Here is a 57,671-nt window from a genome sequence, read left to right on the forward strand (position 1 = left end):
TGGGGCCGCCAGGGCGATCTCGGCGACGCTGTCGCAACGTCCGGGATCAGCCCCGCGGCGCTCGTCCTGAGCCGCGCTAGAGGTAGATGCCGAAGAAGTCCGCGAGGAACTTGCGGATGATGTCCTCGTTCGTCACCGGCGGCGCTGTCTCCACGGCGTGCGGGGCACGGTCCTCGTCGCTGCCTCGCATCCGTTCGAGCTGTCGCTCGATCTTGCGCAGCTCGCGGCGCAGCTGGGTCCGGCTGAGGTCATCGTCGTCCTCTTCGTCGTCCTCGTCGTCATGCTGGTGGTAGGCGAGGACGACCGCATCGGTTCGGATCTCCGAGGCGCCGGGCGGCCCGGCTCCGGGACTGGTTGTCGCGATGCCACCGAGCGCGAGGGCTGCGATCGCGAGGAGCGGCACGGTCGAGTGATGCACTGTCATTTCCATCCACCTCGTCTTTGAGCTGGTTGGGGCTGTCGAGCTTGGCCGATCGGGTGGGTTGCCATGTTCGTTGCCGCGGGCTGGACGGCGGTGTGCCTAGCCCTTTTAGTCTATTCCCGCGGCGGGCGGACGAACCCGGGGATTGCCCGATTGGCGACACGCTGTTCCGCGTCGCGCGCTCGCGACGCCCTCGCGTCCACCGATCCGCGCATCCTGGTGGTTCCGGGCACGCCATTCGGGCTCGGGGCATATCCTGCGTATTATCGACGTTCGGCGCGACTGGTCCATCCCGGCACGGTGCCTGCACTGGTGCTGCAGCTCCCCGGGACTCGTGCTTCCCCGGGGCAGCCGGAGGAGCTCTCGATGGCCTAGTGCGCGCGTGTCCGGTTTAGCAGCGAGCAAGGGAGACCAATGCCGCAGACCCCCCGAGTGTCCGCCGTCCCACCGGGCCAGGAAGCGAGGACCGGCACCGCAGTGATCGTCCTCGCGGCCGGGGCTGGGACGCGGATGAAGTCGGATCTGCCGAAGGTGCTGCACCGGATCGGTGGTCGCAGCATGGTGGGGCACGCGGTGCACGCGGCCGCGGGAGTGGAGCCGGACTCGATCATCGCTGTGGTGGGCCACCAGCGGGACAAGGTGATCGCGGAGGTCAAGGGGCTTTCCGAGCAGCTTGACCAGGAGGTCGCCACGGCTGTGCAGGAGGAGCAGAACGGCACCGGCCATGCCGTGCAGTGCGGGCTTGCGGCGGTGTCCCCGGACTTCCAGGGGACGGTCCTGGTCACGGCGGGGGACGTGCCACTGCTGACCTCGACCGCCCTGGCCGATCTGCTGGCGGCGCACGGCACGGATGCCGCGGTTACGGTGATGACGTTCGAGGCTCCGCGGCCGCGGGGCTATGGTCGCATCGTCCGCGACGAGGACGGGCTCGTCGCTCGTATCGTCGAGGAGGCCGACGCCACCGAGGAGCAGCGGCGCATCACCGAGGTCAATTCGGGCGTCTATGCCTTCGATGCGCAGGTGCTGCGATCCGCGCTGGCCCAGCTGGGCTCGGACAACGCGCAGGGCGAGCTGTACCTGACCGATGTGATCGCCATCGCTCGCGGCGAGGGGCGTATCGTGCGCGGCATGGTGCTCGACGATCCACACCTGGTGGCGGGGGCGAACGATCGCGTGCAGCTCGCGGCGCTGCGCAAGGAGCTGAACCGGCGCGTGCTCGAGGACTGGATGCGCGCGGGCGTGGATGTGGTGGACCCGGATACGACGTGGGTGGATGTGGATGTGCGGATCGGGCGCGATGTGGTCATCCAGCCCGGCGTGCAGCTGCTGGGCGGCACTGTGATCGGCGATCATGCCGAGGTGGGGCCGGACTCCACGCTTACCGATGTGCAGGTCGGCGAGGGCGCGCGGATCATCCGCACGCATGGGGAGCGCGCGATCGTCGGCGCCGCCACGGTCGTCGGCCCCTTCTCCTACCTGCGGCCGAAGTCGGTGATCGGCGATCATTGCAAGATCGGCGCGTATGTCGAGACCAAGAACGTGGATATCGGGGCGCACTCGAAGATCCCGCACCTGACCTACGCGGGCGACGCCACCATTGGCGAGCACACGAATATCGGCGCGTCGAGCGTGTTCGTCAATTATGACGGCGTGACCAAGCGCCGCACCGTCGTGGGCTCGCATGTCCGCGCGGGCTCTGACACGATGTTCGTCGCCCCGGTGCGCATTGGTGATGGCGCCTACACGGGCGCCGGTACTGTGGTGAAGGACGATGTCCCGCCCGGGGCGCTCGCGGTGTCGGGTGGCAGGCAGCGCAATATCGAAGGCTGGGTCGAGCAGAATCGACCAGGAACCGGCGCGGCGAAGGCCGCGGCCAAGGCACGGCATGAAGTGAAAAACCCAACACAACCGATCGAGGATGGCGGGATCGAGTGAGCGCATTTTCCGTTGACAACCAGAAGAACCTGATGCTGTTCTCCGGGCGAGCACACCCGGAGCTGGCCGAAGAGGTTGCGAAGGAACTCGACACCCACGTCACCCCCCAGACGGCGCGGGACTTCGCCAATGGCGAGATCTTCGTGCGGTTCGAGGAGTCGGTGCGCGGCTGCGACGCCTTTGTCATCCAATCGCATCCCTATCCGCTGAACAACTGGCTCATGGAGCAGTTGATCATGATCGATGCGCTCAAGCGCGGGTCCGCCAAGCGCATCACCGCGGTGCTGCCGTTCTTCCCGTACGCGCGGCAGGACAAGAAGCATCGTGGCCGCGAGCCCATCTCCGCCCGCCTGGTCGCGGACCTGCTCAAGACCGCCGGTGCCGACCGCATCATCACCGTTGACCTGCATACGGATCAGATCCAGGGCTTCTTCGACGGCCCCGTCGATCACATGCGCGCAGCTCCCCAGCTTGCTGGCCACGTGGCGAAGAAATACTCGCTCGACAAGATCACCGTGGTCTCCCCCGATTCGGGGCGCGTGCGCGTCGCGGAGAAGTGGGCCGACCTGCTCGGTGGCGCGCCGCTCGCGTTCATCCACAAGACCCGTGATCCGCTGGTGCCCAACCAGGTCAAGTCCAACCGTGTCGTCGGCGAGGTGGAGGGGCGCACCTGCATCCTGATCGACGACATGATCGACACCGGTGGCACCATCGCTGGCGCGGTCGGCCTGCTCAAGGATTCCGGAGCGGGCGACGTCGTCATCGCCACGACCCACGGGGTGCTGTCCGATCCGGCCTCGGAGCGGCTCGCGAACTGCGGCGCCAAGGAAGTCATCGTCACCAACACCCTGCCGATGGCCCCCGAGAAGGATTTCGAGCAGCTGACCGTGCTGTCCATCGCTCCCCTGCTCGCGCAGACCATCCGCGAGGTCTTCGAGAACGGTTCCGTCACGTCGCTGTTCGACGGCAGCGCCTAGGCATCGAGCCAGCGCCCGGGCATGCAGCAAGCTGCGCGCCCGGGCGTTTCGCGTGCGCTAGGCAGACGGCGGGCACCGTGCCCATAACAAGTGCATACCCCTCAGCCGCATTGGCAGCGCCTGTCGGCGCGCACCGCTTAGCATCCGGTGCATGATCCTCCGTCGAGCAGCATCCCGGGCCACGAGCAACACGCGCGCGCGAATGGGATGCGTTGCCCTGCTGCATGCGCCCGTCCTGCTGCTCGCTGCGGCCACCCCGGCGATCGCGCAGCCCGCTGCCGGTCCGCCCGCGCCGCAGCAGCAGGTCACCCCGCAGGTGCCCGCGCCGGATGCCTCGGTCGCCGTCGAGGGCCGTGTGCTGGTGTTCGAGTTCCGCAACGACCGCAGCGAGCCATTGTCCTGCTTCGCTGCAGCCCAGTTCTTCGGACTACCGATCTCCCACATCGGGATGCCGCCCTTTGTGGTTGCGCCGCCGTGGGGCACCGCGCGCATCGAGATCGAGGTGCCGTTCCCTGGGGTCTATCGCCATGCGACGTCGTGCATGATCGGCGACGAGCCGCCCCCGCAGGATCCAGGGATGCTCGCCGCTGACCTGCTCTCGCCGATGGTCGCGAACACCGACCCGCAGGTGATGATGCATGTCGATCACACCGAGGTCCCCCACTGAAGCGAGCCTGATTTCGTGCTGGCCGCCAGCAACCGCTACGATGGCGTGGTTGTCTCGGCGAGGGTGGCAGTCATGCCCCGTTATCGACGCGGCTGAGTAGGCACTACCTGCATCGGTTCCTCCGATGCTCTTGTGCGTTCTCGTGCGGGACTACACCACAGGTCCCCCGCGGATCCCCGCCGAGGGGACCGTGCCAGGGAGACTTCCCGGAGAAACGACCAAGGAGCATCACAATGGCTGATCGCATCAACCTCATTGCCGAGGAGCGCACCGAGTTCGGCAAGGGCCCGTCGCGCCGCGCGCGTGTGGCTTTCAAGATCCCCGCCGTCATGTACGGCCACGGCACCGATCCCATGCACCTGCTCCTGCCGGCCCTCGACTTCGCCGCTGTGCTCCGTAACCACGGCACCAACGCGATCCTGGCGCTCGACGTCAACGGCTCGAAGCACCTCGCGCTGGTCAAGTCTGTTGTCGCGCACCCGATCCGCCCTGTTATCCAGCACGTCGACCTGCTGGTCGTGCGGAAGGGCGAGAAGGTCAGCGTTGACATCCCGATCGTTGTCGTCGGCGATTCGGCACCGGATACCGTCGCTGCGCTCGACGCCTCCTCCGTGCCGGTCCTCGCGGACGTGTTCAACATTCCCGAGGAGTTCGAGGTCTCGGTCGAGGGCGCCGAGGCGGGCACCCAGATCCTGGCCAGCGACATCGAGCTGCCCGCTGACTGCGAGCTCGACATCGATCCCGACACCCTCATCGTGAACGTCACCGAGGCGCGCGACGAGGACTACGGCGACGAGGACGAGGATTCCGCTGAGGGCGCCGCGGAGTCTGCCGGTGGCGAGGATTCCTCCAGCGAGGAGTGATCCTGATTCCGGTCAGCTTGATCTACGGACTTCACTGACCGGTTAGCTACAGTTGGGGCGGCGCGCCGATGCATGGGCGCGCCGCCCCGCTTGCTTGCCGCGCCAGGTGGTCCTGGCCCGCACGGAAAGGCGCCACGAAGTGACGACCATTGTTGCCGGGCTCGGCAACCCGGGCCCGAAGTACGAGCTCACCCGCCACAATGTTGGCTTCCTTGTCGCGGATGTACTCGCCGACCGCGGCGCGGCCCGCTGGTCGGTCCATAAGGCCAGCAAGGCGGATGTCGTCGAGACCCGCCATGGTGGCGAGAAGCTGATCGTGATGAAGCCGCGCTCGTACATGAACCTGTCGGGGCAATCCGTCGGCGCCCTCGCGAAGTACCTGTCGGTCCCGCCGGAGCAGGTGATCGCGATCCACGACGACCTTGATCTCGACCTCGGGACGATCCGGCTCAAGCTCGGCGGCGGCGAGGGCGGGCACAACGGCCTGCGCTCGCTCACCCAGCACCTCGGCACCCGCGACTACCTGCGGGTGCGCATCGGTGTGGGGCGTCCGCCCGGACGGATGGACGCGGCGGCATACGTGCTCAAGCCCTTCGCCAAGGCCGAGCGGGACCTGCTCGGTGTCGTGGTGGAGGAGGCCGCCGATGCTGTCGAGGCACTCGTGGACCTAGGGCTCGAGGCCGCCCAGAACCAGGTGCACGCGCGGTAGGACGCGCGCCTGTGTCACTGCGCCTGTGTCACTGCGCCTGTGTCATTGCGGGGCGTGGATCAGGCAGGTGGTGGTCCCGTGGGCAACGAGACGGCCCTGGTCGTCGACGACACGTCCTTCTGCGGTCGCGGTCGAGCGTCCGCCGTGGATGACGGTGCCAGTGCCGATCAGCTGGCGGCCATCCGTGGGCACCATGCGGATGTAGTTGACCTTGAGCTCGAGGGTGCTATAGCCCACCCCGGGACCAAGAGTGGAATGGACGGCGCAGCCCATGACGGAGTCGAGCAGGGTCGCGCAGATGCCTCCGTGGACGGTGCCGAGGGGGTTGGCGAAGTCGGGCCGGGTGGTGATCGTGAACGACACTGTCCCCTTGTCGATCTCGGCGCTCTCCATGCCAAGAAGGGTCCAGATGCCGGTGGGCTGGTCCTCGGATGTGGTGATCGCCCTGAGCAGCTCGAGGCCGCTGGGAAGTTCCTGGCTAGTCATGGTTGACGCTCCTCACCGATAGACCACTCGGTCCATCCCTGGTTGCAGCGTACCCTGGGATAGACCAGATGGTCCATAGACGGAAGGTGTGCTCCATGGCACCAGGCCCGAGGGAACGCTTGCTCGCGAGCGCCATCGCCCTGATGCGCGAGCGCGGCGTCCATGCGACCGGCCTGTCCGACCTCCTCGAGCACAGCAAGACCGCGCGCGGATCCATCTACCAGCACTTTCCCGGTGGAAAATCCGAGCTCATGGAGCAAGCAACGCTCCGCGCCGGCCAGGTGATCCTCCAGCGGTTCGAACGCCTGCTAGCCGACCTGACTCCCGCTGATGCCGTGGGCGCTCTCATCGGGGACTGGATCACGATCCTGCGCGCGACCGATTTCGCCCACGGCTGCCCGATCCTCGCGGCCGCCCAGAGCGGTCCCTCGGAGCCCGGCATCCAGGCAGCCGCCGCAACAGTATTCGAGCAATGGTCCGGCCTCATCGCTGCGGCTCTCGTGGATCGCGGAGCGCCGCAGGAGCACGCGAGGTCCCTTGCCTCGAGCGTCGTGGCAGCCGTCGAGGGCGCGATCGCCCGCAGTACCGCTGCGCGGAGCACCACGCCCCTCGCGGAAGTCCGGGCGATACTCGTCCCGCTCGTGGAGCAGGCCACGCAGCATCGCGCGCCCACGACCGCATCCTAGGGAACTAGCCCTGGGACCGCAGTGGGCGCGCGAAGCGCGAGAAACTCAGTCCGCGACGAGGTTCGCCGAGCTCGACCGGCGGAGCTTGCCCGAAGGAGTCTTCGGGATGCTGCCGGGCGCGAGCACCGCTACCGTGCGGGGCCGCACACCAACCTCGGCGAACACCGCGTGAACCACGTCGTGATGGATGCGCGCGACCTCGTCGGGGTCATCATGCGCCTTCGTCTCGACCGCCACCGCGAAGCTCTCGCGCCGCTCCCCCGCATCGAGCCGCACCGCCACAGCAGCACCGGGGCGAACGCCTTCGACGGTGCCCGCCGCGCGCTCGATATCGGTCGGGTAGATGTTGCGGCCACCCATGATGATGACGTCCTTCGCGCGGCCGCACACCACGATCTCGTGATCCTCGGTGAAGTAGCCGATGTCACCGGTGTTGAGCCAGCCCTCGGCATCCTGGGTCGGCTTCTCGCCATCGACGGTGATGTAGCCGGGGCTGACGGCCTTGCCCCGGACCTCGATGGTGCCCACGCCGCGCGCCGGCAGCTCTGTGCCGTCGGCATCAACGACGCGCCCCTCGAGATTGGGCACGAGCGGGCCGAGCTGGACGAGGCGTCGCAGGTTGCCCTTGGTTGCGGGAACGGCATTGTGCATTCCCTCGAGCAGGTCCGCGTCCACGACGTCGACCTTCATGCCCTCGCCAACGTTGGCGAACGAGATGGCCAGCGTGGTCTCTGCCATGCCGTACGCCGGCACGAGCGCCTCCCGGGGCAGGCCAAAGCGCGCGCCGGCCTCGAGCAAGGTCTCCATCGTGTCGGGATCGATGGGCTCGGCCCCGCTCATCGCGACCTTCATCGCGGACAGGTCGTACGCGCCCTCGGGGGCCTGGCGGAGCCTGCGCGCGAGCAGGGACCATGCGAAGTTGGGCGCGGAGGTGATGGTTCCCCGGTACTTGGTGATCAGCTCCGCCCACAGCAGCGGCGACTGCAGGAAGTCCAGCGGAGTCACGTTGACGGTCTCGCAGCCCATCTGCATCGGCGTCGTGAGGAACCCGACCATGCCCATGTCGTGGAACAGCGGCAGCCAGCTGACCATCACATCATTGCCATAGTCATACTTGGCGGCGGCGAGCATCGCGTGCGCGTTGGTGTGGAAGTTCTCATGCGTGATGCGCACGGCCTTCGGCGAGCCCGTGGACCCTGACGTGAGCTGCAGCAGAGCCGTATCCTGCTCGTCGGTCTCCACCGGGTCGATCGGCGAGTTGCCCTGGAGCTGGTCGATCGTGACGACGGTGATGCCACGCTGCTCGAGCACGGGCACAACAGGCTCGAACGGAGCACTGATGACGACTGCCCGGGCCTTGATCATCTCGATCACCAGCTGGGTCTCCTCGGCCCAGTGCGCGAGATCAGTGCGGGGCGTGGGCTGGTGCAGCATGGTGACCGAGGCGCCGCGCATCCAGATCGACTGGACCGCCGGCGCTATCTCCACCGGCTGGCCGGCGAGGATGCCCACCGCGTCACCGTGACCGATCCCCGCCTTCGCGAGCCCACCGGCCATGCGGCGCGCTACCTCGTGCACCTCGCCCCAGGTCTGCCGCAAAGGGGCATCCGGCTCGCCGGTGACCAGGCCTGCCTTGCTATTGGCGGCAGTTGCATACATTTCGTCCGTGAAGCGAGACAACGTTCTCTCCTAGAACAATGCGGTGGGCCCGGCGGATATCCGAAGGAACCCTCATGTTAGATACCTCTTGTTGTATACGCCACGTTATGCGCCACAGTCCAGGGTGTGTCACAACCTTGACCAACTGTCGCGCACGATTCCGGCGCGGATCCGGCGACGAGTACCCTTGCTGAGGACGCACGACACCCCAGCCCCCGCTCACGGCGGCATGACTCATCAGCAAGGAACGCACGGTGACCGAACTCGACCAGCCCACGGCAGCATCCGGCGAAGCGCCACGAGGACCCGGAAGCGGTGTTGCGGTCGAAGCAGCGAAGCGCCGCACTTTCGCCGTGATCTCCCACCCCGACGCCGGCAAGTCCACCCTCACCGAGGCGCTCGCCCTGCACGCCCAGATGATCTCCCAAGCGGGTGCCGTGCACGGAAAAGCTGGCCGCAAGTCCACCGTGTCCGATTGGATGGAGATGGAGAAGGCCCGCGGCATCTCCGTCAGCTCCACGGCGCTGCAGTTCAACTACCGCTCCGCCGGCACCTACAGCGAGCCCGTCGACTGCGTTATCAATCTCGTGGATACCCCCGGCCACGCCGACTTCTCCGAGGACACCTACCGCGTCCTCACCGCCGTGGACTGCGCGGTCATGCTGATCGACTCGGCCAAGGGCCTCGAGCCGCAGACCCTCAAGCTGTTCCAGGTGTGCAAGCACCGCGGCATCCCCATCATCACCGTGATGAACAAGTGGGACCGTCCCGGCCGCTCCGTCCTCGAGCTGCTCGACGAGATCGGCGAGCGCATCGGCCTCGTGCCCACACCGCTCTTCCTGCCCGTCGGCATCGCCGGTGATTTCAAGGGCATCCTGCGACGCGGCGCCGACGGGGCACCCGAGGAGTACATCAAGTTCACCCGCACCGCCGGTGGCGCCACAATCGCCCCCGAGGTGCACCTCGATCCCGAGAAGGCCCTCGCCACCGAGGGCGAGGACTGGGAGACCGCCGTCGAGGAGAGCGAGCTGCTCTCCGCCACCGGGCAGGACCACGACCCTCAACGCTTCCTCGCCGGGGAGACCTCCCCCGTGCTGTTCGCCTCCGCGATGCTCAACTTCGGCGTGCGCCAGCTGCTCGACACCCTCGTCGACCTCGCGCCACCGCCCCGCGGCCGCGACGACATCAACGAGCAGCACCGCGAGGTCATCGACGACTTCTCCGCCGTGGTGTTCAAGGTCCAGGCCGGCATGGACACCGCCCACCGGGATCGCATCGCCTTCATGCGCATCGTCTCCGGCGAGTTCGAGCGTGGCATGGTCGTCACCCACGCCCAGACCGGGCGGCCCTTCACCACGAAGTACGCGCAGACCATGTTCGGCCGCGACCGCAACACCGTCGAATCCGCCTACCCCGGCGACGTCGTCGGACTCGTCAACGCCACCGCCCTCGCCCCCGGCCACACTCTCTATACCGGCAAGGCAGTGGAATACCCGCCCATCCCGCAGTTCGCCCCCGAGCACTTCGCCGTGCTGCGGGCCACGAGCGCTGGCAAGTACAAGCAGTTCCGCAAGGCCATCGATCAGCTCGACTCCGAGGGCGTCGTGCAGGTGCTGCGCAACGACGTCCGCGGAGATGCCTCGCCCGTGCTCGCGGCTGTCGGGCCCATGCAGTTCGAGGTCGTCACCGCTCGCATGACCACCGAGTTCTCCGTGGAGACCCAGTTCGACCGCCTGCCCTACACCCTCGCCCGTCGCACCGACGCCGAGTCCGCCGTCGAGCTGAATCGCCAGCGCGGCATCGAGGTGTTCACCCGCAGCGACGGCGCGCTGCTCGCCCTCATCAGCGACAAGTGGCGCCTGCAGTTCATCCAGAAGGAGTTCCCCAGGCTCACCCTCGAGCCGCTCGTCGCCACCGCCGACTAGGTCGGGGCCGGCTAGAGCTGGGTCGGCTAGAGCAGAACGGCGTCGATCTCGGCAGGATCCAGCTCCGCGAGGGTCGCGGGCGTCCAGGCGGGAGTGCGGTCCTTGTCCACGAGCACCGCGCGCACGCCCTCCGCGAAGTCGGGGTGCCGGGTGACGGTCACGGTGAGGGCAAGCTCGCGGTCGAGGCATTCGCGCAGCGTGGAGACGGCACCGCGCTCGACGAGGCGGGCCGTGATCCAGGCGCTGCGCGGTGAGACCGCTTCGAGAGCGGCGAGGGTCTCGCGATGCCACTCGGATCCACCGGCGGCGAGGCGCTCGATGATGCCCGTGACCGTGGTGGCGGAGAAGCACTTCTCCACATCGTCGAGGATCTCCGCTAGCGGGGCGGGCCCCGGATCGGTAGCGAACTCCGCGACCACCGCAGCAGGATCACCGGTGCTAGCCTCGAGCGCGTCCGCGAGATCGCCGAGGCGCTCGCTGGGCACGAAGTGGGTGGCGAGTCCGCAAGCGAGGGCGTCGGCGGCACGCACGCGGGCACCGGTCATGCCGAGGTACTTGCCGAGCGCGAGGGCACCGTGGTTGTTGATCGCGAGGCGCGGCAGGAAGTAGCTGGCCCCGATATCGGGGAAGAACCCGATGGCGGTCTCGGGCATGGCCATCAGTGCGTTCTCGGTGACCACGCGGATGCTGCCGTGGATCGACACACCGAGGCCACCGCCCATGGCGGCACCGTCGATGAGGGCGATGAACGGCTTGGGGTAGGTCGCGATGGTCTCGTTGAGGTTGTACTCCTCGCGGAAGAACGCGTGGGCTTCCTCGTGGCGTCCTTCGAGCACCGCGGTGCGGATGGCGCGGATGTCCCCGCCCGCGCAGAAGGCACGCGAGGTCGTGCTGCGGATGATGACCGAGCGGACGGACGCGTCGTCCCGCCAGTCGTCGAGCGCGCGCTGCAGGTCGCGGATCATGCCGAGGTCGAGGGCGTTGAGGGCCTTGGGCTTATCGAGCTCAAGGATCCCGGCCGCTTCGCTCGTCCGGGCGGTCACTGTGGTGGTGGGCGCATGATCCGGCACGATGTCCTCGTTTCGTTTCCGTATCTGTGGGTTCGGCACCGACGCTACCCCGCCCGGGAACGGCAGTGACGCAATAGGGTGATGTGCCATGAGCGAAAATCATCGGGTGGATGTGGCGGATCCGTCGTCGGGCACCTATCTGGGCTTGATATCGCTCAACCAGGAAGTCTCGACGATCGCCCGGCAGTCAGGGATCCCGCATGGGCTGACCGAGCTCCTGAAGATCCGGGTGTCGCAGATCAACGGCTGCGTGCACGCGTTGCAGCACCATTCGGCCGAGGCGGTGGAGGCTGGCGAGGACCGGGATCGCATCGCGGTACTGCCACTGTGGCGCCGATCAAGCTTGTTCACCGCGCTCGAGCGGGCGGCACTGTCGCTGGCCGAGGCGATCACCGAGCTGCCGGGGCAGGACGTGCCCGCGAAGGTCGTGCGGGAGGCCCGGATGGTGCTGTCGCATGATCAGTTCGTCGCGGTGTCGTGGATCGCGGTGATGATCAACTCCTGGAACCGCATCGCGATGATCAGCGGGCGCCCCGTCGCGTCCTAGCGCCTGGGGCGCTCGCGGTGCGCCAGGTGGGACGGGTCTCGTGCCTCCCAGCGCCGGGCGTCCCAGCGCCGGGCCGACCGGCAAAAGCACGGGAAACCGTCAAACGCGATAGAAACTGACCAGGGATTTCCGCCGCTTCTATCGCGTTTGCAGCCGAGTCCCAATCAGCCACATCCCCGAGGCCGACCCCGAGCACCGACGCCTACTCGGCAGTCACGAGCTTCTTCGTGCGGGCGCGCGCGGGGATGCGGCCGGGCGGGCAGTCCTCCTCGGTGACGGTGAAGTGCCCGAGGTAGTAGAACATGCGCCCGAGCACCGGGTTGCGCACCTCCACCTGGATGCCGTGGCGCTTCTTCTTCGCGTCCCACCATTCGCGCGCCTCGGTGGTGGCGGAGGCGAGCGCGGGCAGGCGCGGCTGGAGCGGCACCAGGAAGCGGGGCGGTCCGCTAGTGAGCCGCAGGCCGCCGTCGGCATCGACCCACACCTGGGTGCGGACGGCCATGTCGGGCGCTGCCCCGAGGTAGTCGATCACGCTGGCACCGATGCTGCTCGGCACCATCACCGAATCCATCTTGCTGGTGCGGCGCCCGAAGTCGAAGGTGCGGACGTAGGAGTAGGTCTCGCGCCCCGCATCGTCGAGGTAGGCATAGTTCTCGACGGTGAACGGGACGTCGTACCCGGTGTGGGCGGGAGCGACGCGGCGCGCGCCCAGCATCCAGGCCATCGGCGCGGGAATGGCCAGCGAATGGCTCATCACCTCCATCACGCCCGTGCCGACCTGGCGGCGATGATCGGCGGAGGCGAGCGCGAACCTCTTCTGCACCTTGGGGTGGAGGCGCTCGAACCGGGATCCGAGGGCGTGCTGGATGACCGATGGCATGGGGCGGGTTCCCTTCGTGCGGTGCGCGCTGTCGATTCTGCCTCAGGAAGCGCTGCCGGGTCAGGAGCCGAGGTAGAAGCGGCCGCCCTGGGGGTCACGGCAGTGCGCTGCCACACCATACTCGCGGGCCTCGGGCCCGGCCAGGATCTCGCCGCCGTTGCTGGTCACGAGCTCCGAAGCTGCGACGGCATCGTCAACGCGCCACATCGGGGTGATCGCGGTGGCTCCGGCGCGGGTCAGGCCAGCCATCGGGTGCACGCCGGGCATCTCGTAGCCACCACGATCCTCGCTGCCGTCGAAGGTCCAGCCAATGACCGCGCCGTAGAACTCCCGGGCCCGGTCAGGGTCATCGGTCTCGAGGGTGATGTAGGCCGGGTCGCCCGCTGCCTCGCCGTTGATGGCGGGCCGGCGCTGCGCGGAATCGGTTCCCACTAGCTCAAAGGGGACGCCATCGTAGGTGTGGCATACCGTGGCCTCCACCGCTCCTCCGGCGTCGAGGACGCGCTGGCGGGCCGCTTCCACGTCCGGCACGGCATACGCGCAGCGCAGCACGGTGCGGTGATGACCGCCCTCGATACGGATCGGCACGGTGGCGTTGGTGACGGCGAAGCCGCTGCCGTCCTCGGTGGTTTCCCAGCCGAGCACGGCGCCGTAGAAGCGTGCCGCGATGTTGGCATCGGGGCAGCATAGGGCGTAGGCCGCGATATCGCCCTGGTGGAGGATGCCACCGAGGGGCGCGGCGAGCAGCCAGCGATGCCCGAACGGGTCGATGAGCGACGCGTTGCGCTGCCCATGGCTCTCGTAGGTCCACCGCTCTACCCGGCCGCCGGCCTCGCGGGCGTGGGTCAGGACAAGGTCGGGATCGTCGACGGGGATCATCAGGCTCACCGACGCGGTGCCCGTGCGGGGCGCGGTGAGGCCCATCTCGGGGAACTCCTCGGCGACGTAGATCACGCCGTCACCGATGGCGAGCTCGGCATGACCGATGCGGCCATCCTCCATGGTGATGGGCGTTCCCAGGATCTTCGCGTCGAACACCTTGCAGTACCAGGTGAGGGCCTCGCTGGCACCGCTGACGGTCAAGTACGGGACGGCACCGGGCCGGGGGAAACCGGCGGGCGCGCTAGGCTGCGGGGTGCTCATCGGTAGTGGATCACTTCCCTGCTGCTTGCTTCGTGGAGTTCTTGCTCTTGCTTGACGGCTTCTTGCCGCCGGAACCGTTCGCGGTCGCTCCGTTGGGGGTCCCTGCGGCCTCGTTCATCAGGTCACCGGCAAGATCATGGACATAGCGGAACTGATCGCGCGGCGGCCGTTCATAGTTGCGAGCCACGGGCCGCGGCGGGATCGACACCGACGGCGGCTGCACATGCTCGTACGGCACCGACTCCAGCAAATGGTTGATGACGTTGATGCGGGAATTGCGCTTGTGCTCGCCCTCGACGGTGTTCCACCGCGCCTCTGGGATATCGGTATGCACGAACATCTCGTCCTTCGCCCGTGAGTAGTCCTCCCACCGCACGATCGACTGCAGGTCCATGGGCGAGAGCTTCCACTGCCGCATCGGATCATTCAGCCGCGAATGGAACCGGCGCTCCTGCTCCACGTCCGACACCGAGAACCAGTACTTGTTGAGGATGATGCCGTCCTCCACGAGCAGCCGCTCGAAGATCGGCACCTGGTGCAGGAACCTCCGGTACTCGTCCGTCGTGCAGAAGCCCATCACTCGCTCCACGCCGGCCCGGTTATACCAGGAGCGATCCATCAGCACGATCTCCCCCGCCGCGGGCAGGTGCTTGATATAGCGCTGGAAGTACCACTCGCCGCGCTCCCGCTCCGTCGGCGCGGGCAGCGCCACCACCCGGCAATGGCGCGGGTTCAGGTACTCGGTGATGCGCTTGATCGCTGAGCCCTTGCCCGCGGCGTCACGGCCCTCGAAGATGGCGACGACCCGAGAGCCCGACTCCTGCACCCAATGCTGCATCGACACTAGCTCCGCCTGCAGCCGCTCGAGCTCGCGCTCATACAAGTCGCGGGGCATCTTCCTCTCCCGCACCGGGTGCGCGCCACCGGAGTGGCCGTTGTTCTTCGCGGACTTCTTGCCAGCCATGAACCGAGGCTACTCGCCACCACCCCCGTCGCGGGGCGCGTTCAGCCCCACTCCTCGGCGAGCTCGAGCCATTTCTCCTCGAGCTCGGCCTGCTCGGTCTCGCGGGCGCGCAGCTCGGTGTGCAGCTCCATGGCCCGCTCGGGGTCGGTGGCGGCGGCGGCGAGCTTCTCGTGGAGGGTGGCTTGCTGCTTATCGAGCTTGGCGATTGCGCGCTCGAGGCGGGACATCTCCTTCTGGGCGGCGCGATCCGCGACACCGTCGCGTGGCGCTCCACCTGATTGCGCACCGGCTGGCTTCTCGCCGGGGCTGACCGCCGGAGCGGCTGCCTCGCTGATGTCGCGGGCACGGCGCTCGAGGTATTGCTCGATGCCCCGCGGCAGGTGCGTGAGGTGCCCGTCGCCGAACAGGGCATGCACGGAGTCGCAGATCCGCTCGATGAGGTACCGGTCGTGACTGATGACGACGAGGGTGCCGGGCCAGCTGTCAAGGAGATCCTCGAGCTGCTGGAGGGTGTCGATATCGAGGTCGTTGGTGGGCTCGTCGAGCAGCAGCACGTTGGGCTCGGACATGAGGATGCGGGTGAGCTGCAACCGCCGACGCTCGCCACCGGAGAGGTCGACGACGGGCGTCCATTGGCGGGCCGGGGGAAAGCCGAGGCGCTCGGCGAGCTGGGAGGCGGAGAGCTCCTTGTCACCGAGGACGACGCGCTGACCGACATCCTCGACGGCTTCGAGCACGCGCATGCCGGTGGGCAGGTCATCAAGCTCCTGGCGGAGCCAGCCGAGCCGCACGGTGGTGCCCTGGATGCGACGTCCGGAACTCAGGCTCGCCTCGCCGCCGAGGGCGCGCAGGAGGGTGGTCTTGCCAGAGCCATTGACGCCGACGAGGCCGATGCGCTCGCCGGGCGCGAGCCGCCAGGTGACGTGATCGAGGAGGACACGCTCGTCCGGGGTGGCGAGGGTGACGTCCTCGAGCTCGATGACGACGTTGCCGAGCCGCTTGCTCGCGAACGCCGACAGGCTCACTGTGTCACGCGGCGGCGGGACGTTCGCGATGAGCGCCTCGGCTGCCTCCACGCGGTAGCGGGGCTTGGAGGTGCGGGCCTGGGGTCCGCGGCGCAGCCAGGCGAGCTCCTTGCGGGCGAGGTTGCGCCGGCGCTCCTCCTGGGTGTCGGCGATGCGGGCGCGCTCGGCGCGGGCGAAGATCCAGTCGTTGTAGCCGCCCTCGTAGGTCTCGACCTGTCCGCCAACGACTTCCCACGTCTCGGTGGCGACGGCGTCGAGGAACCAGCGATCGTGTGTGACGACGACGAGCGCGCACCGGCGGCCCACGAGGTGCTCCGCGAGCCATTGCACGCCCTCGACATCGAGGTGGTTGGTGGGCTCGTCGAGGATCAGCAGGTCAAGCTCCTGCACCAGCGCTGCGGCGAGGGCCACACGACGGCGCTCCCCGCCCGAGAGGGTGTCGACAGGAGTGTCGAGGTGCCGCTGCGCCTCGCGCAGGCCGATGCCGGTGAGGATGCCGCGGATGCGCGCGTCGGAGGCCCACTCGTGCTCGGCCATGCCCAGGGGGCCGAAGATGGTCTCGCCGATGGAGATCCCCGGCGGCAGCTCGCTGCGCTGGGTGACCACCGCGATGCGGACATCGTTGCGGCGGCTGACCCGGCCGCTGTCGGCCTCAGCGACCCCGGCGAGGATCTCGAGCAGGGTGGTCTTGCCCCCTCCGTTGAGTCCGACGACACCGATGCGCTGGCCCTCGCGCACGCCGAGGGAGACCCCGTCGAGCAGTGGCTTCACCCCGAATGACTTGGTGACGTTCTCCAGGTTGACCAGGTTCGCCACTCAGGCGCCTCCTTCTACGGGATCGAGATCGTCGTCGGGCAGGGGTGGTACAGGATCGCGGCGCGGGGGGCGCGGGTGCGGGGCGGTGACGAGCCGAGCTCCGGGCACGGGACCGGTGGCGGTGCGCACGGTGCGGCACACCCCGGTCGAGGAGACCTCGACGCTGACATTGATGGCATCGTCCTCGTCCGCGCAGAGGAAAGCACAGGTGGGGCCGGAGCCGGACACGATGGCGGCGAGAGCGCCGGCGTCCTTGCCCGCGCGCAGGGTGCGGCGCAGGGCGGGCATCAGCGTCACCGCTGCGGCCTGCAGGTCATTGCCGAGCAGGGGCGCGAGCTGCCGCGCATCGCCCGCCGCGAGGGCGTGCATCAGATCGTCGGCGGCACCGATGCGGGGCGGGGCTCCGACTGTGCGCAACCGGTCGAGCTCCCGGTACACCGCGGGAGTGCTCAGGCCGCCTTTCGCGAACGCGAGGACCCAGTGGTAGGTGTTGCGCGACAGCACCGGCAGCAGTTGCTCTCCCCTGCCCACGCCCACGCTGGTGCCGCCACTGAGCGAGAAGGGCACGTCGCTGCCGAGCTGGGCGGCGAGCTCGAGCAGCTCGGACCGGGAGAGCTCGAGCTGCCACAGCTCGTTGAGCGCCACGAGGGTAGCGGCGGCATCCGCGCTGCCACCAGCAAGACCACCGGCGACAGGGATCCCCTTGGTGATGGAGATGTGCGCGCGCGGGCCACGCTTGCCGTGCCCGGCTCGTTCCGCCATGAGCTCCGCGGCCTGCCATACGAGGTTCGTCGAGCCGAGGGGCACATCGTCGGCGCCCTCGCCGCGCACCGAGATGGCGATCGAGTCGGCGGCCTGGACAGTGATCTCATCGTGCAGCGACAGCGCCTGGTAGACGGTGGTGAGCTCGTGGTAGCCGTCGTCGCGCAGGTCGCCCACGGCGAGGTGGAGGTTTACCTTCGCGGGGGCGCGGGCAACGATGGGGGCATCAATGACATGAAGCACGGTGCATCAGCCTAGTCGTCGCTCGGTGGTGCGTAGCGCCCCGGATCGTGCGGGGGCGTGGTGCTGGCGGTGGTCGCCACGGACGCGATGCGGACGAAATCGGCGATGCCGAGCTTCTCGCCCCGCTCGGACGGCTCGATGCCCGCGCTCCTCAGGATGCGCTCGGCCTCCTGCGCGCTTCCCGCCCACCCAGCGAGGGCGGAGCGCAGGGTCTTGCGGCGCTGCGCGAACGCCGCGTCGATGAGGGTGAACACGGCGCGACGCTGGCCAGGCTCCATCGACCAGGGCGGAGCAGCGTGGCGCGTGATGCGGACGAGGCCGGAGTCCACGTTGGGAGCGGGCCAGAACACTGCCCTCCCGACGGATCCCGCGCGGCGCACCTCGCCGTAGTAGGCGGCCTTCGCGCTCGGCACCCCGTAGGTGCGGCTGCCGGGGGGCGCTGCGAGCCGATCCGCGACCTCTGCCTGCACCATCACGAGCACGGTCTGCACGCTGGGCAGCTCGGCGAGCAGGTGCAGGATGACGGGCACGGCAACGTTGTACGGCAGGTTCGCGACGATCGCCGCGGGATCACGGCTGCCCTCGGGCAGGTCCTCGCGCCGCACGCGCAGCGCATCGGCCTGGACGACCGTGAGTTGATCGGTATGGCCGGGGGCGCGAGCGGCAAGCGTTCCGGGGAGCTGCCCGGCCAGCGCGGGGTCGATCTCCACGGCCACCACCGGGTGCCCCGCCGCGATGAGCGCGAGAGTCAGCGATCCGAGGCCCGGCCCGACCTCGAGGACGGTCTCGCCTGGCGCGACGGCGGCGCTGGTGACGATGCGCCGGACCGTGTTGGCGTCATGGACGAAGTTCTGGCCCCACTGCTTTGTTGGCCGTAGCCCGAGCTGCTCGGCGAGAACGCGGATATCGGACGGCCCGAGCAGGTTCACAGCACGCGAGAACCCCGAACCGGTGGGCTCGGGGTTCTCGTGCTGGCGCGTGGTGTTCAGTGCGGCCTCATCGTGCGGTCAGGCGGCTGCGGGCCGCGAGGACGTTCGGGCTGGTGATCAGCGCAGTCCAAGCTTGGAGGAGCAGGCGGGCCATGCGCCCCAGCCCTGGGTCGCGCGGACCTTCTCGGCCGTGGCGATCTGCTGCTCGCGGGTAGCGAGGTTGGCGGTGGGCGCGTACTGGGTACCGCCGTGCGCCGCCCAGGTGCCCTGCGAGAACTGCAGGCCGCCATAGTAGCCGTTGCCGGTGTTGATGGACCAGTCGCCGTTGGACTCGCACTGCGCGAGGGCGTCCCAGGTGCCACCGTTGCTCACGGCGGGGGCGGCCGGGCGGGGCTTGGTGCCCTTGCGGATCACCGTGGGCTTGGCCTCGGCACTGATGTCAGTGGCGACGCGGGTGCGGGCCGACTCGCCGTCGCTGTTGTGCACGACCATGTAGGTGTTGGTGGCGCGTCCCGGGGTGCCGGCGACCTCGACGCGGCTCTCGCCCTCGAGCATCGACGGATCCTCGATGATCTCCTCGGCCGGCGCGACATCTTCCTCGATGGTCTCGCGGCCCAGGCGGAGGCGATCGACGGTGATCTCCATGCCTTCGGTGACCACGGTGCGCTGGTGCGGGGTGACGGCGTCGAAGCCATCGAGCGGGGCGCCGACCTCGGCGAGGACATCCTCGACGGTCATGCCGGTGGTGACGTGCTCGAAGTTGTTGGCGCCATCGGTGATGGTGACTGCCTTCGGCGTGGTCACGGCGAGCTCGAGGCCGTCGATCGGGAGGCGCTCGGAGCGCGAGGCGGAGATGTTGAGCTCGCGGTTGGCGAGATCAAGCTGGGCGAGGGCTTCCTCGACCGTCTGGGCGGTGGTCCAGACCTCGCGGACCTCGCCATCAACGTTGAGGGTGAGCAGCTTCGCCTTCTGCAGGGTGATGGTGGCACCGCTGTCGATGTCGGTGCTCGGTGCGGGAACAACGATGTCGTGCTCGGTGAGGTCGAAGCCTGCTGCCGAGAGCGCGCCCTCTACATCACCGCTGAACGTGCTGACGGTGGTGGTCTCGCCGTCGACCTCGATGGTGACGTCCTTCTGCACGGCCATCGCGGTGCCGGTTCCGGCAACCATGGTGAGCAGGAGGCCACCGGCGACGATCTGGACCTTCTTGGACTTCGGGCTGAGGGCGGTGAAAGTGGTGGAGCGCGACATTGTGTTCCTGACCTTTGCGTGTACGAGTCCCGAGCAAGAGATGAGGGGGTGGTGCGAGCGCCGTTGCTCTCCCCTGTCGGGCATCTCCATCCCGGCTGTTCGATAACAGAACCGTAACGAGCCCGTGCTAGCTGGAGCAAGCGTTTTGCCCGGAATGAGACGTGACCCACAGTGCAAAACAGACAGGATTTGCTGGCCTGAATATGGGATGGCGGGAGTGAGCCTGGGCGGAGATATCGCTACTGAGCTGCTGGTTTACAGACTTGTTGATCGCTCCCAGCAGCGCTGGCAGGCACCATGAGCCCCATGCGCACCATGCTTGCTCGTGTGATCGGGGCCACCACAATGCAAGCAGCAGCAAACGTTATCAATCACGCTTCGGTAACAGGAGGTGTTACCAACGGGGCTGCGAGGGGCTCCGGCGGGCTTGGCAGAAGGCCTCGCACCAGGTCCGGCGGCTGAGCGCAGGCGGGCCTCGCACCGGCAAAAGCACGAGAAACCGTCAAACGCGATAGAAGCGGACCTGGGTTTCCTGCAGCTTCTATCGCGTTTGCGGTCGTGAGGTCAGGCGAGCCCCTACAGCCGGTAGACGCGCCGCGCGGTGGCAGTCGTACCGGCCGCGACGGCCTCGGGATCCTCGCCGCGCAGCTCAGCGAGCGCGCGCACGGTGTAGGGCAGGCAGTAGGACTGGTTGGGCGCCCCGCGGTAGGGGTGCGGCGTCAGGTAGGGCGCATCGGTCTCGACCATCATCTGCTCGTGCGGGATGAGCAGGGCCGCCTCGTGCAGGTCGCGGGCATTGCGGAAGCTGACGGTGCCGGAGAGGCTGAGGATCCAGCCGTTATCGAGGCAGGTGCGGGCCATGGCGGGCCCGGAGGAGAAGCAGTGGAAGATGACGCTCTCGGGCGGGCCCTCGGAGAGCAGGACGCGCACGAGGTCGTCGTCGGCCTCGCGATTGTGGAGCATCAGTGGCTTGCCGATGCGCTTGGCGAGGTCGATGTGCCAGCGGAAGGCATCCTCCTGCTCGGCGCGGGTGGCGCAGCCGTCGAGCTTGCCGGGCCAGTACCAATCGAGGCCGGTCTCCCCCACGGCGACGGTGCGCTCGTCGCGAGCAAGCTCCTCGATGCGCGCGCGGGCGTGATCGTCGAGCGCGTTGGCACGGGTGGGGTGCAGCGCGACGGCCGCGTGCACGCGCTTGTCCCAGCGAGCGAAGCGGACAGCGTTCTCGGCGGCGTCGAGGTCATCAGCGACGGTGACGATGGTTCCCACCCCGGCGCTGTCCGCGCGGTCCACGATGACACGGAGCGAGTCCTCGTCGTGGGCGCCGCACGCATCGAGGTGGGTGTGCGCGTCGACGATCGGGGCAAGCCGCTCGGGAAGCGGTGGTGCTTCGCGCTTGCTTGATCCCATCAGGGCCTCACTTCTTGATCGGAGCCCATTCCGGGCCGGTCTCGCCGATCTCGGGGTCGAGCTTGGCGAACAGGGGCTTCGGCTTGCTCAGGGGCGTTCCTGGCGTGATGCTGGTGCGCTCCCACCGTGCCTTCTCGTTGGCGTAGTCCCCCATGATCACGGGATAGCTGCGCCCTTCCTTGGGAAGGTTGGCGCCGACGGGCGCGGTGCGAGCGGTGTCGTCCTCTACCTCGTGGACCTCCGGCTGGGCCGCCCACACGCCGGTGCCACCAAGCGCCTCGTGCACCTGCTGCGACGAGTGCGGCAGGAAGGGGGTGAGCAGGGCGTTGGCATCCGAGACGACCTGCAGCGAGGTGTGCAGGACGGTCGCGAGCCGGTCGCGCTGGTCCGGGTCCTTGGCGAGCTTCCACGGCTCGAGCGCGGAGATGTACCGGTTGGCGGCGGTGACCACGCGCATGCCTTCGGTGGCGGCGGCACGGAAGCGACTGCGCCGCAGGTGCGCCCCGGCGGTCTCGAACGCGGCCTCCGCGGTGCGCAGCAGCTCGGCGTCGGCGTCGGTGAGGGTCGCGGGGCGGGGGATCTCGCCGAAGTTCTTCTGGGCCATCGAGACGGAGCGGTTGACGAGGTTGCCCCATTCGTTGGCGAGCTCGAAGTTCGTGCGGCGGATGAACTCGTCCCAGGTGAAGTCAGTGTCCTGGGATTCTGGACCGGCGACCGAGATGAAGTAGCGCAGCGCGTCGGGGCCGAAGTCGCGCAGGAAGTCACGGACGTAGATGACGGTGCCGCGGCTGGTGGAGAACTTGGACCCGCTCATGGTGAGGAACTCGCTGGAGACGACCTCGGTGGGCAGGTTGAGGTCGCCGAACATGCCGGGCTTCCCGCCTCGCTCACCTGCGCCACGGTATCCGAGCAGTTCCGAGGGCCAGATCTGCGAGTGGAAGGTGATGTTGTCCTTGCCCATGAAGTAGTAGGACACGGCCTCGGGGTCGGTCCACCACTGGCGCCACGCGTCAGGATTGCCGGTGCGGACGGCCCACTCGATGCTCGCGGACAGATAGCCGATCACGGCGTCGAACCACACGTACAGCTTCTTGTCGGGGCGATCCTGCCAGCCCTCCAGCGGGATGGGAACGCCCCAGTCGATATCGCGGCTCATCGCGCGCGGGCGCAGGTTCTCGATGAGGTTGAGGCTGAAGCGCAGCACGTTCGGGCGCCATTCGGTGCGGCCCTTGAGCCAGATCTCGAGCGCCCCGGCGAGGGATGGCAGGTCGAGGAAGAAGTGCTCCGTCTCGATGAACTTCGGGGTCTCGCCGTTGAGCTTGGAGCGGGGGTTGATCAGATCGATGGGGTCGAGCTGGTTGCCACAGTTGTCGCACTGGTCGCCGCGCGCGCCGTCGTAGCCGCAGATGGGGCAGGTGCCCTCGACGTAGCGGTCGGGCAGCGTGCGGCCGGTGGAGGGGCTGATGGCGCCGGTGGTGGTCTTGGGGACGAGGTAGCCGTTCTTGTGCAGGGTGCGGAACAGCTCCTGCACCACCGCGTAGTGGTTGCGGGTGGTGGTGCGGGTAAACAGGTCATAGCTCAGCCCCAGCCCGGCGAGGTCGTCGACGATAACGCGGTTGTACCGGTCGGCGAGCTCCTGGGGCGTGGTGCCCTCCTGCTCGGCCTGCACCAGGATGGGGGTGCCGTGCTCGTCGGTGCCCGAGACCATCAGCACGTCGTTGCCGGCCATTCGCTGGTAGCGGGCGAAAACGTCCGAGGGGACGCCGAAGCCGGAAACGTGGCCAATGTGGCGGGGACCGTTGGTGTAGGGCCACGCAACCGCCGTGAGCACTCGGGTAGACATGACCCAAGCCTATTAGGTCGTGCAGGGGGAATCCCAACCGCGGTGCCCGGGAGCGGTGACCGACGGGTGAACCTTTGGTCTCGCGGCTGCGTCGCTCCCACACCTCGGTGGCCGATCCAGGCATACTGCACTGCCATGGGGACGACCTCAGAGGACAACGGCAGCCCGACCCAGCGCGAACAGGCCCAGCGCGGGCAAGGCCAGGGCGACTCCGCGCTCGGCGCGCTCGGCGCGCGGCTGCGCTTCCCCTCCTGGGCAACAAAGCGCCCCGGCCCGTCCCAGGATCCCGATGCCTCCCGCTACGGCGGCAGCGCGCGGGACCGCGACGTCGAGGAGCAGTGGAGCTGGCCCGGCGGCATCGTGCGGCCCGGCACCGACGCGCACACCCTCGTCATGGAGATGGTCCTCGATGGCGCGCATGCCAGCGTTGGCAGCCGCCGATCACGCTCGCATGCCGTGAGCATCGCGGACCGGCTCGCTGCCATCGATGCGGGCCGGGAGCCATGGCTGGCCACCCGGGTGGCGTCCGAGCTGCTGCTCGCCGCGATGGACTCGCTGTACGAGCATGGCTGGCAGCCGCTCGACGTGGTGCATGTGGTGCGCCGGGCGCATGCCGCTCCCGTGCTCGAGCTCGCGGTCGCGACGGTGACGCATCAAGCAGTGCTCGCGAACGCCGAGAACCGTGCCCCGCTGCCCTGGGTGGAGCAATTGCGCGAGGTCGAGCAGTCGTTCCCCCGCCTCGCCGGGACCATGCGCCGCGCGGCGGTGCACAACCCCGCCGGCCGACCGTTCCTGCTGATGATCGACTATCCGCAGGTGCTCCACACTGATTGGCAGTCTGTTCTCGCGCTCCTCGGCCAGTGGCATGACCTGCCGGTGTGGCCGGTGGTGTGCGCCACGCCGTCGCAGTGGCCGGAGCGGCGCGTCGACACCGATGCCGCAACGCCCGCTGTGGAACCGCGCGTGCTCAACCGGGTGCGGGGCCTGCTCGCCAAGGCAGAGGCCACCACGTACCAGGGGGAGGCCGAGGCATTCACGGCCAAGGCGCAGGAACTGATGACCCGCTACGCGATCGACGCGGCCATCCTGAGCGCCAGCATCGAGCGCACGGACGTGGTGACGCGCCGCGTCCACATCGAGAACCCCTACACCAAGTCCAAGGTGCACCTGCTGCATGAGATCGCGCTCGCCAACCGGGTACGCGTGGTGTGGGATGCCGAGTACTCGGTGGCCACCGCCGTGGGCACACCGGTGGACCTGCGGCAGGTCGGGCTGCTCTACGAATCGACACTCGTGCAGGCCACGCAGTCGATGACCGCTATCGGGGAGTCCAGCAAGGATCCCGCGACCCGCTCGGCCAGCTTCCGCCGGGCCTTCCTGTTCGCCTACGCGGTGCGAGTGGGGCAACGGTTGCAGCAGGTGGGCGAGCACACCATGGCGGAGGAAGCGCGCCGAAACCGCCAGGACGGCAGGGATCTGTTGCCGATCCTCGCCGCCCAGGATGCTGCCGTCAACGCCGAGTTCGAGCGCTTGTTCCCGCAGACCGAGAAGCAGACTGCCGCGCCGATGGACGCGCGCGGCTGGATCGCGGGGAAGGTCGCCGCCGACCAGGCCGTTCTCGCACCGGCCGGGGCCGTCCTCGAGGCGTGACGATCAGCCTTGCGTAGGTTGCGCCCAGCCAAGCGTGCGACTCTGTAGGGCGTGCGATACGAACGGTTGGGCGCGGGCAATCCTGCGGCGGAGGTGCTGCGCGCCCTGGCCCGTGGGGCGCGAACGCGGGGGCTCGACCCGCCCGCGGCCCTGACAGGCGACTGGTTCGGCTCCCGCGCGATCATCGCGCCATCCTTGGTTACCACTGCGCCCGCCGAGGATACGCAGCCGTTCGGGGCAGATGCTGGGCAGCTCGATCCGCCAGCGGGCGCCCCGGCTGGGTTCTTCGGCGGCGGCTGGTTCGGCTACCTCTCCTACCCCGACGACACGGTGGACGGTCGCACGGGACCGCTGCCCCGCATGGCCTCCGGCTACACGCCGATGGTCCTCCGCCTCGACGCGGACGAATGCTGGTGGTTCGAGTCGCTCACCGATGCCTCCTGTCCCGGCTGGGCACGCGATGCCGTCCTCGGGGCCACCCCAGCGGCCGCGGAGTGGTCCTGCGAGTGGAGCCCGCCAGATCGGGCGGCACACCAGCGGGGAGTGGAGTCCTGCCTCGAGGCGATCCGCGACGGCGAGGTCTACCAGGCGTGCGTATGCGGGTTCTTCCAGGGCAGCTTCAAGGGCGATCCCGTGGATTTCTTCGCCGATGGCATCGCCACCACCCGTCCCGCGCGGGCGGCCTTCCTCTCCGGCCACTGGGGCGCGGTGGCATCGCTGTCGCCGGAGCTGTTCCTCGCCCGGCACGGTGGCATCGTCGAATCCAGCCCCATCAAGGGCACCCTGCCCATCACTGCCGACCCCCGGCTGCTGCGCGGATCCGTCAAGGATGTGGCGGAGAACGTGATGATCGTCGATCTCGTGCGCAATGATCTCGGTCGGCTTGCCAGTCCCGGCTCGGTGACGGTCACCGAGCTGCTGCGCATCCATCCCGCGCCCGGGGTGTGGCACCTGGTTTCCACTGTGCGCGCGGGCATAGACCCCGCGATACCGGTCTCGGAGCTGCTGGGGGCGACGTTCCCGCCCGCCTCGGTGACCGGCACGCCCAAGCTGCGCGCTCGTCGCTTCCTCCAGTCCTGGGAGCCCGAGCCGCGCGGGGTGTATTGCGGCACCATCGGCGCCCGCTCCCCCGTCGCTGGTCTCGAGCTGAACGTCGCGATCCGCACTGTCGAGCTCGGGCCCGCGACCGGTACCGCGCGCGCCTGCCGCCTCGGTGTGGGCGGGGGCATCACCATCGACTCCCGCGCGGACACCGAATGGCACGAGTGCCTGGCCAAGGCGGCGACCATCGTGGGGCTCCGCTCGCGCGGCTAGCCTCGCCCTGCCTCGCGAGTGTGCGCCCCTGCCCCGCGAGTGTGCGAAAAACGACAGGTTTCGCGCTCCGAGCTGACGTTCTTCGCACTATCGCGGTACCGGTGGGGCGAAAGTGGCGCACGGGACGAGAGGGGCGCGCCTCGCCAGCCGGGCACCTACTCGTCGCGGCGCTTGAGGTACTCCTGGTAGAGGTCGCGCTTGGACACCCCGGCGCGCTCGGCGATGACGGCGCACGCTTCTTTCAGCCGGCTGCCCGCCTCGACGAGCCGCTCGACGTCGCGCACGTGGTCGACGGCTTCCTCGGTTGTGGTGGCTGCTCCTTCGAGGACGACGGTGATCTCGCCTCGCACGTTTCCGGTGGCCCATTCGGCGAGCTCGGCGAGGGTGCCGCGGACGACTTCCTCGTAGGTCTTGGTCAGCTCGCGGCAGATGGCGGCACGGCGCGCGCCCCCGAGGACAGCCACCGCGTCGGCGAGTGAGTCAGCGAGCCGGTGGGGTGCTTCGAAGAAGACGCAGGCGCGGGCCTCGTGGCGGAGGGTCTCGAAATAGGCGCGGCGTGGTCCGGGCTTGCGGGGCGGGAAGCCGTCGAAGCAGAACCTGTCCACGGGCAGGCCCGAGAGGGCCAGCGCGGTGGTGACGGCGGACGGGCCGGGCAGGCACGTGACGCGCAGGTCGTGCTCGGCGCAGGCGGCGACGAGGCGGAAGCCGGGGTCGCTGACCGAGGGCATGCCGGCGTCGGTGATGAGCAGGACGATGGCGCCGTCAGTGATGTCCCGGACGAGTTGCTCGATGCGGCTGTGCTCGTTGTGGTCGTAGAAGCTGAGGATGCGCCCGGTGATGGTGACGCCGAGCGAGCTGGCAAGCTGCCGGGCCCGGCGGGTGTCCTCGGCCGCGATGATGCCTGCGGTGCCGAGGGCCTCGATGAGGCGGGGCGAGGCGTCGCGCACGTCGCCGAGGGGGGTTGCCGCGAGCACCAACTGACCTGTCATGGTGGTACAGCCTACGATCGTGGGGTGACGGTTCTCGAACTCGCGCGTCGATCCGGGGTGCGCCGGACCCAGCGCGATGGTTCCCCCGCGCATGCGGGGCCGCTGACGCAGCCAGGGCCCGTCCGGCCTGAGCAGGTTGATTCGCCGGGAGTGGTGGATCCGGTCGAGGTGCCGATGCCGACTGATCGGTTGCGCGGCTGGATGGTGACGCTGTTCCTGGCGGTGCTTGCGGCGATCACGCGGTTCGCGCGGCTGGGGGTTCCTACCGACGGTGGCATGCCGGTCTTCGACGAGAAGCACTATGTGACGCAGGCCTGGCAGATGCTGCAGGGCGGCTGGGTGGAGGAGAACCCGGCGTATGGGCTGGTGGTGCATCCTCCGCTGGGCAAGCAGCTGATCGCGCTCGGCGAGGCGATGCTGGGCTATTCGGCCGCGGGGTGGCGGTTCTCGGCGGCGATGGCCGGGGTGGTGCTGGTGGTGCTGGTGACGCGCATCGCGCGGCGGCTGGCTCGGTCCACGCTGGTGGGGGCGATCGCGGGGCTGCTGGTGCTGGCGGACGGATTGACGTTCGTGACGTCGCGGATGGGCATGCTCGACATCTTCCTGGTCGTGCTGGTGGTGGCGGCGTTCGGCTGTCTGATGGTGGATCGTGATGAGGTCCGCTCCCGGTTCTCGCGCGCGTACGAGGAGGGCCGCGCAGGAGTGTCGGCGCTGGGTCCGCGCCTGGGGGTGCGGTGGTGGCGGTTCGCGGCCGGGGTGCTGCTGGGGCTCGCGGTGGCGACGAAGTGGTCGGGGCTGTACTTCATCGCGTTCTTCGGAGTGATGAGCGTGGCGCTGGATCTCGCGGCCCGCTACAGGTACCGGGTGCGGCGACCGGTGCGGGGAACGCTGGCACGGGACATGGCACCGGCATTGTGGGCGCTGCTCATCGTGCCAATCGGTGTCTACCTCGGCAGCTACTGGGCGTGGTTCGCGAGCGAGACCGGCGTGGACCGGCATGCTGTCGGCCAGGATGTGGGAACGGGCGGGGCGTGGTCGTTCCTGCCCGATGCCGTGCGCTCGTTATGGCACAACCATGCGAACATCCTGGCGTTCCATTCGGGGCTGACGAACTCGGCGGGGCACGTGCATCCGTGGGAGTCGAAGCCGTGGACCTGGCCGATGGGCCTGCGTCCGATGCTCTACTACTTCGTCGACGGCGACGAGGTCTCGGGCTGCGGCGCGAGCTCGTGCGTGCGCGCGGTGATGCTCGTGGGCACCCCGGCACTGTGGTGGGTGGCGCTACCGGTGATCGCATGGTCGGTGTGGCGGATCGTCGCGCATCGCGATAGTCGGCACGCGCTGGTGCTCACGGGGTACCTGGCGGGCTTCCTCCCGTGGTTCGTGAACCTTGATCGGCAGATGTACTACTTCTATGCGGCTCCGATGGCGCCTTTCCTGGTGATGCTGGTGGCGCTGGCGCTGGGCGATCTGCTGAGCGCGTCGCGACGGTCGGACGAACGGCGCATGCTGGCCCGGTTGGTGGTGTGCTGCTACCTGGCCCTGGTGATCGTGAACTTCGCGTGGTTGTATCCGATCCTCGCGGCCGTGCCGATCACCGAGGAGTTCTGGCAGTGGCAGTTGTGGCTGCCGAGCTGGCGGTGATCCCTCGCGGCGGACTGTGCTGCCGCTGCCGCGGCGGTTGGGATTGCCGCTCCCGCAGGGTCGTTGCGATTCGGGCTTGTCGGCCCCTGGTGGTAGACAAGGTGTCGACAATTGCCGGGATTCTCCGAACGACAATGCAAAGGGTGGGTGGATGAAGCGCGCAGACCTCGCGTTCGCCGTGGACAAGAAGCTCCGTGGCGTGGTGAGCACCAAGGTGCGGATCGCGATCGTGCTTCTGGTGATCGTGGGCCTCGGAGTGCTGGTGGTGGTGACGGGGTCCCAGGAGGGCTCCGACGATTACACGGCATCCATCCCGGAGGGCTTCGACCGCTCTGACGTGACCTGGCACAGCCCGGGCACGCCGGCGACGGACGCGGAGATCGCGCGGTGGGAGGCGGCCCGGGCAGCGCTCGAGGAGCTACGCGTGCGCGGACGGGCCCCACAGACGGGGTATGACCGGGAAGAATTCGGCCCCTCATGGACGGATGATGTGGATGTCGCGTTCGGCGGCAATGGCTGCGATACCCGCAATGACATCCTGATCCGGGACTTCCTCGAGGTGACGTTCCGTCCTGGCGAGGAAGGCTGCGTCGTGGGCGAGGGCACGATCCTCGACCCCTTCACGCTGGAGACGATCGAGTTCGTGCGCGGCCCCGAAACCTCCGGCGAGGTGCAGGTCGACCACCTCGTCGCCCTGTCCGACGCGTGGCAGAAGGGCGCGCAGCAACTGTCGGAGCGCGAGCGGCGGAACTTCGCGAACGATCCGCGGAACCTGCTGGCCGTGGCGGGCTGGGCGAACCAGCAGAAGAGCGATAGCGATGCGTCGGGCTGGTTGCCCCCGAATCGTTCCTACCGGTGCACCTACGTGTCGCAGCAGATCGAGGTGAAGACCATCTACCAGCTCTGGGTCACCGCCGCCGAGCGGGATGCCATGCTCGACGTGTTCGACACCTGTTTGGACTAGCACCCGCCCGGTGCGCGTGATTGGCCGCCGCGTCGGCCCGCCGCGCGTGACTTGCGGCAGCGCCCGCCCGGCGAGCAAAAGCACCGGAAACCGCCAAACGCGATAGAAACTGACCCGGGATCTCGGTCGTTTCTATCGCGTTTGCGGTCGTGTTCAACTCGGCGCGAGGTCGCCGGCAACGGAGACCTCGGCCAGGAACGTCAGGCGCGGGTGCGCAGGCCTGGGATGAAGGCGTCCACGCTGATTCGTCCCGCTCCGATGGCGGCGATCATGAGCGAGCTGACGCCGAGCGCGAGGACGAGCTCGTAGCCGCCGTCAGTGACGAAGATGCCGTTCTCGACATGGACGAGGAAGAAGGCGCCGGTCATGTTGGCAAAGAGCAGGAGCCCCACCACGGGCGTGAGCGCGCCGATGATCAGTGCGATGCCACCGCCGAGCTCGAGGTAGGTGACGAGGTAGGCGGTGATCTCGGGCAACGGCGCGTTGATCGAGGTGAAGTATTGCTGCACCCCCTCGATGGTTGTCTCGTTGAGCTTCTGCCAGCCGTGGGCGGCGAAGACGATGCCGATGCCGATGCGGGCGATGAGTACGGCGATATCGCGGTGCCATCCGTGTGCCATGGTTTCCTCCTATGTGGTTCGTGCGCGGGGTGAGCGGGTGCCCAGCGGATTCGCGCCTAGCGGGCCCAGCGAGAGCACCATAGCGATATTATAGTTGATCACACAACTAAATCCGGGTGAAAGGCTGGTTTCGGCCACCATGCCGCCGCCACGCTGCCATCACGCCAACGCGGGACCCGATCTGCTAGTCGTCCGCTGCTCCGCGCTATAGCCTGGTCTACCAGCAAGGAAATCCCGGGGAGGCCGAATGGACCTAGTGTTATGGATTCCTTCCGCGATCCTTGCCGCAGCGTTTCTCCTGAGCGGCGTCACCAAGACCTCCACGCTCTACGCGGCCTACCGCGCCAGGCCACACGCGGCCTGGGCCAGCGACTTCTCGCCCAAAGCGGTCCGCGCCATTGGCATTCTCGAGATCCTCGGCGCGCTCGGGCTCGTGCTGCCCCAGGCAACCGGCATATACCCTTTGATAACCCCGCTCGCAGCGGCCGGTCTCGCGGCGCTTCTCGCGCTCGCCTGCCTCGTGCTGCATCGCCGCGGCGAGCTAGCCCCCGTGCTCCCCTATGTCGGTACCTTGCTTGTCCTTGCGATCATCGTGGCGATCGGCCGGCTGCTCATGCACGCGTGATCCCTCGGGGCCCCGCAGCGCCGCCTCCACGAGGAACCGGATCTCTACCGCCCCATACCCGAGCCCCGTGAGCTGAGCAACGAAATCGGTTGCCGCGGATTCCGCGCGCCCGCGCACCGGGTCCGCGCCGGGAGCGACGAATGTACCGAGCCTGCCGCGCGTCTCGATCAAGCCCTTGGCCTCGAGCTCCCGATAGGCGCGCGCTACTGTGTTCGGCGAGATCCGCAGCTCGCCAGCGAGTGCCCGCACGGTCGGCAGCTTGGTCCCCGCGATCAAATTGCCCTCGCGCACGGCATCGACAACGCCGCACACGATCTGCTCATACGGCGGCATGGCCGAGCCGCCATCAATCGAGACCAGCATCCACACGTACCTCGCTCTCCCGGACCACGCGCCGGGCACACACCAGTATCACGCGAGTGCCCCGCTATTGGTGGCGAGACAGCGACAATTTCCCAATGCCCGATGTCACGGTCGATTCCGCCGCGCACACGGGGATGCTGGCGCACTTCGCGCCGATCGAGCGGCACCCGCCGCGCACGGTGCGAGGCAGCAGGCTCGCGAGGCCAGCGGCGACGGTCCGCGGGATACTGTAGGCAGCAGCTTGCCCGGCGCGCAGTGGCATCGAATCGCGGTGCTAGCACCACCGCGATGGCCTGCGCTAGCCTGCGAGATGATCACTGGCGACTCGGAGCATTGAGGTTCACATGGCACACGCGGATGACACCGCAGATCCACGGCCCGATCAGACAGCTCGTAGCCAGGCCCGGGGGGTCGTCTCGGACCGGTGGGTAGTCAGCAACGACGGCGTGCGCCTGGCCACCTACTCCTATGGCGACCCGGCCAAGCCCACGGTGCTCTGCGTGCATGGCTTTCCCGATGATCATCGCATGTGGGAACCGGTGATCGAGCAGCTCGCCGAGAGCTATCACCTCGTGGCATTCGACATGCGCGGCGCGGGCAAGTCCGACCGTCCCGGCTCGATCCGCGACTACACGATCTCGCAGCTCGCGGACGATATCGCCTCGGTGGCCAGGACCCTCGCGCTCAACGGTCGCGTGCATCTGCTCGCGCACAACTGGGGCGGCGCGGGCGCCTGGGACCTTGCGCTGCATCCCGTCGATGGCATCGAGCTGCTCTCGCTCACGACGATCGGCACTGCCTCGCCGGACTACTACTCGGCGTGGGTGCGGGATCAGCTCCGCCTGGACTGGCAGCACCTGCGCGACCTGGTGCGGTTGTGGCCCACCAACACCTATATGACGATGCTGCAGGTGCCGGTGCTGGCCCCCGCGCTGTTCCGGATCGGGCTCGGCGATGCCGCGATGAGCCTGGTCAAGTGGCGCTTCGAGAAGGGCGAGCGGCCGCGTGGCTACGGAACCGGCCTCGCCGCCCGCAACCGGGACGGCCTGCGCATCTACACCGCGAACATCTACAGCCAGCTGTTCGGCCGCAAGCCGGACCGCGTGACCGGCGAGCCCCGCAAGCCTGTTCCGTCGCTGGTGATCGTGCCTGAGAACGACAAGCTGTTCCCGCCCGTGGCGCAGTCCGGCGCGGCCGAGTGGGCACTGGATTGCCGGATCCGGTTCGTCGAGGGCGGCCACTGGCTGCCGCTCTACCAGCCCGAGCTCGTGGCCAGCATGACTACGCGGTTCGTGGAGGAGATCGAGGACCGGTATCGCGGCGCGTCCGGGAACAGCGCCCCGTGAGCATCCCGAACCTGCTGGATCTCGGTGCGCACGCCGCATCGCTCGGCCTGCCCGGCCGTCCGGGCCAGGTTTTCCGGTCGGCCCAGTTGGGTGCTCATCATGGCGATGCGCTCGCCGGGCTCGGGGTGCGCGCAGTGGTGGACCTGCGCACCGCGAGCGAGCGAGGCTCCATGCCCAGCTCAGTGCCTGATGACGTCGCGATCACCGTCGCTGACGTGTTCGCGCACATGCAGCGCTCGACGGCGGCCCGGTTCGCGCAGGCCCTGCACGATCCCGAGCATGCCGCGGAGTTCCTTGCTAGCGGCAGCGCGGAGAAGGAGGTTGCGTCGGCGTACCGGCTGTTCATCACCGATGACGGTGCGCGCGCGGCCTTCCGCGACACCTTGCTAGCAGTGGCGCGGTCGAGCGGCCCCCTGCTGTTCCATTGCACCGCGGGCAAGGACCGCACCGGGTGGGCCGCGACGCTGCTGCTCGCCATCGCCGGGCTCGATCGTGATCAGTTGCTCGAGCACTACTTGTCGGTGATCCCCGCCACCGATGCGCTGTTCGCTCCCATCTACGAGGCCGCGGGCCATCATGGCATTGCCCGCGAATGGCTGTATCCGGTGCTCAGGGTGCAGCCCTCGTTCCTCGAGACCGCGTGGGCGACGCTTGACGAGTCGTATGGGGATCTGCCGACCTATTTCTCGCGTGGCCTTGGCCTCGATCCAGCGGATATTGACCTGATCCGGGGCAAGCTGCTCGACCCGCGCTAGCCAGCGCGGAAGTGTGACAGGCTAAAGGCGACCAACTGAGGAATGTGATTCCCGAGGAGGAACCGTGTCAGCTGACAGACCCCGTGCTGGTACCGGCTCGCCGGGCACCAGCTCATCGCCGTCCGGGGGCAGCGTTGGCGCCGCCTGGGCGTCGCTGCTCAAGCCAGTCTTCATTCCAGCGTCCTTGATCATCTTCGGCCTGGTGGCGTTCGCCGCGATCTTCGGCAGCACCGCCAGCGATGCCTTCGGCACCCTCAACACGTGGATCTCCGACGGCGTGGGCTGGTGGTACATCCTTGTCGCCACCGGATTCGTCGTGTTCTCCCTGTATTGCGCGTTCTCCCGCATCGGCGAGATCCGGCTGGGCCGCGACGACGAGGAGCCCGAGTTCGGCCTGCTCTCCTGGTTCGCGATGCTGTTCAGCGCGGGCATGGGCATCGGGTTGCTGTTCTACAGCGTCGCCGAGCCGCTCATGCACTACGTGGCCCCGCCCGAGGCAGGGCGCATTGCCGGTTCCACCGATGCCGCCGCAAACCAGGCCTTGCAGATCACCATGTTCCACTGGGGCCTGCACGCCTGGTCGATCTATGTCGTGGTGGGCCTCGGGCTGGCCTACATGACGTTCCGCAAGGGACGGCCGCTGTCGGTCCGGTGGCTGCTCGAGCCAATGCTGGGCCGCAAGCGGGTCGAGGGATTCATCGGTCATGCCATCGACGCTGTGGCGATCGTGGGAACGCTGTTCGGTGTCGCCACGTCGCTGGGCTTCGGCGTCCAGCAGATCATGGCGGGGCTCGAGTTCCTCGGCTGGATCGAGGCATCGAACTGGTGGGTCGTGGGCCTGATCACCTTGATCACCCTGATCGCCACGATGTCGGTGGTCACTGGCGTTCACAAGGGCCTCAAGTGGCTATCGAACATCAACATGACTCTCGCGGCGCTGCTCGCGCTGTTCGTGCTACTGGCCGGGCCGACATTGTTCCTGCTGCAATCGTGGGTCCAGAACATCGGTGGCTACGTGCAGGCGCTGCCCGAGCTGATGCTGCGCACCGCCCCGTTCGCCGACGATGGCTGGGCCGCGGGATGGACCATCTTCTACTGGGGCTGGTGGATCAGCTGGGCGCCCTTCGTGGGCATGTTCATCGCGCGCATCTCCCGCGGCCGTACTATTCGCGAGTTCATCGCAGGCGTGCTGCTCGCCCCGACGCTCGTCAGCTCGCTGTGGTTCACGATCTTTGGTGATTCCGCGATACTGCGGCAGCGCGAGGTCGGCGACCTGGCTGAAGATGGTGAGGTGGTGATTGATACCGCGCTGTTTGCCTATCTCGGCACGCTGCCGCTAGGGATCATCACCAGTATTCTCGCGATCATGGTGGTCGTGTTCTTCTTCGTCACCTCGTCGGACTCCGGCTCGCTGGTGATCGATATCCTGGCCAATGGTGGAGACGTGGAGACGAGCAGGATCAGCCGGGTCTACTGGGCGTTCCTGGAAGGCATCGCGGCAGCCGTGCTACTGATCATCGGTGGCAGTGGTTCCCTCGTGGCCCTGCAGACGGCCTCGATCGCCACGGCCGTGCCCTTCTCGATCGTGCTGGTGCTCGCGTGCTTCTCGCTGCTCAAGGCGTTCCACTACGACGTGGCCCGAACCCCGCGCTATGTGCGGGTGGTTCCCGTGGGCGAGCCGTCCGGAGAGAGCGAAGCTGGCATCGCGCTGCCACAGGCCGTACCAGCGCCCACCCCCAAGCACGAGCCGCACAAGCGGTGGCGCGGCGCGCGGGGCATCTCCTCGACGTTCGCGGGCCTTGAGTCCTGGACGCCCACCGAAAAGACCCCCGAGCATCCAGGGCTCCTGGTTTCGGTGCATTCGGTGTCGAGCAGCGATCTCGTCACGGATCCCCGGACTGGCAACCTCGAGGTCTCCTCCGAGGCGGCGACCGAGGATCCGCTCGGCGGCGAGGTGTTCGATACCCCCGAGTTCGAGGCCTCCCACGAGGGTTCGAAGCTCGCGCAGAATGGCGGCAATAGCGAGGCAAGCGAGGAAAGCGGCGCCACCGGCGACCGCTGACCCGGGCCTTCCGCAAAGGGTGACGTGGCGTTAGCCACGTCACCCTTTCTGTTCGTTGGAATGCTTTCCGGTAGTCCGTGCCGGTATCGTTACATTCCTCACCGAATCCTAAGAAAAAGACGCCGGGCTGACGCATGCCCGATTCACGGACAGCCCGATTCACGGACGGAGGCAGTGTGACAGAACACACTCCTAGCTCTTCCACCACCTACGCGCCCCCGCTCATGGCAACCCCCAAGCCGGACACCTCGGTCATGGGTGCCTTGCGCTCGCCGCAGCGGCTCAAGACGGAGATCCTCGCGGGCCTCGTCGTCGCGCTCGCCCTGATCCCCGAGGCCATCGCCTTCTCCATCATCCTCGGCGTGGATCCCCAGGTCGGCTTGTTCGCCTCGTTCACCATGGCCGTGGTGATCGCGTTCACCGGTGGCCGCCCCGCGATGATCACAGCGGCCACGGGCGCGATCGCGCTGGTGCTAGCGCCTGTCGTCCGTGACTATGGGCTCGACTACCTGTTCGCCACCGTGATCCTCGGTGGCATCATCCAGATCGCGCTCAGCCTGTTCGGCGTCGCGCGGCTCATGCGGTTCATCCCCCGCAGCGTCATGATCGGCTTCGTCAACGCGCTCGCGATCCTGATCTTCATGTCGCAGATCCCCCACCTCGTTGGTGTTCCCGCGCTGGTGTACCCCATGGTGATCGTCGGCCTTCTCATCATGTTCCTGCTGCCACGGATCACCATGGCTGTGCCCGCGCCGCTCGTCGCGATCGTCATCCTCACCGCCGTCGCCGTGTTCTTCGCCTGGAACGTGCCTGATGTGGGCGACGAGGGCGAGCTGCCCTCGACCATTCCGCTGTTCTTCATCCCCGACGTGCCGTTCACCTTCGAGACGTTGCAGATCATCGCCCCGTACGCGCTCGCCATGGCCCTCGTCGGCCTCATCGAGTCGCTGCTGACCGCGAAGATCGTCGACGACATCACCGATACGCATTCGAACAAGACCCGCGAGGGCTGGGGCCAGGGCAGCGCCAACTTCGTCACCGGCTTCTTCGGCGGCATGGGCGGCTGCGCCATGATCGGCCAGACCATCATCAACGTCAAGGTCTCCGGCGCGCGCACTCGCATCTCCACGCTCCTGGCCGGCGTGTTCCTGCTCGCGCTGATCCTGGGTCTCGGCGAGCTCGTGGGCATGATCCCCATGGCCGCGCTCGTCGCCGTGATGATCATGGTCTCCTACAGCACGATGGACTGGCACTCGGTCGCCCCGGCCACGTTGCGGCGCATGCCCCCGGCGGAGACCTCGGTCATGGTCGTGACGGTGGCGGTCACGGTCCTTACCCACAACCTGGCCTACGGCGTGATCGCCGGCATCCTCACCGCGATGGTGATGTTCACCCGCCGCGTCGCGCACTTCGTCACCGTGGAGAAGGTCACCGAGACCGATACGACGCACGACGGCCACATCGATACCCGCGTGTACCGGGTCTCGGGCGAGCTGTTCTTCGCCTCCAGCAATGACCTCGTGTACCAGTTCGACTACTCCGGCGATCCGGAGCACGTCGTCATCGATCTGAGCGACTCGCACATCTGGGATGCCTCCACCGTCGCCGCTCTCGACGCGATCACCAACAAGTATCACCAGCGTGGAAAGAAGGTGCGGATCATCGGTCTCAACGAGGCCTCGCAGCAGCGCCATGACAAGCTCAGTGGCCAGCTCGGAGCCGGGCACTAGCGCCGGCAGCATCGCGACAGAAGCACAGCCGAGGGATCGTTCCTTCGGCCGTGCTTCGTGTTCGGGGAACTGCGGTAGCGGCTGTTGCGACCCAGGTCACTCCCGGGCCGGGTAGCTGCTGAACTCACGCGATCCCGCACATTCTTGAGTGATTCCAGTAACGATCGCCGTGTGGTTCAGCTATTCGCATGTGTATATGTGACACACTGCGTGTCACTGCCACAGCAACGAGCGAGGCGACCACACATGAAAGCGATCTACTTCGACCACTACGGCGGACCCGAGGTACTCCGCTACGGGGATCTCCCCGACCCCAGGCCACGGCCCCACGAGGTGCTTGTCGATGTCCACGCCGCAGCGGTGAACCCTCGTGACTGGATGCTGCGCGAAGGACGCTACTTCGCGCGCCACCTCGTCCGCGGCCGCCCCATCATCCCCGGCAGTGACATCTCCGGCGTCGTCCACTCCACAGGTGACGACGTCACGCGCTTCAAGCCCGGCGATGCTGTCGTCGGCATGCAATCCACTCTTGGCAACATGGGCGGCTACGCCGAGCGCATAGCCATCCACGAGGACTGCCTCGCCCCCAAGCCTTCCTCGGTCAGCCACATCGGCGCCGCCGCCATCCCCACAGCCGGGCTCACTGCCTGGCAGGCGCTCCACGACATCGGCGGCCTCACAAAGGGTGACCGCGTCGCGATCATCGGCGCCACCGGAGGAGTAGGGCACTATGCCACCCAGCTCGCCCGCGAGGCCCGCGCCCACGTCACCGCGATCTGCGGCGGCGCGAACGCCGAGTTCGCCAAGGACCTTGGGGCGCATCGAGTCCTCGACTACCGCAGCACCGACTACCGCGCCGCCGTCACTGACTGCGCCATCGTCCTCGACGTGTTCGGCCACGAGAGCCTCGCCAGCTGCGCGCGCATGCTCGCGCCCGGCGGCACCTACATCACTACCGTCCCCACCGTCCGCAACTCCGCGGACTGGGCGCGCGCCTCCCTGGCGCGACGCATCAGCAGCGAGCCCGTGCAACGCAGCGCGACCGTCCTGGTCAAGCCACGCAGCGAGCAGCTCGCTGCCATCCTCGACCTCATGGAGGAAGGCACCATCCGGTCCTCCATCGAGTACCTTTATCCCCTCGCCGACGCGGCCGAGGCGCACAAGCGATCCCGCGGCCTCCACACCCGCGGCAAGATCGTCCTGCAGGTGCGCTAGGGCATCGCTGCGGGGCCGGGCCCGGCATTGTTGTCAGTGGCGCGGGGCATGATGGTGGGGTGACGGCGATCGATCGGTTCTCGGTGGCGACGCGGGAATGGTTCGCGTCCTCCTTCGGCGCGCCCACCGCCGCGCAGGACGGCGCCTGGGATGCCATCAGCGCGGGCGATCACACGCTCGTCGTCGCACCGACGGGGTCCGGCAAGACGCTAGCGGCGTTCCTGTGGTCGCTGGACCGGCTGGCGTCCACTCCGAACGACGCACCGGGCGTGCGGGTGCTCTACATCTCGCCCTTGAAGGCGCTGGCCGTGGATGTGGAGCGCAATCTCCGCGCGCCCCTCGCTGGGATCGCCCACACCGCCCGCGGACTAGGCATGCCGGTGCCGGAGGTGCGGGCCGGAGTGCGCACCGGCGATACGCCGCAGCGCGAGCGCGCCGCCATGCTCCGCCACCCCCCGGGCATCCTCATCACCACTCCCGAGTCGCTGTTCCTCATGCTGACCTCGCAAGCACGGGAGATCCTGCGCACCGTCGATACCGTCATCATCGACGAGATCCACTCGATCGCGGGCTCCAAGCGCGGCGCGCACCTCGCGGTGTCCCTCGAGCGCCTCGAGCTGCTCCGCGCCGGCGATCCCCAGGCAGCCGAGGCACAGCGCATCGGGCTATCCGCGACCGTGCGCCCGCACGACGAGGTCGCCCGCTACCTCGCCGGGGCGCGCCCCGTCACCGTTGTAGCGCCCCCCACTCCGAAGCGGTTCGACCTCACTGTCGCGGTCCCGGTCGAGGACATGGCGAACATCCCGGCCGTCCCAAGCGAAACCGACACCGACGCGCGCAACCTGTCCGCGAGCTCGCTGTGGCCGCACGTCGAGGAGCAGATCACCGACCTCGTGCTCGAGCACCGCTCCACGATCGTGTTTGCCAATTCCCGGCGCCTCGCCGAGCGCCTCACCGCTCGGCTCAACGAGATCTACAGCGAGCGCAATGGCTACGAGCTGCCCGAGTCCCCGCCCCGCTCCCCCACCGAATACATCGCCCAGGGCGGCGCTGCCATCGAGGCGCCCCTCGTGCTGGCCCGCTCCCACCACGGATCGGTCAGCAAGGAGCAGCGCGCGCTCATCGAGGACGACCTGAAGTCCGGCCGCTTGCGCTGCGTCGTCGCCACCAGCAGCCTCGAGCTCGGCATTGACATGGGCGCGGTGGATCTTGTGCTGCAGGTCGAGGCGCCCCCGTCCGTGGCGAGCGGCCTCCAGCGCGTCGGCCGGGCCGGGCACCAGGTCGGCGAGGTCTCGCGCGGCGTCCTGTTCCCCAAGCACCGCGCGGACCTGCTGCATTGCGCGATCACCGTCGAGCGGATGCGCGCGGGCAATATCGAGGCGCTGCGCGTGCCGTCCAACCCGCTCGACGTGCTCGCCCAGCAAACCGTGGCGGCCTGCGCCCTCGACGAGCTGCACGTGGAGGAGTGGTATGCCACCGTGCGCCGGGCCGGGCCCTACACCGCGCTCCCGCGCAGCCTGTTCGACGCCACCCTCGACCTGCTCGCCGGCAAGTACCCGTCAGATCAGTTCGCCGAGCTGCGGCCGCGCATCATCTGGGACCGCGACGCCGGCACCCTCACCGGCCGTCCAGGAGCGCAGCGCCTCGCCGTGACCTCGGGCGGCACCATCCCTGACCGGGGCAGCTTCGCGGTGATGATGGTCGGCGAGAAGCACACCCGCGTCGGCGAGCTCGACGAGGAGATGGTGTACGAGTCCCGCGTCGGCGACGTGTTCGCGCTCGGCGCCACGAGCTGGCGCATCGAGGACATCACCCACGATCGCGTCCTCGTCAGCCCCGCCCCCGGCCAGTTCGGCCGCCTGCCCTTCTGGATCGGCGACAGCATCGGGCGGCCCGCCGAGCTCGGCGAGGCCCTTGGCGCGTTCCTCCACGAGATCGCCGAGGAACCGCAGCAAGCCCGCGAGCGCCTCCACGCCGCTGGCCTCGACACCAACGCCACGAGCAATGCGATCGCCTTCATCACCGAGCAGCTCGACGCCACCGGCATCGTGCCATCGGGCAATACCCTGCTGCTCGAGCGGTTCCGAGACGAGCTCGGCGACTGGCGGCTCATCCTCCACAGCCCCTACGGCCTGCCGGTGCACGCGCCCTGGGCGCTCGCCATCAACGCCCGCATCCAGGAGCTCTACGGCATCGACGGCGCCACCGTCACCACCGACGACGCCATCATCGTCCGGCTCCCCGACACCGGCAGCGAACCACCCGGCGCCGACATCTTCGTCCTCGACCCCTCCGACATCGAGGACACCGTCACCCGCGAGACCACCACCTCCGCGCTGTTCGCCGCCCGGTTCCGCGAATGCGCCGCTCGAGCCCTGCTGCTGCCCCGCCGCGACCCGGGCAAGCGCTCCCCCTTGTGGATGCAGCGGCAACGCTCCGCCCAGCTTCTCGACATCGCCCGCGCGCACCCCGATTTCCCCATCGTTCTCGAAGCGCTGCGCGAATGCCTCCAGGATGTCTATGACCTGCCCGGGCTCGTGCGCATCCTCACGAGCATCGAGCGGCGCCGCATCCGTCTCGTCGAGGCCGACACCTCAACGCCTTCGCCGTTCGCTGTCTCCGCACTGTTCGGCTACACCGGCGCGTTCATCTACGAGGGCGACGCTCCGCTTGCCGAGCGCAAGGCCGCGGCACTCTCCCTCGACACCTCCCTGCTCGCCGAGCTGCTCGGGCGCCTCGAGATGCGCGACCTCCTCGACCCCGACATCATCAGCGAGCACGAGAATGCCCTGCAACGGCTCTCCCGCAAGGCCGACAATGCCGAGCAGCTTGCCGACCTCATCCGCTCCCTCGGCCCTCTCACCACCGGCGAGATCATCGAGCGATGCAGCGCTGACCCCACCGGCTGGCTCGGTGAGCTCGCCGACGCGCGCCGCATCATCGACGTGGGATTTTCCGGAGCGCGCTGGTGGATCGCCATTGAGGACGCGGGCCGTATCCGCGACGCGTTCGGAGCGCCCCTGCCCCAAGGCATCCCCGCCACCTTCCTCGAGCCCACGCCCACCGCGCTCGAGGACCTCGTCGCCCGCTACGCACGCGCGCATGGACCCTTCACCGCCGGCGACATCGCCGATCGGTACCACGTGCCCGCGTCCATCATCACCACCGTGCTGCGCGGCCTCGCCGCCCAGAAGCGCGTCACCGAGGGCGAGTTCCGGCCCACGAGCAGCAACGACGCGCTGCAGCAGGCTCATCGGGGCACCACCGAATGGTGCGATCTCGGCGTCCTCACCGTGCTGCGGCGCCGCTCCCTCGCCCGCGTGCGCGACACGATCCAGCCCGTCAGCACTCAAGCCCTCGCCCGGTTCCTGCCCGCCTGGCACCACGTCGGCCGCCGCGCGCTGCGCGGCACCGATGGCGTGCTCACTGCTATCGAGCAGCTCGCGGGCCTACCGGTGCCTGCCTCGGCCCTCGAGACCCACATCCTGCCCAGCCGCGTCCGTGACTACTCCCCCGCCCAGCTCGACGAGCTCACCAGCGCCGGGGAGGTCCTCTGGTCGGGTGCTGGGACGATCTCGGCCCGCGACGGCTGGATCGCCCTTCACCTCGCCGACACCGCGCACCTCACCCTCCCCCCGCCGGGCGAGCCCGAGCTCAGCAACATCGCCCAGCAACTGCGCGCCACCCTTGCCCACGGCGGCGGCTACTTCTTCCGGCAGCTCGCCGAGCAGCTCACTACTCCTGCGCCCGCTACCGACGAGGCCCTCATCGCCGCGCTCTGGGAACTCGTCTGGGCAGGGCAGGCCAACAACGACACGCTCGCCCCCGTCCGCGCGCTGCTCACCAGCGGCCGCGGTGGTAGCGCCCACCGCGCGCCCTCGGCAGCCCGCGCGCGCACCCACCGCGCCGGTCGGCCGCCCCGCTTGCCCCGCGGCTCGCTGAGCAGGGCATCGCTCACCACTCGCAGCAGCCCGCCCACCGTAGCGGGCCGCTGGTCCCTTGTCCCCGACGCCGAGACCGACCACACGCTGCGCAGCCACGGTCTCGCCGAGCAGCTCCTCGAGCGCTACGGCATCGTCACCCGCACCGTCCTCGCCGCGGAGCGAGCCCCCGCTGGGACACCCGGGTTCGGCGACCTCTACAAGGTGCTGGCCAGCCTCGAGGACCGCGGCCTGTGCCGACGGGGATACTTCGTTGATGGCCTCGGCGCCACCCAGTTCGCCACCACGGCTGTCGTCGACGAGCTGCGCTCCCACGAGCACCGCGACGAGCCTGACGCCCCGAGGCCCGATACCCCAGGGCATGACTCCCCGGGCCGCGAGCGCACCGCTATCGCCCTCGCCGCCATCGACCCCGCCAATGCCTATGGTGCCGCCCTGCCCTGGCCCGATCCCCCCGTCCCCGGGCACCGCGCGGGACGCAAGGCCGGGGCACTCGTCGTCCTCGTCGGTGGCGACCTGGCCCTCTACCTCGAGCGTGGCGGCAAGACCATGCTGGCCTTCACCGACGCCACTGCCGATCTCGACGCGGCCGCGCGGGCCCTCGCCTCGTCCGCTCCCGCCACCTTGCACATCGAGACCATCAACGGCGAGCCCGCCACCACCGCGACGAGCAGCCACGATCCAGCCATAGCGCGGGCCGGGCAGGCCCTCGCCGAGAACGGGTTCGCCGCCGTGCCGCGCGGCTTCAGGCTGAGGCGCTAGCGATGCCCGAGGGCGATACCGTCTACCGCGCCGCGTCCCTGCTGCGGGGCACCCTCGAGGGCCATGAGCTGGCCCGTAGCCAGTTCCGCGTGCCCCAGTACGCCAACCTCGACCTCTCCGGGCTGACGGTCGACCGCGTATGGCCGCACGGCAAGCACCTGTTCATCGCCGTCGGGCCCCATGCCATCCACACCCACCTCAAGATGGAAGGAAACTGGCGGATCTACCCGAGCGGACAGCGCTGGACCAAGCCGGGCTGGCAGGCCCGCCTCGTGCTTGCCACCGCCACCCACGAGGCAGTGGGCTTCGAGCTCGGCTTCGTGCGCGTCACTCCCCTCGCCGAGGCTGCCGCAGCGACCGCGCACCTCGGTCCCGACCTGCTCGGGCCGGATTGGGACGCCAGCGAAGCGGTCCGTCGGCTCAGCGCGCGCCCGGACCGCCCGATCGGTGTTGCCCTGCTCGATCAGGAGAACCTCGCCGGGGTCGGCAACATCTACCGCAACGAGCTGTGCTTCCTTCGCGGCATCGACCCCGCCACGCAGGTCGGCGAGGTCGCCCGCCTCCCTGCCCTCGTGGATCTTGCGCGCCGGCTGCTGCACGCCAACAAGGACCGCGCCAACCGCTGCACCACCGGCAACCTGCGCCCCGGCCAGCAACTGTGGGTCTATGGGCGGGAGCGCAAGCCCTGCCGACGCTGCCGCACTCCCATCGAGCGGCGCATCCTCGGCCCCGAGGGATACCTTTCACCCGGGCGCCCTACCGTCGATGAGCGGCTGGTCTACCTGTGCCCGCACTGCCAGGGCTAGTGGCACGACGAATGGACCGGCTCAGGCATTTCGCCCGCACCGGCCCATCCATCAGCGGTACTACAGGCTGAAGCGGAGCGCGCCGTTCACGCCGTTCGGGAAGAAGCCGCCACGGTCGGTGGCACCCGGGTTCAGGTAGACGATATTGAGAACCTGGAAAGGTGTCCGGCTGAAGGCAATGGCATTGCCATCCGCCGGGACCAGGTTCGCCGTGCCGTTCATCGTGATGCCCTGATCCTTGTCGTCAGGTCCGTCGAGGCTGTCACGGGCGTCGGAGATCGCATTTGCGGGGGCCTGCAGGCCCTTGGCGAACAAGCTGGTCCGCACGATGCCCGCGTGATATGCCTCGACGGCGAGGATGCCGGCCGCGGCGTCGAGGAACTCCTTGCTCTGCACCAGCGGGGCCGCACCCTTGTAGGCCGTGACACCCACGTCCTCGAAGACGTACGCACCAAGAAGGAAATTATCCTCGTTGGCGAATACATCGAACGTCTCGCCCTCGCCGATCAGTCCCGCCGCTTGTGCTGCCGCGTTGAAGCTGCCCTGCAGGTCGATCGCGGGGCGGCCTACAGCAGTGTTGCCCAGCGCCTGCCTGAGGAACTCGACGTGCTTCAGCTCATCATGGGCGATCTCCTGCGCGTACTGGCGGATCGCCGGAGTCGCGAAATTGACCTGCCGACCGCCCTGCACGGGCCCGCGTCCACCGATGCCGTCGGTCAGCGCGTCGGGGAGGTTGTTCCCGGAGACCGCGAGCTGATAGAACTCCGCCTCGAGGTACTCGAGGTTCAGGGCAAAGTTGAGGATCGCCCCATCGGTGAGGGGCCCGGCTGGCCCGGGGATGAGGTTCCCCACGCCGGGCGGGATGTCCGGGCTGTTGATGCTCTGAGCGAACGCCGATCCCGCGCCCGCTGCGACCACTCCGGCCCCTGCGCCCGCGATGCCGAGAGCACGGAGGAAACTGCGCCGCTCGAAGCGGTCGGCTGTGCTCCGCGATACAGCCTGCTTGATGAACTCCTGATCAAACATTGAATTCCTTCGCTCGGTCGAGAACTGGACGAGGACGATGGGCGTGCCACACACTGGCCACGGTAGTGATACGCACCACATTAGCGGGCGGATTGGTGAGAAGATGATCTTTTTTCGAAGCTCGCACCAATAGCGCACGAAGCGCCGCCGCGGGAGTAGGTCGGCACGACGAAAACTCCCGCGCGTTCAGGAAACTGGCGATATGTTGGTGAAGCAATGGTTCGCGGTAGCGAATACCACAGTGTGATCCGTGATGCCTTCGTGTTGGGCCGAAACCCGCAGCGCATGGCACGATAGAGACGTGACGACGACCGATGCACCCCGCACCAAGCGCCCGATCGCACGGCCACTGGCCCTCGTCGGACTGCTCGTCGCGGCCATCGTGGCGGTCACCATCCTCGACGTTCCCGGACCCGCCGAGCTGCGCGCCGCCGTTGAATCGACAGGACTCTGGGGCATCGCGATCTTCATGGCCCTCTTCATCAGCCTCGCCCTCACTCCAGTACCCTCCAGCGCGATGGCCATCGCCGCCGGGCTCCTCTACGGCCTTGCGATCGGCGTTGCCGTCACCCTCGTCTCGGCCACCGCGGCCGGAGTCATCGCCTACTTCGTCGGTCGCTCCCTCGGCGCCGACGCGCTCGTCCATTACGGCGGGTCCCCCGCGTCCCGAGTCGTGCGCTTCCTCCAGCAACGCGGCTTCGCGACCGTCCTCGCCGTGCAGGTCGTGCCTGTCACACCCTTCTGGCTCGTCAATTACGCCGCCGGTGTCAGTAGCGTCCCGGTCGCGAGCTACGTGCTCGGCACCGCCATCGGCATCCTGCCCGGCATGATCGGTTTCGTCGCCATCGGCGCGTTCGGCCCGTCCGGCATCTCGTGGCAGCTCGCCGCGGCCATCGCCTTTGTCTTCTGCGTCTCCGTTGCCAGCGCTGTGCTCGTGCAGCGCCGCATCAGCTACTGAGAATGGGCCCCGCGGCGTGGTACGCCGCACCGTGGGATCGCCGCAGCGTTGGACCGCCGCACCGTGGGATCGCCGCACCGTTGGACCGCCCCAGCGCCAAACGCGATAGAAACCGCGGAATAGCCCGTGCCGCTTCTATCGCGTTTGACGGTTTCCCGTGCTTTTGCCGGCGCAGCGGCCCGCCTGCCACCCTGCGCAGCCGCCCGCCAGCCGACAGCCACCCTGCGCAGCGGCCCGCCAGCCACCCTGCGCAGCGGCCCGCCCGCCAGCCCACATCCCGCCAGCCAGCGACCAGGCAGGCCTCGTGCCTACGCTTGCGCGGCGGCTCCAGCTCTCTTGAGGTCTGGCTCGAGGTAGATCATGCGGGCCGCAGGGATGGCTGCCCGGACCCGGGCCTCGGCGGCATCGATGGCGGCAGCGATCTGCTGGATGTCGGCATCCGGGTCGATGTTGAGCTTGGCGGCGACCAGCAGCTCGTCGGGGCCGATGTATTGGGTGCGGCAGTGGATCACGCCACGGATGATCTCGCGATCAGGCAGCTCGGCGAAGACGCGGTCGAGCTCCGCGTCCGTGGCGCCCTCGCCGATGAGCAGGCTCTTCATCTCGATGATCAGGATGACGGCGATGATGCCGAGCAGCACGCCGATGCTGAGTGTGCCGATGCCGTCCCAGATCGGGTCATCCGTGATGATCGTCAGTCCCACGCCCATCAGGGCGAGGATGAGGCCAACGAGTGCGCCGAGATCCTCGAGGAGCACGACGGGAAGCTCCGGCTGGCGAGAGTTGCGGATGAAGCTCCACCAGCTCGCGGAGCCCTTGAGCGGCAGGGATTCCTTGATGGCCGTCGCAAAGCTATAGGACTCGAGCGCGATGGCGAAGAGGAGGATCACCACCGCGACCATGGGCGAGGTCAGGCCCTCGGGGTGCTGGATCTTGTGGATGCCCTCGTAGATGGCGAACATCGAGCCGAGGGTGAACAGCACGAGCGCGACGACGAAGGAATAGAAGTAGCGGCTCCGGCCGTAGCCGAACGGATGCAGGCGGGTGGCCTCGCGCTTCGCTCGCCGGTGGCCGAGCAGGAGCAGTCCCTGGTTGGACGTGTCGGCCACGGAGTGCACGGCCTCGGCGAGCATCGAGGATGAGCCGGTGATGAAGAAGCCGACGAACTTGGCGATCGCGATGCCCGCGTTGGCGAAAAGTGCTGCGAGGATCGCTTTCTTGCCGCCATGTGCTGCCATGACTGCCCCTGGACCTGTCGTGGGAATGGGAGGTTTCGAGGTGACGCTACCGCACGATCTGCCGAGCAGTGGCGGCACGGGATGACCAGCAAGGAGGTTCGGTGAGTTCTGTCCCCTTTTCCGCCCAGTAGCCGTCGGGCTTGGCGATGTGGCGTAGAGTCCGAGGGGAAATATCACCTTGGAGCCGCGCATTGACGTTGCAGGTCACGCTCGGGGCAAGTCACGCTCGGGCGAGTATTGTCCTGTGGGGCCAGTGCGCGAGTCATGTCGAGCATTGAAGGAGCCGGTGTTGGCTGGGGACGCGTTCGCAGAGTGGAAGCGCCGTGAGGAACTCGCTGAAGCGATGATCCCGATCATCGGGCAGTTGTATCGCCAGCATGATGTGTCGATCCTCGTGCATAGCCGTTCGCTGGTGAACAAGTCAGCCGTGGGGATCCTCAAGGCGCACCGGTTCGTGCGTCAGATCGAGGAGACCGAGCTTGCTATCGAGGATTCATACCCGATCCTCAAGACTGTTTCCGAGATGAACCTCGCACCGTCGCGAATCGACATCGGCCATCTTGCGATGGCATTCAAGAATGATGATCGCGGCCTGTCGGCGGAGGAGTTCACCCGGGATGCCGTGAAGGACGCGATCGCCGCCGATGGCGCCGGGCAGCCCCCGGCTCGTGACGTGGTGCTGTATGGCTTCGGGCGGATCGGTCGTCTGCTCGCCCGGCTGCTGATCGAGAAGACCGGCTCGGGCAATGGCCTTCGCCTGCGCGCCGTGGTGGTGCGCAAGGGCGGGGAGAATGACCTCGCCAAGCGCGCCTCGCTGCTGCGCCGGGATTCCGTGCACGGGTTGTTCAACGGCACCATCCATGTGGATGAGGAGAACGAGACGATCATTGCCAATGGCAATGCGATCAAGATCATCTACAGTGGCGATCCCACCTCGATCGACTACACCGAGTACGGCATCAATGACGCGGTGCTCATCGACAACACCGGCAAGTGGCGCGACTCGGAGGGCCTGTCGCAGCACCTGCGGCCCGGCATCTCGAAGGTCGTGCTCACCGCTCCCGGCAAGGGCGATGTGAAGAACATCGTGCACGGCGTCAACCACGAGACCCTCGGCGAGAACGACAAGATCCTGTCGTGCGCGAGCTGCACCACCAACGCGATCGTGCCGCCGCTCAAGGCACTCAACGACAAGTTCGGTGTCGAGTACTGCCATGTCGAGACGGTGCACTCGTTCACCAACGATCAGAACCTCCTCGACAACTACCACAAGGGCAACCGGCGTGGCCGTTCCGCCCCGCTGAACATGGTGCTCACCGAGACCGGTGCTGCCTCCGCGGTCGCGAAGGCGCTGCCCGAGCTGACCGGCCTGGTCACCGGCTCATCCATCCGCGTGCCCACCCCGGATGTGTCGATGGCGATGCTGAACGTGACGCTCAAGGAGGGCACTACTCGCGATGAGCTGGTGAACCACCTGCGCAACGTGTCGCTGAGCTCCACCATGCAGCGGCAGATCGACTTCATCGCCTCCACCGAGACGGTGTCCACCGACTTCGTCGGATCCCGCGCGGCGTGCGTCGTCGATGCGGAGGCCACCATCGTGCAGGGCAACCACGCGGTGGTCTACCTGTGGTACGACAACGAGTTCGGCTACTCCTGCCAGGTGATCCGGGTCGTCCAGCACATCACGGGCGTGCTGTACCCGAAGTACCCGCAGGCATGACAACGCGGTAGCTACTAGGCGGAAGCCTCGAGCGCGAGAGAGGGCCCCGGGCCTGGATGATTGATCCAGGCCCGGGGCCCTTCGCCTGTAATCGTGAAAATGCAGCCTCGCGGCCGATCCCTACTGGCAGCGGGGCGCTCCGGTCATGCGGATGCGGCGTCCCAGCTGGCCCCGGCCTCGAGCTGCGCGTGAACGATGAGCGCCTCGGCGAAGACAAGATCGATGCGCACGAGCTGCGGGCAGATGCGCGCGAGATCGGCCCATGCCCTCGTGATCTGCTCGTCGAACATGCCGGGCTTGAGCGCGCCATGCGCTTCGAGACGAGCGAGCAGCGCCATGATGAGCGAGACCATCGGCAGCATCAGCCACGGATGGGACTGGGTGTCGGCGGCACCGAGCGCATCGGACCGGATGGAGATCTGGTCATAGAACTGCTTGCCGACCTTGCGGATGGCGCGGATGAACTTCTTCGACCGCACGATCAGCTCGGTATGGGTGCCGGTGGCGACCCACCGCTCGCGCATCGCGAATGTCTCGGCGATGGCGGAGACCCGGGTATCCACGTCGAGCACGGCGCCGGGGATGATGCGGGCGACGTCGAAGATCTTGTCGACCTGCTCGGCGGGCATGTGGTGGAGCATCACGGTGGTGTGGTCGAACAGTGCCTTGGCGAGCTCGGTGTCCCGGCCGGAGTCGAGGACACGGAGGAGCGCATCGCCGCCGTGCTCCGCGAGCTCCTCGCGGGCCTGCACCCAGGCCTCGCTGCCGCGGCGTGCGTGGAGCAGGTCATCGAGGGTGGCGAGGCACGTCGCCCAGGGGTTGGCTCCGATGGTCGCCGCCGGGGCATCCACGCTGGTCGGCTCGGTAGCGCTGCTCGCGGCGTTGTCCTCCCGGGGCGACGCGGAGAAGCGACCACGCACGACCCCGGTCTCGATCGTCAGGGCAGGCTGCTCGGCGACGGGGACAGTGCTGTGGGTGAGCGCGACGAGAGCCTCGCGCGGTTGCTCGGCGAGCAGGGCCCGCAAGCCACCGCTGGCCTCGGCGTGGGTGTCATCGTTGGCGGCGGTCAGTGCCTGCAGCGCGGCCCATGCCTGCGGGCCTGGCTCCATTCCGGTGGGCAGCCCCGCATCGCCGGCGATGAAGCGCGACAGTGCCTCGAGCGCGGGGTCGCTGGAGCGATGCCAGCCAGCCTGCTCGATGCGCGTGGCGCCCGCGGGTGGAGTGGCGGGAGGCAGGACGGGATTGTGGTGGTCCTGCACGAGGACGCGGACGCGCAGCGGGCCTGCTTCGCGGAACTCCTCGGGCAGCACGACGGTGTCGTCCCGGACGGGCAGGGTGGCGGGAGCGTGCCAGGGCGCGGTCTCGAGCCAGGCCTGCACGGTGATGCCGGTGACATCAGCGAGGTCATCGAGAACGAGGGTGTTGTCCACGAGCCGGATGCCGCTATAGAGCTCGGCGGGCCGCACGGTAACGAGGTGCACGTCGTGGGGGTCCTCGCCCTCGGCCTGCACGACAGCGACGATGCGGGCCGACCGCAGCCTGCCCATGCCCTCGCGGAGGGTCCGCAGCTCCACCTCGAAAGCGTCGGCATGCTCGTTGTAGCTCGGGGGCTCCTGCATGCGGGTCTTGCCGGTGCGGTCGCGCAGCTCGACCCAGGTGTTGATATCGGTGCTCGCCGGGACGCGGTAGGCGAGGGTGTCGTCGCTGTCGAGGTCCGCGGGCGTGATGACGTGGGGCACCGATGACCAGAGGCCGGGCTCTCCGGGACTGCCGAGGCGGGTCTCCGCTCGCGGGGGATCGATGACCACGGTGATGCCGGGGCCGTCCGCGCCCGTGAGCACCGCGATGCTATCCGCATCATCGCCGGCGACGGTGATCGTGGTGGGCGCCACCTCCAGCGGAGGATCCGCCTGCAGGGTGATGGTGGCGTTGCTGAGCCCATCCTTTGTGGGGACGCGATAGTCAGGCTCCGCGGTCGCGGTGAAGCCCTCGGCGAGGTGAACGACCTTGCGGACATCTGTGCCGAGGGGGCCGCGGATGACGATCTCGTACGTGCCGAGCAGGCCCTCGGCAACGTCCTCGAACGGATCGCAGGTGACTTCCTCGTCCTCGAGGGTCCAGGCATAGTTGGCGACCCAGGTGACCGCTCCGAGCCGTCGGGCACCGACGAGCCACTGGGTGGCGCTGCCCACGGCGTCCACGGGCAGCCAGGCGGCGGGGCGCTCGTTGTAGAGCGGCGAGCCGTTGGCGGCGGTCGCGCCGCGGATCGGCTCGGCGAGCAGCACCTCGGGCAGGTAGCCGCGCCGCACCGCCCGCGCGGTGCCGATCAGGGCATCGTCCTTGAGCAGCTGCAGCGCGGCGATGCTGGTGGTGTCGACGGCGACAAGCGTCCAGTCGTGCCAGCCGACCGGGTTGCCGCGCTCCTCGTCGGCCTCGACGGGCTCGCTCGTGGCAGCGTCCACGAGGTGATGCCCGCGCGGGACGAGCGCGTGGACGGTGCCGAGCGGGATGGGCTGGCGGGGTGGCAGCAGCTTGCCGCTGTCGCTGAAGACGACCAGCGGATCCTTCGGATCGACAAGCGGAAAGACAAATCTGCGAGGGATGGACGGATGCTCGACGGTGACGTGGCGGGCGGGCTCGAGCACCGCGTAGTTGGCGTGCGGGGCGCTGGTGTGCTTGCCGTCGCTGCTGGCGAGGGGCTCGGGGGTGAGCACCTCGGTGATGTCGCCATCGGCGGAGACCTGCCAGCGCTCCTCGGGGCGGGCCGGTGGAGAGGGGACGAGCAGCTGCACGCTGCCGTCGCTGGTGTCGAGGCGCAAGCGAGGTGGCTCGATGTGGCCGTCGCTGTCGAACAACCCCTCGGCCGCGGCGGCGGCGAGGTCGCAGTCGGCGAGGACGGTCGCGAGCTCGGCGAACAGTGCACTGGGCAGCTTGCTGCTGTCCTCGATGCTGTCCTGGTGCGACTGCCAGGTGGTGGGGTTTCCCAGCGCGATGGCGACGACGTCGATGATGCGATCGACGAGATCGATGGCGTACTGGCCACCCTCGGTGACAAAGGTCCGCACGGGGATATCGACCCGGGCCAGCCGGTGGGGCTTGCGGGGATCGGTCAGCCAGTGGGCGAAGGCAGCGCCGTTGGGCTCGCCACCGCGGGCGAGGTGGTCGATCATGACGTCGACGAGGCCACGAAGGCACGGCAGGGGGATCCCGGCCTGCATGCCGATGAGCTGCACGTAGCGGCTGCGCAACCGCGGGAACTCAGCGAGGCCGAAGCGACGGATCAGCTTCGGCACGGCCTGCCGGAGCTCGGTCTCGGCCTTCGCCTCGCGGGGCAGTCCGAGGTGGGTCCAGTAGCGATCCCAGAAGTCACTGGTGCGGCTCTCGCCGCTCGCGTGCATGACGAGCAGCAGCAGGGTGAGCGCGGGGTACTTGCGGACGAGGGCGGCGCCGGCGGCAAGGCTTGGCCCGGCCGTGCGGGCGGAGTACTGGGCGTAGGCGGCGTTGATCGCCTCGACGGCCTCGATGCCGGGGTGCGCCTCGATGACGAGGGTGGCGCGCTCGAGCACCCGGGTGGTCTCGTACTCGCGGTCGCTGAGCCAGTTGCCGATCGTTGCTGCCTCGCGGCCCGATAGCGAGCTGCCCCCCTGCGTCACGTTCCCACCCTTCTCCCGCCCCCGCCGGATCCTGGATCCGTGGCACGGGTCCTTGCACCGCTTCGACCGCGTTGATGCTGCCGACCCACGATAGTAGTGCGATCAGGCGGCGAGCGACACCAGCCCTCCCCCGGGCAAGCTAGCGTACTCGTAAGTCGTCGGTCATGTCCTCGAGCTCGCGGCCCTTGGTCTCGGGCACCTGCGTGTAGACGAACACGAAGCTGATCAGCGCGAAGAAGGCATAGAAGCCGTAGGCGAAGGTCAAGCCGATCTCGCTGAACGACGGGAACGATGTGGAGATGGCGAAGTTCGCGAGCCACTGCGCGGCCGCCGCGACGGCTAGCGCGCCCGCCCGGATGAAGTTGGGGAAGATCTCGCCGAGCAGCACCCACACCACAGGTCCCCAGCTCACCCCGAAGAACACCACGAACGCGTTCGCCGCGATGAGAGCGGTGGTCGCCCACCCGCCCTGCAGGTCCGCGTTGACGGTGCCATCGGCAGCGGTGACCAAGGTGGCCTGGGAGAAAGCGATGGACATCAGGCCCAGCGAGAGGAACATGCCCGCTGATCCAACCAGCAGGAGGGGCCGACGGCCGATGCGGTCGACCAGCGCGATCGCGATGAGCGTCACCACGATATTGGTGATGGAGGTGATGACGGTGATGGTGAGCGCGTCGGACTCCTCGAAGCCCACCGAGCGCCACAACGTCGTCGAGTAATAGAAGATAACATTGATGCCGACGAACTGCTGGAACACCGACAGCAGGATGCCCACCCACACCACCGGCTTGAGGCCGAGCCGCGAGCCGCGCAGGTCGCGCAGCGAGACGCGGTGGTCGGCGCGCAGCGAGTCCTCGATCGCCTGGATGCGGTCACCCACATCGATGATGCCGGTGTAGACGCGCAGCACCTTCGTTGCTTCCTCGACCTTGCCCCGGGCGACGAGGTAGCGGGGGGATTCCGGGAGCCGCAGCGCCGCGAGGCCGTAGACGATGGCGGGGATCGCCTCGGCCAGGAACATCCAGCGCCAGGCCTCGAGCCCGAGCCATAGCTCCTCCAGCGAGCCTCCCGCGGTGTTGGCGAGGAACGCATCGGAGAGCAGGGCGGCAAAGATGCCGGTGACGATCGCGAGCTGTTGCAGGGAGGCCAGGCGGCCACGGATGCGGGCGGGCGAGACCTCCGCGATGTAGGCGGGCGCGATGACCGAGGCGGCGCCCACACCGAGCCCGCCGATGACGCGCCAAGCGATGAGATCCGCGACGCCGAAGGCAAGGCCCGAGCCGAATGACGAGGCGAGGAACAACCCGGCCGCGATGACCATCACGGGCACGCGGCCAAGCCTGTTGGCGATCGGACCGGCGAACCAGGCTCCAGCAGCACAACCAAGCAGGGCGGACGAGACCGCGAACCCCTTGAGCGCCGGGCCGAGGGCGAACGTCTCGGTCATCGCGTCCACAGCGCCATTGATGACGGCGGTATCGAAGCCGAAGAGGAAGCCACCGAGGGCGGCGGCGACGCAAATACCGATGATCCGGATGTTCATCCGGTTGAAGGTTTCCTGCCCGCCCGGAGTGCTCATCGCTGGCCCTTTTCCCTCAACGAGTGCGGAGTGCGCGTGCTTGAAGCGAGACTACCGCTCCGGGCCGGGCGCATGGCCGGAATCCCGTGGGCTGCCACCACGGATATACCCCTAGGCGTATGCTGGGACCGTGGGGCGATCCCGCGGGCCAAGGGCCGCGGCCCGGACACCGCGGGCGCCCCCTGCCAGCAGCACCAGCGGAGCCAGGAGCAGCGCGATGACTATCACCACGATCGAGACCTCCAGCCTCGGAGACCGCTCCTACCTGATCGACGACGGCACCGTCGCCGCGGTCATCGACCCCCAGCGCGACTTCGACCGTGCCCTCGCGGCAGCAGGCGAGCGCGGGGTCACCATCACCCACGTCCTCGAGACACACATCCACAATGACTACGTCACCGGCGGCCTTGAGCTCTCGCGCGTCACCGGCGCGGAGTACGTCGTCTCCGCTCTCGACGCCGTGGACTTTGCCCGGCGGCCCGTGAACGATGGCGACATCATCGAGACAGGCACGCTGCGCTTCCGCGCCATGCACACCCCCGGCCACACCCACCATCACCTCTCCTACGTCCTCCTCGACGGGACCGGCAACGCTAGCGCGGTATTCACTGGCGGGTCCATGCTGTATGGCTCGACCGGGCGCACCGACCTGCTCGGCGCGCAGCACACCACCGAGCTCACCCACGCGCAGTACCATTCCGTGCGCAAGCTCGCCGAGCAGCTCCCCGCGGACACCGAGGTGTATCCCACCCACGGCTTCGGCAGCTTCTGCTCCGCCACCCCCACCAGCGGCGATTCCTCCACCATCGGCGAGCAGCGCGCCGTCAACCCCGCCCTCACCCAGGACGAGCAGGCCTATGTCGACGAGCTGATCGCGGGGCTCGCCGAGTACCCCGCGTACTACGCGCACATGGGCGTCATCAATAGCGAGGGCCCCTCCCCCATCGACCTGCGCATGCCCGAGCGCGTCGACCCGGCCACGTTGCGCCAGCGCATCGATGACGGCGAATGGGTCGTTGATCTCCGGCAGCGCCGCGCGTTCGCCGCCGGGCACCTCGCCGGGAGCGTGGGATTCGAGCTCTCCACGAGCTTCGTCACCTACCTCGGCTGGCTCTACCACTGGGGCGCGCCCATCACCCTGCTCGGCACCAGTACCACCGACATCATGGATGCCCGCCGCGACCTCGCCCGCATCGGCATCGACAACGTCACCGGATCCGCCACCGGCCCCATCGAGCACCTCAACACCACTGGCCAGCCGTTGCGGGACTATCGCGTCGCCACGTTCACCGACCTTGCGGACGAGCGCCCGCAACGCTCCCTCACCGTTCTCGATACCCGACAGTCCGGCGAGCACGCCAACGGGGCCATCGACGGCGCGCTCAACATTCCCCTCCACGAGCTGCTCGCCCGCCGCGACGAGGTGCCCAGCGGCGAGATCTGGGTGCACTGCCAGTCCGGCTACCGCGCCTCCATCGCCGCATCGCTGATCGACCAGCCCGGACGCGACATCGTGCTGATCGACGACGACTTCGACAATGCCAGAACTGCCGACGGATAGTGGGTCCATGCCCAGGCCGCGACCGTGTCGCGCGCGATCGCAGGGCCTCTATCTCGCGGGCGCGAGCATGGGCTGGGGGCCTGGCGTCGCGACCGACTCCGTGGTGCGCGGCCCCGCAGCCCGGCCCCCGGCGGAAAGCTCCTAGGAGCACCGGCAAGGCTTGGGTCGATCCCGAATCTCTTACTAGTGGCGGAAGCCGCTCCGAGCCGGACTCTTTGGCGCCAGCCTGGATGCACCAAGCACCATCCCCACCGAAGGGCAGGGGCGGCGCTGGCAACTCGTGGATCTAGCTGATCGCGGCGATAGCTGCGCGCAAGCGCGTGCCCGCATCGACTGCGACCTCCTCGAGAGCCTGCTTGCCGGTGACCTCGACCATGATGTCTGGGTTCATGGCCTCGACGACAACCGTGCCGGGCTTGTCGCGGTGGTCGCGCACGATGACGTTGCAGGGCAGCAGCAGGCCGATCTGCTCGTCCGCGGTGACCGCCTGGTGCGCGAGCGGCGGGTTGCAGGCGCCAAGGATGAGGTAGTTCTCGATGTCCTTGTCGATCTTCTTCTTCAGCGTGGCCTTCATGTCGATCTCGGTGAGGATGCCGAAGCCCTGCTCGCCCAGCGCGGCTCGGGTCTTCTCGACAACCTCGTCGAACGGAAGGGTGACTTCGGTGGTGATACCTAGTTCCATGGGTTCCTCCTGGATATTTCGGCGTTGATCGGTGCAGGTTCTTTCTCTCTACTGTGCCGCCCGGGGCGGCCCAGCGGCGGGGGTTTCACCCATGGCGCTGCCTCCCGCCGCCGGATAGCCCCTCAGCCGTGTGCGAAGCTGACGTTTGGCAGGATCCTCGACAGCCAGCGGGGGCAGTACCACGCTGCATGCCCCGACAGGCGCAGCACCACCGGCAGCAGGACGAGGCGGATCATCACCGCATCGAGCAGCACGGCAAGGCCGAGGATGATGCCCATCTCCTTCGGCGGCAGCGGATCAGCGAGCGCGAAGGTGAAGAACACCGCGACCATCACCGCAGCGGCAGCCATGATGACGCGCCCAGAGTGGGCGAGCCCCTCCACCTTGGCCTGCACGGCGCTGCCGGTCTTCTCGTAGTGCTCCTTCGCGGTGGCGAGGAGGAACACGGTGTAGTCCATCGCGATGGCGAAGATCATCGCGAAGAAGAACACCGGCCCCCAGCCGTTGAGGAAGCCCTGCGGCTCGAAGCCGAGCAGGCTCGCGCCCACGCCGTCCTGGAAGATCAGCTTGGCCACGCCGAACGCAGCGGCGGTGGAGAGCAGGCTGACGGCGGTGCCGATGAACGCGATCAGGGGCGCGCGCAGCGCGACGAGCAGCAGCAGGAACCCAAGCACGAGGATGATCGTGACGATCAGCGGGAACGCGTCGTTGAGCGCCTGCTGCAGGTCGAGGTTCTCGATGGCAGCCCCGCCGACGACGGCGTCGGCTGGAATGGCGGCGCGCAGGTCGGCGAGGATTGTGCCGAGCTGCTCATCGGAGGGGTCGACGGACGGCATGGCCTGGATCATGGCGTAGCCGGAGCCGTCGGTGGCCGGCATCGCGGGGGTGACCATAGCGATGCCGTCGGTGCTCTCGGTCGCGGCAATGGTTGCCGCCGCATCCGCCTCGGGGACGATGATCTGCAGCATGCCGGGCGCGCCCTCGCCGAACTGCTCCTGTACGACGCTGTAGCCCTCGCGAACCGGCGAGGCCTCGTCAACAACGTCGATGGACGGCATGGCGACCTTGAGGGAGAACACCGGAATGGCGAGCGCCACGAGCAGCGCGACAGCACCGACCGCGAACGGCCAGGGGTGCTTGTTGAGGATCTCGCCCCACTTGGCGAACATCGGTGAGCGATGCTCCTGCTTCTTGGCATGCGGCAGCGCGAGGGCATTGACGCGGTTGCCAAGCTTGCCCATCACCGCGGGCAGCAAG

General features: G+C 68.3%; 47 protein-coding genes (2 of these 47 only partly in view). 25 read left to right on the forward strand and 22 right to left on the reverse strand.

Annotated elements, in window-relative coordinates; all coding sequences use genetic code 11:
* On the forward strand, positions 1-70 hold the 3' portion of the coding sequence (locus QC765_RS05070; RefSeq protein WP_278313330.1) for a DUF4236 domain-containing protein. It extends 1,028 nt beyond the left edge of the window; only the last 70 of its 1,098 coding nucleotides appear in the window; its start codon lies beyond the left edge, outside the window; its stop codon occupies positions 68-70.
* Between the two features lie 6 nt (positions 71-76).
* Here the strand turns inward: QC765_RS05070 and QC765_RS05075 are convergent, their stop codons facing one another.
* The gene (locus tag QC765_RS05075) at positions 77-424 is read right to left on the reverse strand and encodes a hypothetical protein (protein ID WP_278313331.1); all 348 of its coding nucleotides are present in this window, start codon (positions 422-424) and stop codon (positions 77-79) included.
* Between the two features lie 411 nt (positions 425-835).
* On the opposite strand from QC765_RS05075, the gene glmU reads away from it, so the two are divergent.
* From glmU to pth, 5 genes are all read left to right on the forward strand, one after another.
* Positions 836-2,356, forward strand: coding sequence for a bifunctional UDP-N-acetylglucosamine diphosphorylase/glucosamine-1-phosphate N-acetyltransferase GlmU (glmU, locus tag QC765_RS05080; protein ID WP_278313332.1), 1,521 nt, complete (start codon positions 836-838; stop codon positions 2,354-2,356).
* Positions 2,353-3,333, forward strand: coding sequence for a ribose-phosphate diphosphokinase (locus tag QC765_RS05085; RefSeq protein WP_278313333.1), 981 nt, complete (start codon positions 2,353-2,355; stop codon positions 3,331-3,333). Before glmU ends, QC765_RS05085 begins: the two co-directional genes overlap by 4 nt.
* A 151-nt stretch (positions 3,334-3,484) precedes the next feature.
* The gene (locus QC765_RS05090) at positions 3,485-4,000 is read left to right on the forward strand and encodes a hypothetical protein (protein WP_278313334.1); all 516 of its coding nucleotides are present in this window, start codon (positions 3,485-3,487) and stop codon (positions 3,998-4,000) included.
* Between the two features lie 233 nt (positions 4,001-4,233).
* Positions 4,234-4,863: a 50S ribosomal protein L25/general stress protein Ctc gene (locus tag QC765_RS05095; RefSeq protein WP_278313335.1), complete on the forward strand. Its 630-nt coding sequence runs from the start codon at positions 4,234-4,236 to the stop codon at positions 4,861-4,863.
* 139 nt (positions 4,864-5,002) lie between these two features.
* The gene (gene pth, locus QC765_RS05100) at positions 5,003-5,572 is read left to right on the forward strand and encodes an aminoacyl-tRNA hydrolase (protein ID WP_278313336.1); all 570 of its coding nucleotides are present in this window, start codon (positions 5,003-5,005) and stop codon (positions 5,570-5,572) included.
* A 42-nt stretch (positions 5,573-5,614) separates the two neighbouring features.
* Here pth and QC765_RS05105 read toward each other — a convergent pair whose 3' ends face one another.
* A complete protein-coding gene (locus tag QC765_RS05105) occupies positions 5,615-6,058 on the reverse strand; it encodes a PaaI family thioesterase (RefSeq protein WP_278313337.1) in 444 nt (147 codons plus the stop codon).
* A gap of 95 nt (positions 6,059-6,153) precedes the next feature.
* On the opposite strand from QC765_RS05105, the gene QC765_RS05110 reads away from it, so the two are divergent.
* Positions 6,154-6,744 (forward strand): TetR/AcrR family transcriptional regulator, encoded by a 591-nt coding sequence (locus QC765_RS05110; protein ID WP_278313338.1) that lies wholly within the window; start codon positions 6,154-6,156, stop codon positions 6,742-6,744.
* Between the two features lie 45 nt (positions 6,745-6,789).
* Here the strand turns inward: QC765_RS05110 and QC765_RS05115 are convergent, their stop codons facing one another.
* Positions 6,790-8,424 carry a fatty acyl-AMP ligase gene (locus tag QC765_RS05115; protein WP_278313339.1) on the reverse strand — a complete coding sequence of 545 codons (1,635 nt, stop codon included), beginning with the start codon at positions 8,422-8,424 and terminating at the stop codon, positions 6,790-6,792.
* Between the two features lie 233 nt (positions 8,425-8,657).
* Here QC765_RS05115 and QC765_RS05120 point away from each other — a divergent pair, with 233 nt between their 5' ends.
* Positions 8,658-10,328, forward strand: a complete 1,671-nt coding sequence (locus tag QC765_RS05120; RefSeq protein WP_278313340.1) for a peptide chain release factor 3 — start codon at positions 8,658-8,660, stop codon at positions 10,326-10,328.
* Positions 10,329-10,354: 26 nt separating this feature from the next.
* Here QC765_RS05120 and QC765_RS05125 read toward each other — a convergent pair whose 3' ends face one another.
* On the reverse strand, positions 10,355-11,398 hold the full coding sequence (locus tag QC765_RS05125) for an enoyl-CoA hydratase/isomerase family protein (RefSeq protein WP_278313341.1): 1,044 nt from the start codon (positions 11,396-11,398) through the stop codon (positions 10,355-10,357).
* Between the two features lie 88 nt (positions 11,399-11,486).
* Between QC765_RS05125 and QC765_RS05130 the strand changes: the two genes are divergently transcribed.
* A complete protein-coding gene (locus QC765_RS05130; RefSeq protein ID WP_278313342.1) occupies positions 11,487-11,945 on the forward strand; it encodes a carboxymuconolactone decarboxylase family protein in 459 nt (152 codons plus the stop codon).
* Between the two features lie 202 nt (positions 11,946-12,147).
* Here the strand turns inward: QC765_RS05130 and QC765_RS05135 are convergent, their stop codons facing one another.
* The 9 genes from QC765_RS05135 to metG all read right to left on the reverse strand — a co-directional run bounded on the left by QC765_RS05135 (position 12,148) and on the right by metG (position 23,208).
* Positions 12,148-12,825 (reverse strand): DUF4166 domain-containing protein, encoded by a 678-nt coding sequence (locus QC765_RS05135; protein WP_278313343.1) that lies wholly within the window; start codon positions 12,823-12,825, stop codon positions 12,148-12,150.
* 60 nt (positions 12,826-12,885) lie between these two features.
* The gene (locus QC765_RS05140; RefSeq protein ID WP_278313344.1) at positions 12,886-13,968 is read right to left on the reverse strand and encodes a VOC family protein; all 1,083 of its coding nucleotides are present in this window, start codon (positions 13,966-13,968) and stop codon (positions 12,886-12,888) included.
* A gap of 10 nt (positions 13,969-13,978) precedes the next feature.
* Entirely contained in the window at positions 13,979-14,932 is a 954-nt protein-coding gene (ppk2, locus tag QC765_RS05145) for a polyphosphate kinase 2 (RefSeq protein WP_373876683.1), read from the reverse strand.
* 41 nt (positions 14,933-14,973) lie between these two features.
* Positions 14,974-16,773, reverse strand: coding sequence for an ABC-F family ATP-binding cassette domain-containing protein (locus QC765_RS05150; protein WP_278313345.1), 1,800 nt, complete (start codon positions 16,771-16,773; stop codon positions 14,974-14,976).
* Positions 16,774-17,778, reverse strand: a complete 1,005-nt coding sequence (locus tag QC765_RS05155; protein ID WP_278313346.1) for a 4-(cytidine 5'-diphospho)-2-C-methyl-D-erythritol kinase — start codon at positions 17,776-17,778, stop codon at positions 16,774-16,776.
* A gap of 11 nt (positions 17,779-17,789) precedes the next feature.
* Positions 17,790-18,707 (reverse strand): 16S rRNA (adenine(1518)-N(6)/adenine(1519)-N(6))-dimethyltransferase RsmA, encoded by a 918-nt coding sequence (rsmA, locus tag QC765_RS05160; protein ID WP_278313347.1) that lies wholly within the window; start codon positions 18,705-18,707, stop codon positions 17,790-17,792.
* Between the two features lie 117 nt (positions 18,708-18,824).
* The gene (locus QC765_RS05165) at positions 18,825-19,958 is read right to left on the reverse strand and encodes a resuscitation-promoting factor (protein WP_278313348.1); all 1,134 of its coding nucleotides are present in this window, start codon (positions 19,956-19,958) and stop codon (positions 18,825-18,827) included.
* A gap of 576 nt (positions 19,959-20,534) precedes the next feature.
* Positions 20,535-21,365: a TatD family hydrolase gene (locus QC765_RS05170; protein ID WP_278313349.1), complete on the reverse strand. Its 831-nt coding sequence runs from the start codon at positions 21,363-21,365 to the stop codon at positions 20,535-20,537.
* A gap of 7 nt (positions 21,366-21,372) precedes the next feature.
* Positions 21,373-23,208, reverse strand: a complete 1,836-nt coding sequence (gene metG, locus QC765_RS05175) for a methionine--tRNA ligase (protein WP_278313350.1) — start codon at positions 23,206-23,208, stop codon at positions 21,373-21,375.
* Positions 23,209-23,343: 135 nt separating this feature from the next.
* Here metG and QC765_RS05180 point away from each other — a divergent pair, with 135 nt between their 5' ends.
* Together QC765_RS05180 and QC765_RS05185 are read left to right on the forward strand one after the other, a co-directional pair.
* Positions 23,344-24,858, forward strand: coding sequence for a DUF2786 domain-containing protein (locus QC765_RS05180; RefSeq protein ID WP_278313351.1), 1,515 nt, complete (start codon positions 23,344-23,346; stop codon positions 24,856-24,858).
* Positions 24,859-24,909: 51 nt separating this feature from the next.
* Entirely contained in the window at positions 24,910-26,172 is a 1,263-nt protein-coding gene (locus tag QC765_RS05185) for an aminodeoxychorismate synthase component I (protein WP_278313352.1), read from the forward strand.
* Between the two features lie 155 nt (positions 26,173-26,327).
* Here QC765_RS05185 and rsmI read toward each other — a convergent pair whose 3' ends face one another.
* Entirely contained in the window at positions 26,328-27,161 is an 834-nt protein-coding gene (rsmI, locus tag QC765_RS05190) for a 16S rRNA (cytidine(1402)-2'-O)-methyltransferase (RefSeq protein ID WP_278313353.1), read from the reverse strand.
* 174 nt (positions 27,162-27,335) lie between these two features.
* Here rsmI and QC765_RS05195 point away from each other — a divergent pair, with 174 nt between their 5' ends.
* Positions 27,336-28,805, forward strand: coding sequence for a dolichyl-phosphate-mannose--protein mannosyltransferase (locus tag QC765_RS05195; RefSeq protein WP_278313402.1), 1,470 nt, complete (start codon positions 27,336-27,338; stop codon positions 28,803-28,805).
* A 151-nt stretch (positions 28,806-28,956) separates the two neighbouring features.
* Entirely contained in the window at positions 28,957-29,769 is an 813-nt protein-coding gene (locus QC765_RS05200; protein WP_278313354.1) for an HNH endonuclease family protein, read from the forward strand.
* 200 nt (positions 29,770-29,969) lie between these two features.
* On the opposite strand, the gene QC765_RS05205 is transcribed toward QC765_RS05200, so the two are convergent.
* The gene (locus QC765_RS05205) at positions 29,970-30,389 is read right to left on the reverse strand and encodes a DoxX family protein (RefSeq protein ID WP_278313355.1); all 420 of its coding nucleotides are present in this window, start codon (positions 30,387-30,389) and stop codon (positions 29,970-29,972) included.
* A gap of 247 nt (positions 30,390-30,636) precedes the next feature.
* Between QC765_RS05205 and QC765_RS05210 the strand changes: the two genes are divergently transcribed.
* Positions 30,637-31,014, forward strand: coding sequence for a DoxX family protein (locus QC765_RS05210; protein WP_278313356.1), 378 nt, complete (start codon positions 30,637-30,639; stop codon positions 31,012-31,014).
* Here the strand turns inward: QC765_RS05210 and QC765_RS05215 are convergent.
* Positions 30,931-31,377, reverse strand: coding sequence for a GntR family transcriptional regulator (locus tag QC765_RS05215; protein WP_309297291.1), 447 nt, complete (start codon positions 31,375-31,377; stop codon positions 30,931-30,933). The genes QC765_RS05210 and QC765_RS05215 overlap by 84 nt on opposite strands.
* Before the next feature lie 95 nt (positions 31,378-31,472).
* On the opposite strand from QC765_RS05215, the gene QC765_RS05220 reads away from it, so the two are divergent.
* From QC765_RS05220 to QC765_RS05255, 8 genes are all read left to right on the forward strand, one after another.
* Complete coding sequence (locus tag QC765_RS05220) at positions 31,473-31,610, forward strand: hypothetical protein (protein ID WP_278313357.1); 138 nt, start codon at positions 31,473-31,475, stop codon at positions 31,608-31,610.
* A gap of 111 nt (positions 31,611-31,721) precedes the next feature.
* Entirely contained in the window at positions 31,722-32,723 is a 1,002-nt protein-coding gene (locus tag QC765_RS05225; RefSeq protein WP_278313358.1) for an alpha/beta fold hydrolase, read from the forward strand.
* Positions 32,720-33,478: a tyrosine-protein phosphatase gene (locus QC765_RS05230; RefSeq protein WP_278313359.1), complete on the forward strand. Its 759-nt coding sequence runs from the start codon at positions 32,720-32,722 to the stop codon at positions 33,476-33,478. The genes QC765_RS05225 and QC765_RS05230 overlap by 4 nt, the downstream gene beginning before the upstream one ends.
* Before the next feature lie 154 nt (positions 33,479-33,632).
* A complete protein-coding gene (locus QC765_RS05235; protein WP_278313403.1) occupies positions 33,633-35,540 on the forward strand; it encodes a BCCT family transporter in 1,908 nt (635 codons plus the stop codon).
* Positions 35,541-35,764: 224 nt separating this feature from the next.
* Positions 35,765-37,270: a SulP family inorganic anion transporter gene (locus tag QC765_RS05240; protein WP_278313360.1), complete on the forward strand. Its 1,506-nt coding sequence runs from the start codon at positions 35,765-35,767 to the stop codon at positions 37,268-37,270.
* A gap of 246 nt (positions 37,271-37,516) precedes the next feature.
* Positions 37,517-38,485: an NADP-dependent oxidoreductase gene (locus tag QC765_RS05245; protein ID WP_278313361.1), complete on the forward strand. Its 969-nt coding sequence runs from the start codon at positions 37,517-37,519 to the stop codon at positions 38,483-38,485.
* 59 nt (positions 38,486-38,544) lie between these two features.
* Positions 38,545-43,188: an ATP-dependent helicase gene (locus tag QC765_RS05250; protein WP_278313362.1), complete on the forward strand. Its 4,644-nt coding sequence runs from the start codon at positions 38,545-38,547 to the stop codon at positions 43,186-43,188.
* Between the two features lie 2 nt (positions 43,189-43,190).
* Positions 43,191-43,994 (forward strand): DNA-formamidopyrimidine glycosylase family protein, encoded by an 804-nt coding sequence (locus tag QC765_RS05255; RefSeq protein ID WP_278313363.1) that lies wholly within the window; start codon positions 43,191-43,193, stop codon positions 43,992-43,994.
* 60 nt (positions 43,995-44,054) lie between these two features.
* Here the strand turns inward: QC765_RS05255 and QC765_RS05260 are convergent, their stop codons facing one another.
* The gene (locus QC765_RS05260; protein WP_278313364.1) at positions 44,055-45,020 is read right to left on the reverse strand and encodes a ferritin-like domain-containing protein; all 966 of its coding nucleotides are present in this window, start codon (positions 45,018-45,020) and stop codon (positions 44,055-44,057) included.
* A gap of 301 nt (positions 45,021-45,321) precedes the next feature.
* Here QC765_RS05260 and QC765_RS05265 point away from each other — a divergent pair, with 301 nt between their 5' ends.
* On the forward strand, positions 45,322-45,978 hold the full coding sequence (locus QC765_RS05265; RefSeq protein ID WP_278313365.1) for a TVP38/TMEM64 family protein: 657 nt from the start codon (positions 45,322-45,324) through the stop codon (positions 45,976-45,978).
* A 308-nt stretch (positions 45,979-46,286) separates the two neighbouring features.
* Here the strand turns inward: QC765_RS05265 and QC765_RS05270 are convergent, their stop codons facing one another.
* Complete coding sequence (locus tag QC765_RS05270) at positions 46,287-47,216, reverse strand: cation diffusion facilitator family transporter (protein WP_278313366.1); 930 nt, start codon at positions 47,214-47,216, stop codon at positions 46,287-46,289.
* Positions 47,217-47,505: 289 nt separating this feature from the next.
* Between QC765_RS05270 and QC765_RS05275 the strand changes: the two genes are divergently transcribed.
* Positions 47,506-48,939: a glyceraldehyde-3-phosphate dehydrogenase gene (locus QC765_RS05275; RefSeq protein WP_278313367.1), complete on the forward strand. Its 1,434-nt coding sequence runs from the start codon at positions 47,506-47,508 to the stop codon at positions 48,937-48,939.
* A 143-nt stretch (positions 48,940-49,082) separates the two neighbouring features.
* Here the strand turns inward: QC765_RS05275 and QC765_RS05280 are convergent, their stop codons facing one another.
* Both QC765_RS05280 and QC765_RS05285 read right to left on the reverse strand, forming a co-directional pair.
* Positions 49,083-52,592: a hypothetical protein gene (locus QC765_RS05280; RefSeq protein WP_278313368.1), complete on the reverse strand. Its 3,510-nt coding sequence runs from the start codon at positions 52,590-52,592 to the stop codon at positions 49,083-49,085.
* A gap of 139 nt (positions 52,593-52,731) precedes the next feature.
* Entirely contained in the window at positions 52,732-54,171 is a 1,440-nt protein-coding gene (locus tag QC765_RS05285) for a sugar porter family MFS transporter (protein WP_278313369.1), read from the reverse strand.
* 217 nt (positions 54,172-54,388) lie between these two features.
* Between QC765_RS05285 and QC765_RS05290 the strand changes: the two genes are divergently transcribed.
* Entirely contained in the window at positions 54,389-55,732 is a 1,344-nt protein-coding gene (locus QC765_RS05290; protein ID WP_278313370.1) for an MBL fold metallo-hydrolase, read from the forward strand.
* Between the two features lie 286 nt (positions 55,733-56,018).
* Here QC765_RS05290 and QC765_RS05295 read toward each other — a convergent pair whose 3' ends face one another.
* Together QC765_RS05295 and QC765_RS05300 are read right to left on the reverse strand one after the other, a co-directional pair.
* Complete coding sequence (locus QC765_RS05295; protein ID WP_278313371.1) at positions 56,019-56,414, reverse strand: DUF302 domain-containing protein; 396 nt, start codon at positions 56,412-56,414, stop codon at positions 56,019-56,021.
* A 122-nt stretch (positions 56,415-56,536) separates the two neighbouring features.
* Positions 56,537-57,671, reverse strand: the 3' portion of a protein-coding gene (locus QC765_RS05300; RefSeq protein WP_278313404.1) for an MMPL family transporter. Its footprint extends 938 nt past the window's final position; only the last 1,135 of its 2,073 coding nucleotides appear in the window; its start codon lies beyond the right edge, outside the window — the gene reads right to left on this strand; the stop codon is at positions 56,537-56,539.

It is taken from the genome of Hoyosella levis, assembly GCF_026008515.1.
Taxonomy (GTDB): Bacteria; Actinomycetota; Actinomycetes; order Mycobacteriales; family Mycobacteriaceae; genus Lolliginicoccus; species Lolliginicoccus levis.

Coding starts and splice junctions, on each gene's coding strand:
- metG (WP_278313350.1), bottom strand. CDS start 23,208: ATGTCTACCCGAGTGCTCACGGCGGTTGCGTGGCCCTACACCAACGGT.
- rsmI (WP_278313353.1), bottom strand. CDS start 27,161: ATGACAGGTCAGTTGGTGCTCGCGGCAACCCCCCTCGGCGACGTGCGC.
- QC765_RS05270 (WP_278313366.1), bottom strand. CDS start 47,216: ATGGCAGCACATGGCGGCAAGAAAGCGATCCTCGCAGCACTTTTCGCC.
- QC765_RS05245 (WP_278313361.1), top strand. CDS start 37,517: ATGAAAGCGATCTACTTCGACCACTACGGCGGACCCGAGGTACTCCGC.
- QC765_RS05240 (WP_278313360.1), top strand. CDS start 35,765: ATGGCAACCCCCAAGCCGGACACCTCGGTCATGGGTGCCTTGCGCTCG.
- QC765_RS05200 (WP_278313354.1), top strand. CDS start 28,957: ATGAAGCGCGCAGACCTCGCGTTCGCCGTGGACAAGAAGCTCCGTGGC.
- QC765_RS05180 (WP_278313351.1), top strand. CDS start 23,344: ATGGGGACGACCTCAGAGGACAACGGCAGCCCGACCCAGCGCGAACAG.
- QC765_RS05260 (WP_278313364.1), bottom strand. CDS start 45,020: ATGTTTGATCAGGAGTTCATCAAGCAGGCTGTATCGCGGAGCACAGCC.
- QC765_RS05205 (WP_278313355.1), bottom strand. CDS start 30,389: ATGGCACACGGATGGCACCGCGATATCGCCGTACTCATCGCCCGCATC.
- QC765_RS05130 (WP_278313342.1), top strand. CDS start 11,487: ATGAGCGAAAATCATCGGGTGGATGTGGCGGATCCGTCGTCGGGCACC.
- QC765_RS05105 (WP_278313337.1), bottom strand. CDS start 6,058: ATGACTAGCCAGGAACTTCCCAGCGGCCTCGAGCTGCTCAGGGCGATC.
- QC765_RS05095 (WP_278313335.1), top strand. CDS start 4,234: ATGGCTGATCGCATCAACCTCATTGCCGAGGAGCGCACCGAGTTCGGC.
- QC765_RS05195 (WP_278313402.1), top strand. CDS start 27,336: ATGCCGACTGATCGGTTGCGCGGCTGGATGGTGACGCTGTTCCTGGCG.
- QC765_RS05225 (WP_278313358.1), top strand. CDS start 31,722: ATGGCACACGCGGATGACACCGCAGATCCACGGCCCGATCAGACAGCT.
- ppk2 (WP_373876683.1), bottom strand. CDS start 14,932: ATGGCTGGCAAGAAGTCCGCGAAGAACAACGGCCACTCCGGTGGCGCG.
- QC765_RS05135 (WP_278313343.1), bottom strand. CDS start 12,825: ATGCCATCGGTCATCCAGCACGCCCTCGGATCCCGGTTCGAGCGCCTC.
- QC765_RS05295 (WP_278313371.1), bottom strand. CDS start 56,414: ATGGAACTAGGTATCACCACCGAAGTCACCCTTCCGTTCGACGAGGTT.
- glmU (WP_278313332.1), top strand. CDS start 836: ATGCCGCAGACCCCCCGAGTGTCCGCCGTCCCACCGGGCCAGGAAGCG.
- QC765_RS05140 (WP_278313344.1), bottom strand. CDS start 13,968: ATGAGCACCCCGCAGCCTAGCGCGCCCGCCGGTTTCCCCCGGCCCGGT.
- QC765_RS05170 (WP_278313349.1), bottom strand. CDS start 21,365: ATGGGATCAAGCAAGCGCGAAGCACCACCGCTTCCCGAGCGGCTTGCC.
- QC765_RS05215 (WP_309297291.1), bottom strand. CDS start 31,377: ATGCTGGTCTCGATTGATGGCGGCTCGGCCATGCCGCCGTATGAGCAG.
- QC765_RS05285 (WP_278313369.1), bottom strand. CDS start 54,171: ATGAGCACTCCGGGCGGGCAGGAAACCTTCAACCGGATGAACATCCGG.
- QC765_RS05210 (WP_278313356.1), top strand. CDS start 30,637: ATGGACCTAGTGTTATGGATTCCTTCCGCGATCCTTGCCGCAGCGTTT.
- QC765_RS05110 (WP_278313338.1), top strand. CDS start 6,154: ATGGCACCAGGCCCGAGGGAACGCTTGCTCGCGAGCGCCATCGCCCTG.
- QC765_RS05290 (WP_278313370.1), top strand. CDS start 54,389: ATGACTATCACCACGATCGAGACCTCCAGCCTCGGAGACCGCTCCTAC.
- QC765_RS05220 (WP_278313357.1), top strand. CDS start 31,473: ATGCCCGATGTCACGGTCGATTCCGCCGCGCACACGGGGATGCTGGCG.
- QC765_RS05165 (WP_278313348.1), bottom strand. CDS start 19,958: ATGTCGCGCTCCACCACTTTCACCGCCCTCAGCCCGAAGTCCAAGAAG.
- QC765_RS05090 (WP_278313334.1), top strand. CDS start 3,485: ATGATCCTCCGTCGAGCAGCATCCCGGGCCACGAGCAACACGCGCGCG.
- QC765_RS05255 (WP_278313363.1), top strand. CDS start 43,191: ATGCCCGAGGGCGATACCGTCTACCGCGCCGCGTCCCTGCTGCGGGGC.
- QC765_RS05075 (WP_278313331.1), bottom strand. CDS start 424: ATGACAGTGCATCACTCGACCGTGCCGCTCCTCGCGATCGCAGCCCTC.